The following is a 53928-nucleotide window of genomic DNA, read 5'->3' as shown; positions in this document are numbered from 1 at the left end:
ACCGCATGCAGGAGGAGCTGCGCCAGGGCCGGCTCCGGGCCGATGCGGATCCGGGAATCGCTGCGGATCACCTGATGGGGATGCTGCGGGGCGAGCTGTATATCCGTGCCGTGCTGGGCGGCCCCGCCCCGGACGACGCGGCGATCGACGCGACCGTGGACCAGGCCGTGGCGGCCTTCCTGCGCGCCTATGGGGCTGCCCCGGAAAGTTCCGGACCGTAATCCCCACGGTGCCTGGGCGATTCGGCCCAGGTTTCGGCGGGTCTGCCCTGCATTCATCCGGGGGCTTTCCGGCCCTGGTAGCTGCTCACGAAAAAAAATCGCGGCCTGGGGGAAGATCGCTCTTGCAGGGCCGGGGCCGGGGGGCTATCTGCCCCCCAGACGCAGTACGCACGTGCCTCTGGCCCACAAGGTTACGCAACGACGTCAAGCGTTCTGGCAACCCCCGGGGGCTCCCGCCGCCGGGCTTTCACTTTGGTCGCTGGTTCGTTCGACCGTTCGTCAACCTGAGCAGGGCCGCTCCGCAAGCCGCGGATGCCTTGCCGCCTCGCATGGGGAGGGTGGTGCGATGACCCCGAAGATCGCGCAGTTCCTTGCTGATGTTCAGCCGGCGACGCCGTGCCTGGTTCTCGACGTGGATCGCGTCGAGCAGAACTACCGGCGCCTGCAGTCCGCGCTGCCCCTCGCCCGTATCTACTACGCGGTGAAGGCGAATCCGGCGCCGCAGATCCTGGAGCGCTTGGCTGGCCTCGGCTCCTGCTTCGACGCGGCTTCCTGGGAGGAGGTCTCGGCGGTGCTGGAGGCCGGCGCCCCGGCCGATGCCATCTCCTACGGCAACACCGTGAAGAAGGAGAGCGCCATCCGTGCCGCCTATGAGCGCGGCGTGCGGATGTTCGCCTTCGACTCCGAGGGTGAGCTGGAGAAGCTGGCGCGCTCCGCCCCGGGCTCGCGCGTCTATTGCCGCATCCTTGTCGGCAATGACGGCGCCGAGTGGCCGCTGTCGCGCAAGTTCGGCTGCGAGGTCGAGATGGCGCGCGAGCTGATGGTGAAGGCGGGCGAGATGGGGCTGGACCCCTTCGGCCTCTCCTTCCATGTCGGCAGCCAGCAGACCAACACGGCGGCCTATGCGGCGGCGATCGCCAAGGTTGCCATGCTGTTCACCGACCTCAAGGAGGCCGGCGTGAATGTCCGCATGGTGAACCTGGGCGGCGGCTATCCCGTGCGCTACCGCGCCGAGGTGCCGGAGATCGACGCCTTCGGCGACGCGATCATGGGCGCCATGGCGAAGCACTTCGGCAATGCCCTGCCGGACATCGTGGTGGAGCCCGGGCGCTTCATCGCGGGCGATGCGGCGGTGGTCTCGGCCGAGGTGGTCCTCGTCTCCCGCAAGGGGAAGGAGGATCCGGTGCGCTGGGTTTACCTGGACATCGGGCGCTTCGGCGGCCTGGCGGAAACGGAGGGCGAGGCGATCAAATACGCCTTCCGCACCCCGCATGACGGCACCGAGGAGGGGCCGGTGACGATCGCGGGCCCGACCTGCGACAGCACCGACACCCTCTACGAGAAGTCCAACTACCGGCTGCCGACCCAGCTTCAGTCCGGCGACCGGATCGAAATCCTGGCGACGGGAGCCTATGTGACCACCTATGCCAGCCAGGCCTTCAACGGCTTCAAGCCGCTGGCCGAGCACTACATCTGATCCAAAAGGGCGCCGCAAGGCGCCCTTTTTTGTTTCGAAACCCTTTCTGAAGCAAGATTCTGTCCGTTTAGCGCTGGTTGGAACGGATTCCGCTTCCTTGGGGCGGTCGCCTCAGCGATAGTGCCGCAAAAGACTTGGGGGCTGGCGTGGCGGAGTTCTGGGCAGAATACGGAGCGCTCGCTTATCTTCTTGCGGCGGTCTGGGCCTTTTTCGAAGGCGAAACCTTCGTGCTGGCGGCTTCGGCCATGGGCGCCATGACCGGGGCGGTCGATCCCTGGATCCTCATGTTCTCCGTCTGGATCGGATCCTTCCTGGGTGACCAGACCTGGTTCACCCTGGGCCGGCGATACGGGCCGCGCATCATGAAGCGTTATCCCAAGGCCGAGGCCAAGATGGCCAGCGCCACCGCCATGCTGCTGCAATATGGCACTCTCTTCGTCCTCAGCTTCCGATTCCTCTATGGCATCCGCAACGTCGCGGCGGCGGCCTGCGGCCTGGCTGGGATGGGGCGGCTGCGCTTTGCCGTGCTCAACTTCATCGCCGCCGGGGTATGGGCGAGCAGCTTCGTGGCCGCCGGCTGGTATCTGGGCAGGCTGATCGGGCCCGAGCGGCTGTTCCACGCCATCGCGGGCGGCGCCCTGCTCATCCTGGCCATCTTCCTGTTCCGCCGCTTCTATCGCCGGCGCCGGCAGGCCCGGACGGTGCCGGCAACCTAGCCTGTCCGGGCCATGCGGGCCGTATCGCCCGTCTGTGGACGCCGCCCTCGTGGCGGCGTTCGCGATTCCGGCACCCGGCTTCCCGGTTCCCCCCCGTGCCTTTCATCATCAACCCGGGAGGCGCAACGGATGATGCGCGGATTCCCGCCCTTGCCTGATTCCAGCCTTCCGCGAACCGAACTAGGCTGCACGCATGGACGAGATTGACCGCAACATCCTGATCGCCGTGCAACAAGACGGTGCCGCGGGGCTGTCGGAACTCTCCAAGGTCGCGGGACTCTCGGTTTCCGCCACCGCGGAGCGCGTGAAGCGGCTGGAAGAGCGCGGGACAATCCGCGGATGGCACGCGGCCCTGGATCCGGCGGCCGTGGGCTGCCCCCTGCTGGGCTTCGTGATGGTGGGCATGCGGCCTGGACGGGATGACGCGAATTTCCGCAAGGCCATGCGGCGCGCGGATGCCGTGCTGGAATGCCACGCCGTGAGCGGAGGCTGGGACTACATGCTGAAGCTGCGCCTGCCGGATCTCGCCGCGCTCGAGCGCTTCGTGGCTGATGAGGTGCGGGGGCAGTCCGGGGTGGAACGCACCGAGGTGATCATCTCTCTCTCCTCGACGAAGGAGACGATGATTCTTCCCGTGGCCGAGGCCGACGAGGAGTAGGGGCGGCCCCGGGGGATCAATCCCGGGGCCGCCTTCCCGCCTCAGGCGGGCTTGGCTTCCATGGCCACGCTGCGCTCATCCGCGCGCGCGTTGTAGTCGAGGCCGCGCTTAACGGCCCAGACATTGACCAGCTGCATCAGCGGGATGAAGGCCAGGTCGTCCATGGCGATCTTCACGCCCTGCTGCAGCAGCTTCTCGCGCTCGCCGTCATCCAGGGTGGAGGTGGCGCGGGCGGTCACCTCGTCCAGGCGCGGGTTGGAGTAGCGGCCGTTGTTGTTGGCGCCGAGCCGGGCCGCCTGGTCGTAGGTGCTGAGGATGTTGACCAGCGTATAGGCCGCCTCGCCGGTGGTGCTCGCCCAGCCGAGCAGGCGGATGTCGAATTCCTGCCGGGCGTTGCGGGCCGAGAAGCTGGCCCAGGGCGCCGCCTCCACCGAGGTCTGGATGCCGATGCGCTGCCACATCTGGGCGACCGCCTGGATGATGCGGGAGTCGTTGGGGTAGCGGTCGTTCGGGCCGTGCAGGGTGAGCTTCAGCCCCTGGGGGAAGCCGGCCTCCGCGAGCAGCGCCTTGGCGCGCTCGGGATTGTAGGTGTCCGGCTTGACCTCGGGGTTGTGGCTGTAGGTGCCCGGTGCCAGCCACTGGCCGGTCGGCTGGGCCGTGCCTTCCATGATCTGGCGGCACAGGGCCTCGCGGTTGATGGCGGCCGAGAGAGCCTGGCGGAAGCGCAGGTCACGGAACGGGTTCTTCGTCAGCTTCTGGCCGTTGAGGTCGGTCGCGAAGTTGGGCGCCCCTTCCCGCGAGTAGTCGGGGAACAGGTAGATGACCCGGAGGCCCTGCGTCTCCACCACCTTCACGCGGTTGTCCCGGCGGAGGCGGGTGATGTCGCTGGTGGGCACCTGGTCGATCATGTCCACGTCGCCCGCCAGCAGCGCGGCCACGCGGCCGCTGTCATTGCCGATGAAGCGGTAGGAGACGCGGGCCCAGGGCTGCTTGGGGCCGAACCAGGCGTCGTTGCGGGCCAGTTCCGTGCGGTCGCCGGGCGTGTAGGAGACGAGCTTGTACGGGCCCGTGCCGATGGCGGCCTTGCCGGAGTTGTAGTCCTCGGTCGCCGTGCCGTTCACATGCTTGGCGATGATGGCGACGGAGGCGAGGTCGGTCGGGACCAGCGGCGCCGGGCGCTCGGTGTGGAAGCGGACGGTCAGCGGATCCACGATCTCCACGCGCTTGATCGAGCGCACGAAGCCGCCGAAGCCGCCCGGGGAGTTCGGGACATTGGGCGCCCGCTCCACGGTGAAGGCGACGTCCTCGGCCGTGAAATCGCGGCCATCATGCCACTTCACGCCGGGGCGGAGCTTGAATTCCCAGACCGTCTCGGACACCGGGGTCCAGCTGAGGGCGAGGCCGGGCTGCAGGCGGGCCTGGGCGTCGCGCTCCACCAGGCGGTCGAAGATGTGCATCGCCAGGCCGTTATTCGGCGAAGCGTTGTAGAAGTGCGGATCGACCGAGGTAACCGCACCGCCGATGCCGATGGTCAGGGTCCCGTTTCCGGACACGGCGGCCGTCTGGGCCTCAGCGGTGAGGGGCGCGAAGCCGCCGGAGATGGCGGCCATGGCTGCCGGGGCAGTCACGAAAAGACGGCGGGTAATGGACGCTGTCACGTAAAACTCTCCCTTTTGTAATCTCGATAATACCGCAACCTAGCGGGAGAGGCCCCGGACTGCTAGAAGGGCACCAGGGAAGGCGCCATCGGTGCAACCGGGGGACGAATGAAGAAGATGGGTTTGGCGGCCGCTGCGGCCGCCTTTTCGGCATTGCCGATGCTGGGCGCAGGGGCGCAGACGCTGAATCTGGCGGTGGGGGCGCCCGTCACCTCGCTTGATCCGCATTACCATGCGCTCTCCCCGAACTATGCCGTCGCGGACATGCTGTTCGACAGCCTGACCGCCTTCGACGCCCGGGCCCGGGTCCAGCCGCGCCTGGCGCTGAGCTGGACGCCAGTGGCGGAGACGGTCTGGGAGTTCAAGCTCCGGCCGGGCGTGAAGTTCCACAACGGAAACGACTTCACAGCCGAGGACGTGGCCTTCACCATCGCCCGCGTGCCCACGGTGCCGAACAGCCCGTCCTCCTACGGGATCTACACCCGCGCCATCCAGCGCGTGGAGGTGGTGGACCCGCTGACGGTGCGCTTCCACACCGCCTCGCCCTATCCTCTGCTGCCCGTGGACCTCGCCCAGATCCAGATGCTGGACAGCGAGACCCATGCGAACCCGCTGACGGAGGATTTCAACTCCGGCAAGCTCGCGATCGGGACCGGCCCCTTCCGGGTGCTCGCCCATCGCCAGGGCGAGCGGATCGAGTATGCGCGCAACGACGCCTATTTCGGTGACAAGCCGCACTGGCAGCGCGTGAACTACCGCATGATCACCAATGATGCGGCGCGCACCGCGGCGCTGCTCTCGGGCGATGTGGACTTCATCGACCAGGTGCCGACGAGCGACATCGCCAAGCTGCGCAGCGACCAGCGCGTGACGCTGAGCGAAGCGGACGGGCTGCGGTTGATCTTCCTGGCGCTGGATCATTCGCGGGACGGCAGCTCCCCCTTCACCACCGACAATGACGGCAAGCCGCTGGAGCGGAACCCGCTGCGCGACGTGCGCGTGCGGCGCGCGCTCTCCATGGCGATCGACCGGCAGGCCATCACGGACCGGGTGATGGAGGGGGCCTCCCTTCCCTCCACCCAGCTGCTGCCGCCGACCGCCTTCGGCGCCTTGCCGGACCGCCAGGTCGGCCGGGCGGATGCCGATGCGGCCAGGCGGCTGCTGGCCGAGGCCGGGTATCCTCAGGGCTTCCGGATCACCCTGCACGGGCCGAATGACCGCTACATGAACGATGCCCGGATCATCCAGGCGATCGGGCAGATGTGGACGCGCATCGGCGTGCGGACGGCGGTGGAGGGGCAGCCCTGGGCCACCTTCGTGGCGCGTGCGGGCCGGCAGGAACTGTCCGCGATGCTGGTGGGCTGGGGTACCTCCTCGGGCGAGCCGACCAGCCCGCTGCGTTCGCTGCTGGCGACCTTCACCCCGCCGCGCGGCTGGGGCGGTTCCAACCGCGGGCGCTATTCCAACCCGGCCATGGACGCGAAGCTGGACGAGGCCCTGCGGACCCTGGACGATGCGAAGCGTGAGGCGCTGCTGCGCGAGGCGACCACCATCGCGATGGACGATGTGGGCATCATCCCCATCCACATCCAGAAGAACATCTGGGCGATGCGCCGCGGGCTGCAGCACGAGGCGCGCGCGGATGAGCTGACCCGGGCCCAGGACATCCGGCCGGCGCAATAGCGCCGGCCATCCTGGCACCGGGGTCGAACCTGAACATTCGGAACAAGGCGGGAGAGAAAGCGATGCGTAAGCTGTTCCTGGGCGCCACGGTGGCCCTTGCTGCTTTGTCCCATGTTCAGGCCCAGACCCTGACCATGGCCGTGGGGGCGCCCATCACCTCGCTGGACCCCCACTACCACCAGCTATCGCCGAACAATGCCGTGGCGGACATGACCTATGACCGCCTCGTCAACACCGACGGCAAGTCCCGGCAGATCCCGGGGCTGGCGACGGAGTGGCGGGCGACGGCCCCGACCACCTGGGAATTCAAGCTGCGGCCGGATGTGCGCTTCCACAACGGCAATGCCTTCACGGCGGAGGACGTGGCCTTTACCATCGCCCGCCTGCCGAACGTGCCGAACAGCCCCACCTCCTTCGGCATCTATTCGCGGCCGATCGCGCGGGTGGAGATCGTGGATCCGCTGACAATCCGCTTCCACACCCACCAGCCTTACCCGCTGCTGCCGCTCGACATGACCAATGTGCGCATCCTGGACAAGGAGACGCATGAGAACGCGTCGACCGAGGATTTCAACGCCGTGCGCGTCGCGGTGGGCACCGGCCCCTTCCGCGTTCTCTCCCATCGCAATGGCGACCGGATCGAGTTCGCGCGGAACGACGCCTATTGGGGCCCGAAGCCTGCCTTCGAGCGCGTGAACTACCGCATGATCACCAATGACGCGGCGCGCACGGCGGCGCTGCTGGCGGGTGACGTGGACTTCATCGACCAGGTGCCCACGACGGATCTGGCGAATTTGCGCCGGGATGCCCGCATCGCGCTCAGCGAGGTGGTGGGCACGCGGCTGATCTTCCTCGGCCTCGATCACCAGCGGGGGCCAAACGAGAATTCCCCCTTCATCACGGACAATGATGGCAAGCCCCTGGGCCGGAACCCGCTCAAGGATGTGCGGGTGCGCCGGGCGCTTTCCATGGCGATTGACCGCGGCACCATCACCGAGCGGCTGATGGAAGGGGCGGCGACCCCGGCCGGGCAGTTCCTGCCGCCGGGCGTCACCGGCCATGTGCCGGCCATCCAGGCGCCAGCCTATGACCCGGAGGGCGCGAAGCGGCTCCTGGCCGAGGCTGGGTATCCGAACGGCTTCCGCATCCAGCTGAACGGGCCGAATGACCGCTACATCAATGATGGGCGGATCATCCAGGCGGTAGGGCAGATGTGGACCCGGATCGGGGTCCGCACCGCGGTGGAAGGGCAGACCTGGGCGGTTTTCGTCAACCGCGCGGGCAAGGGGGAGTATTCCTCCCACCTGATCGGCTGGGGTTCCAACCCCGATGGTTCCCATCCCCTGCGGAACATCCTGGCGACGGTCACGCCGGATCGGGGCTGGGGAGCCTCCAACCGCGGGCGTTATTCCAACCCGGAGGTGGACCGGCTGCTGCTGTCCTCCCTGACGGAGCTGGACGAGCCGAAGCGCCAGGGCCTGGTGGGGGATGCCCTGCGGACGGCGCTGGAGGATGTGGCGGTGATCCCGATCCACATCCAGACGAATATCTGGGCGATGCGGCGTGGCCTTGCGCATGACGCGCGCATCGATGAAGCGACCCGGGCGCAGGATGTGCGCCCGGCCCAGCCATGACCGGGGCGGCCCTGGCCGCGCCCGAGGGGTTTGAGACATGAGCGTTTATCTGTTGCGCCGCCTGATCCAGGCGGCGCTGGTCATGCTGGCGATGTCCGTCATCGTCTTCATCGGCGTCTACGCCATCGGCGACCCGGTCGAGATCCTGATCTCGCCGGATGCCGACCAGGCGGAACGCGCGCGTGCCATCGCGGCGCTGGGGCTGGATAAGCCCCTGTGGCAGCAATACCTGTCCTTCCTCACCAATGCGCTGCAGGGCGATCTGGGCCGGAGCTTCGTGTTCAACGAGCCCGCGCTGAAGCTGATCGGCCAGCGGGCGCCGGCGACGCTGGAGCTGGCCTTCGCGGCCATGTTCCTGGCGATCCTGGTGGGGCTGCCGCTCGGCCTCTATGCCGGCCTCCGGCCCAACGGGGCGGGAGCCAAGGTCATCATGGCCGGCTCCATCCTCGGCTTCTCCCTGCCCACCTTCTGGGTCGGGCTGATGCTGATCATGGTCTTCGCCGTGCAGCTGGGCTGGCTTCCCTCCACGGGGCGCGGCGAGACGGTGGAGATCATGGGTCTGCGCTGGTCCTTCCTCACCCTGGATGGGCTGGCGCACATGGCCATGCCGGCGCTGAACCTGGCGCTGTTCAAGATCAGCCTCGTCATCCGCCTGACCCGCTCGGGCGTGCGCGAGACGATGCTGATGGATTTCGTGAAGTTCGCGCGCGCCAAGGGCCTTTCCCCGAACCGGGTGATCGGCGTCCATGTGTTCAAGAACATCCTGATCCCGGTGGTGACCGTGACCGGCCTGGAGCTGGGCTCCACCATCGCCTTCTCGGTGGTGACCGAGAGCGTCTTCGCCTGGCCGGGCATGGGCAAGCTGATCATCGACAGCATCAACGTGCTCGATCGGCCCGTGATCGTCGCCTATCTGATGAGCATCGTGCTGATGTTCATCATCATCAACCTGGTCGTGGATCTGCTCTATTCCGTGCTTGATCCCCGCGTGCGGCTGGAGAGCAAGTGATGAGCGCCACCACCGCGCCCCCCATTCCCGACAAGGCGCCGCGGGTCGAGACGCCGCTGCAGCGCTTCGTCTCGGAATTCGCCGAGAGCAAGATCGCGCTCGGGGCGCTGATCGTGTTCCTCTGCATCGTCCTGATCGCGATCTTCGCGCCCTGGATCGCGCCGCAGAACCCCTATGACCTGGCGCAGCTGGACATCATGGATGGCCGGATGGAACCGGGGACCGTGGGCGGCGCCGGCTTCACCTACTGGCTCGGCACGGATGACCAGGGGCGCGACATGCTCTCCGGCATCATGTACGGGCTGCGGATCAGCCTCGTCGTCGGCGCCGGCTCCGCCATCGTCGCGGCGCTGGTGGGCGCCTCGCTGGGGATGCTCGCGGCCTATGCCGGCGGGCGGACCGACACGATCATCATGCGCCTGGTCGACCTCCAGCTCTCCTTCCCGACCATCCTTTCGGCCCTGATGATCCTGGCCTTCCTGGGCAAGGGCATCACGAATGTGGTGATCGCCCTGATCGTGGTGGAATGGGCCTATTACGCCCGCACCGTCCGCGGCACCGCACTGGTGGAGCGGCGGCGGGAGTATATCGAGGCGGCGCAGTGCCTGGCGCTGCCGACGCGGCGGATCATCTTCCGCCACCTGCTGCCGAACTGCATGCCGCCGCTGATCGTGGTGGCGACCATCCAGATCGCCCGCGCCATCGCGCTGGAGGCCACCCTCTCCTTCCTCGGCCTGGGCGTGCCGATCACGGAGCCGTCCCTCGGCCTGCTGATCGCCAATGGCTACGAGTACATGCTCTCAGGCAAGTACTGGATCTCCTTCTACCCCGGCATCGCGCTGCTGGTGACGATCGTCTCGATCAACCTGGTCGGCGACCACCTGCGCGACGTCCTCAACCCGCGACTGAAGAAGTAACGTGGAACCGAGCATTCCCGCTTCGGCGGCCCCCCCGACCCTGCAGGTGCGCAACCTGCAGACGAGCTTCTTCACCCGCGCCGGCGTGGTGAAGGCCGTCAATGACGTCTCCTTCAATGTCGGCCGTGGCAAGGTGCTGGGGCTGGTGGGGGAGTCCGGCTCCGGCAAGACCGTGACCGGCTTCTCCATCATGCGCCTGGTGGACGAGCCCGGCCGGATCAGCGGCGGCGAGATCCTGTTCGGCGGCCGGGACCTGGTGAAGGCCTCGGAGGAAGAGATGCGGCAGATCCGGGGCAACCGGATCGCCATGATCTTCCAGGATCCGATGATGACGCTGAATCCGGTCCTGCGCATCGACACGCAGATGATCGAGACGATGCAGGCGCACCGGAAGATCAGCCATGAGGATGCGCGCCAGCGCGCCCGCGACACGCTGGGCATGGTGGGCATCCCCTCCCCGGATGAGCGGCTGAAGGCCTATCCGCACCAGTTCTCCGGCGGCATGCGCCAGCGCGTGGCCATCGCCATCGCGCTGCTGCACGAGCCGGAGCTGATCGTGGCGGACGAGCCGACCACGGCGCTGGACGTGACCATCCAGGGCCAGATCCTGGCCGAGGTCCAGAAGCTGGCGGCGACGACCGGCACCTCGATCATCTGGATCACGCACGACCTTTCGGTGGTGGCCGGCCTCGCGGACGATATCGCCGTCATGTATGCGGGCCGCATCGCCGAGTACGGGGCGGTTTCGGATGTGCTGGACCATCCGCTGCATCCCTATACCGTCGGGCTGCTGGGTTCCGTGCCCAGCCGCAACAAGCGCGGCGAGCCGCTGCGGCAGATCCCGGGCATGACGCCCTCCCTGCTCAGCCTGCCACCTGGCTGCCCCTTCCAGAACCGCTGCCCCCGGGCGGCGGATGTGTGCCGCCAGGACCCGCCCATGGCCGAGATCCTGCCCGCCCATGAGGCGCGCTGCTTCCGGCCGCATCTTGAGAAGGCCGAGGTGGCCGCATGAGCACGACGATTCAGGAAGCCCCGTCCCCCGTGCGGGCCGAGGGCGACAGGATGATCGAGGTGGTGGGGGTGTCCCGCCGCTTCGCCAAGCGGCTGGACTTCGCCGGCAAGATCCTCGCCAAGCTCGGCGCCCCCATCCGCGAGGAGGTGGTGCATGCCGTGGACAAGGTGGACCTGACCATCCGCAAGGGCGAGGTGGTCGGGCTCGTGGGTGAGTCCGGCTGCGGCAAGTCCACGCTGGGGCGCATGGTGGCGGGCATCCTGCCGCCTTCCGACGGCACCATCCTGTGGAAGGGCAAGGACCGCACGGGGCTGGGGAGCAAGGATGCGCGGGCGGCGATGCTGCAGGCGCAGATGATCTTCCAGGACCCCATGTCCTCGCTGAACCCGCGCCTGAAGGTGGCGGAGATCATCGGCGAGGCGCCGCTGGTGCATGGGCTGACGACGCGCTCCGAGCTCGGCCGCTACGTGGATGACCAGATGCGGCGGGCAGGGCTCGATCCCGTCTTCAAGGCGCGCTACCCGCACCAGTTCTCGGGCGGGCAGCGGCAGCGCATCGGCATTGCCCGCGCGCTGGCGGTGCAGCCGGAGTTCCTGGTCTGCGACGAATCCGTCGCGGCGCTGGACGTTTCCATCCAGGCGCAGATCCTGAACCTGTTCATGAAGCTCCGTGAGGAGCTGGATCTCACCTATCTCTTCATCTCCCACGACCTGAGCGTGGTGGAGCATCTCAGCGACCGGGTCGTGATCATGTATCTCGGCCGGGTGGTGGAGGAGGCGCCGACGGAGGTGGTCTTCTCCCGCGCGAACCACCCCTACACCCAGTCGCTGCTGGCGGCGGTGCCACGGATCGAGGCGCGGAAGAAGGCCTTCGCGACGGTGCAGGGTGAGATCCCCTCCCCGCTCAACCCGCCATCCGGCTGCCACTTCCATCCGCGCTGCCCGCATGCCTTCGACCGCTGCCGGGCGGAAATCCCCGCGCTGAAGGAGGTCGCGCCGGGACATAAGAGCCGCTGCCACCTGAACGACCTGCCGAACCATGGCGGGATGCCCGTGTGATGCGGGCCGTCCTGGTGGTCATGGCGCTGCTCGGCCTTGCCGCTTGCGAGCGGCGCGAGGGAGCGCGTGGCCCCTATCTGGGCGCTAGTGGCGGGATGAACATCTCGCGCTAGGCTGCGCCGCGATTCCCATCCCCGGTGACCGCGCCGGGGATGGCCGCGCCGCAGAGGAAGCAGCCGTGACCCGTTTTGCCTTCGACCATGTCCATCTCCGCAGCCCTGACCCCGACGCGACGGGCCAGTGGTTCGAGGATCATCTGGAGGCGAAGCGGGTGCGGCGGCTGGAGGGCCCGAACAGCCTGCGCGTCATCCTGGATCTGGGCGGGCTGAACCTCTTCATCGATCGCGTACCGGCCAGCACGCCTTCCGTCCCGCCAGCGCCCTTCCTTGGGATCGAGCACCTCGCCCTGGCTGTGACGGGCATTGACGCCATCATCGAGGATCTGCGCGCCAAGGGCGTGCGCATCGTGATGGAGCCGAACAACCCTAACCCGACCACGCGCATTGCCTTCATCGAAGGCCCGGAGAATGTGCGCGTGGAGCTGCTGGAGCGCCAGGCGGCCTGATCCGCCGGGGGGAGCCCGAAGGCTCCCCGCTGCCGGCTTATACGGCCCCAGCCATGCCGAAGGCGTTGATGCGGGGCCGGGGCGCCGGATAGGTCAGGCGCCAGACCGTTCCGCCCTGCCGCGTCAGGGAAATTCGCCCGCCGATCTGGCCTGCCAGTGCGGTTGCCAGGGCAAGGCCCGCACCCCTTCGTGTGGCCGGCATCGGATCCGGTATTCCAACCCCATCGTCCCGGATCGTCAGCTCACCATCCACATCATCCGTCGGCGCCTGGAAGGACAGCCACAAGCGTCCCTTCCGGGCGTCCGGGAAGCCGTGTTTCAGCGCGTTCGCGAGCCCCTCGGCCGCGGCTAACCCAAGGGGAATGGCGGTGTTGAGGTCCACGAGATCCTCGCAGGGAGCGACCTCGACGGTCACTTGCCCGGACATGCCGTAGCTGGTCACCGTGGCCGCCGCGAGGGAACCCAGGTATTCGGCGAAGTTGATCCCGCTCGTGTCCTGCCCGCCATAGAGCTGGTCATGGACAAGGCTCATCGCCTTGATGCGCCGCAGGGTTTCGGCGAAGGCATCGCGCCCGGCGGGATCGGCGGACTGCTTGGCCCGGAGCTGGATCAGCGCCGCGACGACCTGAAGGTTGTTCTTGACCCGATGGTGAACCTCCTTGAGGAGGGCGTCCTTCTCGGAAAGGGCCCTTCTGAGGTCGCCGGTCCGTTGCTCGACCCGCTGCTCAAGCTCGGCATTGGCGCGCGCCAGGGCCCCCTTGGCCTGCTTGACCGAGCTGCTCTCGATCATCGTCCAGGCGCCACGCCGGCGGGCTAGCGCGAATTCATGATTCTGCACCACATCGAGGGCACCGCCTGCATCGCAACGAAGCGTGCAGTAGCTGCAAAGAGTGAGAATGCGTTGGTCGCAGAGGCAGCCATTCACCTTCGCTTCGTATTCGGCAAAGGAATCCCAGTCATTCGCCTCAAGGAAATAGGTGTTGCCGGTGACACGGAGGCCGGCATAGCCCCGCGACAGGGCTTCTTCCTTGCGCTGCAGCCAGCCGGAGATCACGGCATCGGCGCCCATCTTGCCCTGACCCGTCTGGTACCACTGGTCGTGGTCCATGATCTCGATGTCCCCGCGCGCAAGCCGCCGGTCCAGCTCCGGGACGGCGTTGCGTAGCGCATCCGTCGCGTCATGGGCGCGGAGGGGCTGGGCGGTGACCCACATGCAGCGCTCGCTTCCATCGAGCCCGGCTTTGAAATAGGGCACGAGCGTGCTCACCAGATCATCGGCCGTCTCGTAGAACTGGCAGAAATGGGTGCCCCAGGCGACATCGCCGATCGCCTCAATGCCACTGTTGATCGTCTCGGACAAAATGCTCTCCGCATCCTGGGTCAGGCTGGCGAAATCGGAGATACCGGCATCCGAAAACGGTGCCTTATAGAACCTGTCGCGGCACCTGTCCGGTTAAATGCCAGGCCGGCATCTTCCCCTGGCGGTCCCACAGGCCCGCTCGTCCTTCAGCCCGTGAAGACTGCCGGATCAACAACTAGGAACAGGTCCGTGTCGCCGGTGCTTTCGCCGGCAGCCGTGATCAGCGCGTGGGCCTGGCCACGGTGATGGGTCTGGTGGTTGAAGATATGCGTCGCCACCACCCCCATCGGGCATGACATCTGCCGGTTGGCGGCCGCGCTGAACCAGGTGAGATCGCCGGCCAGGCGCTCAGGCGTCAGCCCATCGGCCCAGGCGGCGATCCGCGCATCCAGGGCCACGCGCTTTTCCGCCAGAACCGCGAAGTCCGGCTCCATCGCCGCGCTTCCCCTGAGATCCACGGGTGGCTTCTCGCCACCGTCCAGGCGGGACATCCATTGCATGTCACCCCAGAGCAGATGGCTCAGCGTGCCATGTAGGCTTCCGAAGAAGACACCCCGGGCCTCGCGGCGTTCGGCATCGGGCAGGCGCGACGCGGCGGCATAGAGGCGCCGGTTCATCTCGGCATTGTAGGCCGCCATGATGCGGCACCAGCCCGGCGTGACCATCAGGGGTGCTTCCAGAAAAAGACCGTGTCCGCCAGCTTGCCATCCGCTTCCAGTGCGTAGCCCGGGATGGCGCCCACCTCGTTCCAGCCAAGGGAGCGGTAGAGGCGCTCGCCCTCGTCGCCGGCACGGGTGTCCAGCACCAGCAGCTTGCGCCCGATGCCGCGGGCCGTCTGCTCGGCGCGCAGCATGACGGCGCGGCCGATGCCTCGGCGGCGGAAGGCGGGGTCCACCAGCAGCTTCGAGACCTCGGCGCGATGGGCGGCGTTGGGCTGGGGCGCGAGGTCCAGATGCACGGTGCCGGCCAGCTGGCCATCGCACCAGGCGCCCAGCAGCACCTTGCGGCCGGTGGCGACATCGGCGGAGACGTTGCGCCAGAAGGCGCGCGCGACCTCCGGTGAAAGGGGCGGCAGGTAGGAGACGGAGGCGCCGGCATTCACGCAGGCCACCATGATCTCGGCCAGGCGCCGCTCCGCGCTGGCGGCGGCGGCTGCGTCCAGCGCCTCCACAACCACGCCGGTGGCGGGCTTGGCGTAGCGGAACTCCAGCGACTTGGAGATGTCGTCTAGAATGCGGATGGAGCCCGCACGCACATAGCCGCGCTTCTCGTAGAAGCGATGCGCGGCCTCGAAGCGCGTATCGGTCCACAGGATCATGCGCTGCGCGCCATGCTCCACAGCATGGCGCTCGGCGCCGTCCAGCAGGGCATGGGCAAGGCCGGTGCCGCGGGCGGCCTTGGCCACATACATGCGGCCGATTTCCCAGGCCTCGTCATCGTCGCGCAGAGGGCGCGTGGCGACCATGCCGATGATGGTGCCGTCCTCGCCCTCGGCGGCCCAGAGGGCGCCGCCGACCTTCTCGAAATGGGTGGCGAGGGCACGGAGTTCCGGCACCTCGCCATCCACGTCGAGCACGCAGTTCGGGTACTCGGCCCAGGCCTTGTCGATCAGCTCGATGAAGCCTTCCGCATCGGCATCGCGGCCGGGGCGGATCACGAAGCTCACTTCAGGCCCCTGCAGAAGTCCTGGATGCGGGCGCAGGCCTCGCGCAACGTCTCCGTATCGGTCGCGTAGGAGAGGCGGATATAGGGGCTCATGGAGTAGGCGGCGCCGGAGACGGTGGCGACGTGCTTCTCCTCCAGCAGGGCCATGGCGACGTCCTCATCCGTTTCCAGGCGGCGGCCGCCCTCGGTGGTCCTGCCCAGGCAGCCGGCGACACTGGGATAGACGTAGAAGGCGCCCTCGGGCCTGTGGCACTGCAGGCCGGGTGCCTGGTTCAGCATCTCCACGACGATGTCGCGGCGCTCGCGGTAGATGCGCTGGCGCTCCTCCACCAGGTCCTGCGGGCCATCGAGGGCAGCGATGGTGGCGGCCTGGGCGACGGTGGCTATGCCGTTCGTCGTCTGGCTCTGCATATTGGTCATGGCCTTCACCAGCGCGCGCGGGCCGCCGCCGAAGCCGACGCGCCAGCCCGTCATCGCATAGGTCTTGGAGGCGCCGCTGACCGTCAGGGTGCGGTCCTTCAGCCCGGGCTCGACAGCGGCGATGCTGTGGAAGCCCGTGTCCACATAGGAGATGTGCTCGTACATCTCGTCCGAGAGGATCCAGACATGGGGGTGGCGCATTAGCACCGCGGCCAGCGCCGCCACCTCATCGCGCGTCAGCGCGGCGCCGGAGGGGTTGTTGGGGAAGTTCAGCGTCACCCACTTCGTCCGGGGGGTGATGGCCGCTTCCAGATCCTCGGGGCGCAGCTTGAAGCCGTTGTTCTGCGGGCAGGGCACGAGCACGGGCACGCCGCCGGCCAGCTTGCCGATATCGGCATAGGCCGACCAGAAGGGGGTGGGGATGACGATCTCGTCGCCCGGATCGACCGTGGCGAGGATGCCGTCCAGGATGATCTGCTTGCCGCCATTGGCGACGATGATCTCGTCCAGCGCGTAGTCCAGCCCGTTCTCGCGGCGGAACTTGCGCTGCACGGCGGCCTTCAGCTCCGGCCAGCCGTCATTGGGGGGATACTTCGTCTTGCCAGCGAGGGCGGCCTGGTGCGCGGCCTCGATGGCATGGGGCGGGGTGGCGAAATCCGGCTCGCCGACCGTGAGGCTGATGACCTTGTGCCCGGCCTCGCGCAGCTCGCGTGCCCGGATGGACATGCGGGTGGAGCCGGAGATGACGATCTCCTGCAGCCTCTGGGCCAGGGCGGGCATTCGGTGATTCCAGTGAGGGCGAAAGGAGTGCGGAAACTAGGCCCCCCGCACAGCCGCGCCAACCCCGGGATGCTCATAGTGCAGGTCGAACGCGGACTCATGCGTCAGCCGGAAGCCCGCGCGCTCGTAGAAGCGGGCGGCGGGGCTTTCCTTGAGCACCTCCAGTCGGACAGGCCGCGCGGGCTGCTCGGCGAGGATGGCGTCGAGCACGGCGCGGCCAAGGCCGCGGCCCTGGGCGGCGGGCTCGATGTAGAAGGAGTGGATCTCCCGGTGGTCCGGGTGGTCCAGCACGGCCACGCAGCCGGCCATGCGCCCTTCCGCCTCGATCAGGCGGAAGGCGGCAGGATCGAACGCGGCGCGCATCCGGGCGCGCCGGCGGGCGGGATCGAAGCGCCCCACCCGTTCCAGATGCGGGCGCATGACCCGCACCGAGAGGTCGAGCAGGGCCTCGAAATCCGCCTCCGCCGCGGGGCGGAAGGCGAAGATCAGTGCAGGCCCTGGCAGAAGCGCTGGATGCGCGTGCAGGCTTCCTTCAAGGACTCATCCGAGGCGGCGTAGGAGATGCGCATATAGCCCGGGAAGAGGAAGGCGGAGCCGTGCACGGTGGCGACGCCCTCTTCCTCGAGCAGGGCGAGGACGAAATCCTCGTCCGTCGCCAGCAGCTTCCCGCCCTTGGTGGTCTTGCCCAGGCAGCCCGTGACCGAGGGGAAGACGTAGAAGGCGCCATCCGGCGTGTTGCAGTGGATGCCCGGGGCCTCGTTCAGCATGGAGACCACCATGTCGCGGCGGCGCTCGAAGGCCTGGCGCATCGTCTCCACATCGTCCTGCGGGCCGTTCAGCGCCTCGACGGCGGCGGCCTGGGAGATGGAGGACGTGTTGGAGGTGGACTGGCTCTGCAGCTTGTCCATCGCCTTGGTCAGCGCCGCGGGGGCGCCGGCGAAGCCGATGCGCCAGCCGGTCATGGCATAGGCCTTGGAGCAGCCATTCATCGTCAGCGTGCGGTCGCGGAGCTTCGGCTCCACCTCGACGATGGTGGCGAACTTGAAGTCGCCATAGACGAGCTTCTCGTAGATGTCGTCCGTGAAGATCCAGACATTCGGGTGGCGCAGCAGCACGTCGGTGAGGGCCTTCAGCTCCTCGGCCGTGTAGGCGGCGCCCGTCGGGTTGCAGGGGTTGTTCAGCATCACCCACTTCGTCTTCGGGGTGATGGCGGCCTCCAGCTGCTCGGCCGTGATCTTGAAGCCCTGGTTCGGGCCGGCCGGAACGATCACCGGGTTGCCATCGGCCAGTGAGACGATGTCCGGGTAGGAAACCCAGCAGGGCGCGGGGATGATGACCTCGTCGCCCTTGTCGAGCGTCGCGACCATCGCGTTGAAGATCACCTGCTTGCCACCGGTGGAGACGATGATCTCCTCCGGCTTGTAGTCGAGATGGTTGTCGCGGGCGAACTTGGCGGCCACGGCCTTCCGCAGCGCGGGCGTGCCGGAGACGTCGGTATAGAGGGTCTGGCCCTCCTCGATCGCCTTCACCGCGGCGTCCTTGATGTTCCGCGGCGTGGGGAAATCCGGCTCGCCGGCCGAGAGGCTGATAATGTCCCGCCCCGCCGCCTTCATCTCCCGCGCCTTGGTGGAGATGGCGATGGTCTGGGAAGGGGAGACCTTGTTCAGGCGCTCAGCGGTGAGTGACATCGTTCTCGGACTTCGAGGGTTGCGCGACGGGGGCGGACCCTAGACCCGCTTCGCGCCAGGCGGAACCGGCGGAATGCGCATTTCAGTCCCGTCGCTGCAACAAAAGCCCCATGATCCCCAGGGTGAGCCCAGCCGCGAGCAGCAGCAGGGTGGCCAGGGCGTTCACCTCCGGCGTCATGCCCAGCCGCAGCATGGAGAAAAGGGCGACCGGCAGGGTGGTGCCGGATGGGCCGGAGGTGAAGGAGGCCAGCACCACGTCGTCCAGCGAAAGGGTGAAAGCCAGCAGCCAGCCCGCGGCGAGGGACGGTGCCATCAGCGGCAGCGTGATGGTGGCGAAGCTGGTGGCCGGGGTGGCGCCGAGATCGAGCGCCGCCTCCTCCAGATCCCGGTCGCGGCTGGCGAGGCGGGACTGCACGATCACGGCCACATAGGCGCTGCCGAGCGTGGCATGGGCCAGCAGCACGGTGAGGGCACCGCGTCCCGCCGGCCAGCCGGTCAGGCCTTCCAGCGCGACGAAGAGTAGCAGCAGGGAAAGGCCCGTCACCACCTCCGGCAGCACCAGCGGCGCGCCGGCCAGGGTGCCCAGCAGGGCGCGGCCGGCAAAGGGGCCATGGCGGGCCAGAACCCAGCCCGTGGCGCCGCCCAGCAGCACGGCGAGGCTGGCGGCGCCGCCCGCGACGCGAAGGGAGAGCCAGGCGGCCTCCAGCAGCCTTTCATTCGCCGCCAGGGCCGTGAACCAGCGCAGGGAGAAGCCGCCCCAGCGGAAGGGCACGGGATCGCCCGAGAAGGCATAGGCTACCAGCAGGGCCACCGGCAGCCAGAGAAAGGCGAGGCCGGCCCAGAGGGCGGCGCGGACCCAAACGGGGATCATGCGGCCCGCCCCAGGCGCTGGAACAGGATGATGGGGCCGATCAGCAGCAGGAGCAGCGCGACGGCCAGGGCCCCTGCCACGGGCCAGTCCCGGTTCTGGAAGAACTCCTGGAAGAGCACGCGGCCGACGAGGGTGGCGTCGGGTGGGCCGAGGAGCTCGGGGATCACGTATTCCCCCGCGGCCGGGATGAAGACGAGGAGGAAGGCGGCGGCCAGGGCGGGCAGGAGCTGCGGCAGGGTGACGGTAAGGAAGGCGCGCCCAGGCGTGGCGCCAAGATCGGCCGCCGCCTGTTCCAGCATGGGGTCCAGCCGCGTGGCGGCGGCGAAGACGGGCAGCACGGCGAAGGGGAGATAGGCATGCACCATGCCGATGAGCATGGCGCCATCCGTATAGAGCAGCGGGATGGGCCCGTCCGTCAGGCCCAGCCCGGCAAGGAGGGTGTTGATCCAGCCCTCGTCCCGCAGCAGCCCGATCCAGGCGCCGATGCGGATCAGGAAGCCGGTCCAGAAGGGCAGCAGCACCGCCCCCAGCAGCATGCCCCGCCACCGCCCGGCGCGCGCGATGGCGATGCCCATGGGAGCGGCGAGAAGCAGGCAGAGCGCGGCGGTGCCAGCCGCCACCGTAAGGGATTGGAGGAGGGCGTCCCGATAATAGGGGTCCTCCAGCAGCAGGCGCAGATTCGCGGGGTTCAGCCCCTGCCCCGCCCAGGGAGGGCTGTAGGGCGGCACGCTCTCGTCTTGCCAGGACAGGGCGATGATGCCCACCAGCAGCAGCGGCGCCGCCACCAGCAGGGCCAGCCAGAGGCCGGGAAGGAGGCGCAGGGCGAGCCTCATCCCAGGAGCGGCACCACCGAGGCGGCGTCCCAGTTCACCCTCACCCGGCTGCCGCGCGGTGGCGGCACGCCGTCCTCCTCGGCATGGGAGACGCGCAGGAGGGCGCCGCCCGAGAGGCGGATGAGGAGAAGGCTGCTCTCCCCGCGGAAGGCGGCTTCCTCCACCGTGCCGGTGGCGCTGTTCTCGCCGGGCCGGGCGCCGATGCGGATGCGCTCGGGGCGAAGGGCGATGGCCTCCGCGCCCTCCGGCAAGGGGTCCGCGGCGCGAATGGTGCAGCCGGCGCCGGGGCAATCCAGCGCGCCATCCGGCCGGCGCGTGCCAGGGAGAATATTCGCGGCGCCCAGGAACTCCGCGACGAAGCGCGTTGCGGGGCGGTCATAGACCTCGCGCGGCGGGGCCACCTGCACCAGGCGGCCGCGATCCATCACCGCCACCCGGTCGGCCAGGGCCAGGGCCTCGGCCTGGTCATGCGTGACCATGATGAAGGCGGCGCCGCTCTCGCGCTGGATGGCGCGCAGCTCGAACCCCGTGCGCTCACGCAGATTGGCGTCCAGCGCGCCCAGCGGCTCATCCAGCAGCAGCAGGCGGGGGCGCTTCACCAGTGCCCGGGCAAGGGCCACGCGCTGGCGCTGGCCGCCCGAGAGAGCGTGCGGGCGGCGGGATTCCAGCCCCGCCAGCCCCAGCATGGCCACAGCCTCTTCCAGTCGACGCGCGATCTCCGCGCGCGGGCGGCCTTCCCGCTTCAGCCCATAGGCGATGTTCGCGGCGACGCTCATATGCGGGAACAGCGCATAGGACTGGAACATCATGTTCACGGGGCGGCGGTGCGGCGGCAGGGCGAGCAGATCCGCCCCATCCAGCTCCACCGCGCCGGCATCGGGCGCCTCGAACCCGGCCACGACCCGCAGCAGGGTGGACTTGCCGGAGCCGGAGCCACCAAGCAGCGCGAGGAACTCCCCGGGCGGCACGTCCAGCGACACATGATCGAGCGCCGCCACGCTGCCGAAGCGGCGGGAGACGCCGCGCAGGGAAAGGCGTGGGGTCAACGGCCTGCCTTGAAGCGCGACCAGGAGCGGGAGCGCGCGCGCTCCGCCGCCGGGCCGGGGGCGGAGACGGTGAAGCTGCGCGCGATGGCCTCGGGAGGCGGGTAGATGTTCGGGTCCGCCGCCACCTCCGGCCGCAGATGCGGGCGGGAGGCGGGGATGGCGTTGGGATAGCGCACCTGGTTGGTCACGCCCGCCATCACCTCCGGGCGAAGCATGTAGTCGATGAAGCGCTGCGCGGCCTCGGGGTTCGGCGCATCGGCGGGAATGGCCAGCATGTCGAACCAGAGCTGCGCGCCATCCCTGGGCTGCACATAGGCCAACCCGGCCTCGCGCCCCGCATCGCGCGCACGCGTCTGGGCCTGCACCACGTCGCCGGAATAGCTCAGCACCGCGCAGTACTCGCCCTGCGCCAGCGCATCCGTGAGGGCGGCTGAGGAGATGATGGCACGCACATGCGGGCGAATGGCCAGGAGCGCCCCCTCCGCCGCACGGGCATCGGCGGCATCGGCGCTGTTGGGGTCCTTGCCGAGCCAGCGCAGCACCGAGGGGATCACGTCGATCCCGCTATCCATGATGGCGATGCCGCAGCGGGCGATGCGGCGCGCATTCTCCGGCTTCAGGATCAGGTCCAGGCTGTCCAGCGGCGCGTCGGGCGCCAGGGCGCGGATGCGGTCCGGGCGCAGGCCCAGGCCGACCGTGCCCCAGAGATAGACGGCGCCGTGCCGGTTATCGGGATCGCTGCTGGCCACCTGGGCCAGCAGGGCGGGGTCCTGGTTGCCCCAGTTGGGGATGGCGGCGCGGTCCAGCGGGCGCAGCGCGCCGGCCCGCACCAGCCGGGCGAAGCTGGGCTCGCTGGTGGGGACGATCACGTCGTAGCCCGAGCGCCCGGCGGAGAGCTTGCCCTCCAGCGTCTCCAGGCTGTCGAACACGTCGTAGCGCACGCGGATGCCCGTCTCGCGCTGGAAGCCCTCGATCGCCTGGGGATCGATGTAGTCGGTCCAGTTGTAGACGTTGAGGACGGGCTGCTGGGCCAGGGCAGGCCCGGCCAGAAGCGGAAGCAGCATCAGGGCGCGCAGAAGCGGGCGGAAGGATCTCATGCCGTCTCCCGGGATGGCTGGGGCGGCGCAGGTTATGACGAAGCGGGCCGCGCGCAAGCTGGCTGTCTAGCCAGGTGATTTATAGGACTTCATTCTTGACAAAAAGATAGCGGTCCTGTATCTCGCCTCCCGCCAAGGGGATAGTCGCGTCCTTCCCCTCGCCCCCCAACCATCCTCGCCAGCCCCGCCCGGCCCCCGCCGGAGCGGGGCTTTTCGTGTCCGCGGCGCCCCGTGCCCGCAGCAGGAGCCCTGCCCGCATGCCCTTCATGGCCAGCAGCCTGATCCCGCTCGTCGCGGCGGACAGCTTCACCCTCTGGCTCTACCGGACCACGGACACGCGCGCGGCGGTGCTCTCGCCCGGCTATTTCGGCGCGGCCGCCGACCGGCTGCGGGCCGGCCACATGCTTCTGCTGGGTGCCGCCGACGCGGCCGCGATCCTGCCCGTGCGGAGCGGGGCAGAGGTGGGGAACGGCCTGGTGCTGGATGCGGCCTCCTCCCCCCTGCGCCTGGCCGCCACCGGCTCGCTCGGCTTTTCGGCGGATCTCTCCGCCTCGGCGGTCGCGCGCTGCGTCAGCCTCCTCGCCATGCCGTCGGGCGTGAATGAGGGCGAGAGCTTCACGGTGCAGGCCATGGCGGCCGGCGCCACCAGCGCCGTTCTCTTCAGCGTGCTGGACCGGGGCGGCACCGTGATCCTGGGCCCGGCCACCGCGCCGGTCACGGCGGGCCTGGCGAGCGCCAGCTTCGGTGCCCCGCCGCCCGGCACGGGCTACCGGGTGAAGGTGGAGGATGCGGCGGATCCGCTCGTCGCGCAGATCTCGCCCAGCTTCGTCGTGCTCTCCGCCTTCGCCCTGCTGATGGAGAGCGGCCTCAGCCTGTTGGCAGAATCCGGCCAGCGCCTCGTGCTGTAGCGCCGCTCCCTCCATCCCCAGCCCTTCCAGCCCAGCCAACCGAACGGAGCCGCCCCCGATGGCCGATGCCAAGATCAGCGACCTTCCCCCTGCCGCTTCCTTCTCCGACACGGACAGCGCGCCCTTCGTGCAGGGCGTGGGCGCCGCCGCGGAGACGCGGCGCGCAAGCTTCGGGCAGCTCCGCAGCAGCCTGATGGCGGATCGGCCGCTGCATGTCCGGGATTTCGGTGCCCAGGGCAACGGCACCACGGATGACACCGCCGCCTTCCAGGCCGCGCTGAACGCGGCCTCGGCCGCGGGCGGCGGCATCGTGCTCATCGGGCCGCGTCGCTACCTGATCGACAGCGCAGATCTGGTGATTCCCGCCAATGTCACGCTGCAGGGCGGCGGCGATCCGGGCGGCTGGCGCGTGAACAACGACTACAGCGCCCTGCCCTACTGCCTGCTGCTGAACCCGGCCCGCACCATCCGCCTGCGACGCAACGCGGCGCTGGAACAGATGGCCATCCTGCGGAAGGGCTTCACCTCCCCCACCACGCTGCGCGAGGGGCTGGACGCGGTCTATGCCTTCGCGGGCACGGCCGTCTCAATCGGGGACGGGTCCACCGGTTCCAGCGCCACCAACGCCACCGACGCATCGGTCCGCGCGCTGCTGATCATCGGCTTCAACTGGGCCATCTACAGCAACGGGGCCAGCCGGACGCGCATCCGCGACATCATCGGGGACTGCACCAACGGCCTCTATCTCGGCAAGTCCTACGACATCGCGCAGAACGAGCGCATCAACTGGCACCCGCTGGCCACCACCGGCCGCGGCTTCACCAACACCACCTATGCCGTGAGCGGTTGCACCAACAACGGCGCCGGCCTGGTGCGCCTCAGCACCAGCACGGCACATGAGCTGCGGGCGGGAGATGTGGTGGTGGTCAGCGGGGTGGGCGGCGTGCCGGGCGCCAACAGCCGCTTCACCATCGCCGCGACGCCGAGCAGCACCACGCTCGACCTCGCGGCCAGCACCTTCTCCGGCGCCTATACCAGCGGCGGCACGGTGAACCCGGCGCTGAACCACCGGCGCGGCAAGGGCTTCCACATCTACGACGCCGACATGCCGAACTTCATCAACTGCTTCGAGTTCGGCCATGACATCGGCTGGCATCTGGATGACCTCTGCCACTCCGCCCAGATCGTGAACTGCGGCCTGGACGGCATCGTCATCGATCCCGGCACGATCGGCGTGCAGATCAACGGCCTGGCCAACCGCAACAAGTGGTATGGCGGCTTCTGGTCCAGCAAGGGCCGGGCGCTGGTGGTGAATGTGCAGGCCGCGGACCAGAACACTATCGCGGGGGTGATGCTGCCCTCCGGCTCCGGCCGGTCGGTGGAGCTGCTGGATGGCGGGCTGGTGCTGATGGGCTGCGACATCTACGGCGCGGTGCACCTCTTCGACAATGCGGACAGCCTGCAGATCCTGGGCTGCGACCTGAAGAGCGCGAGCTTCACCGGGCAGAGCGCCGCCGCCTTGCAGAAGATGCAGATCTCCGGCAGCCGCATGGCGAATGCGGTGGGCGTGGCCCGGATGATCGCGGGGCAGTCCGAACTGGCCGCCGTCTCCCCCTCGGGCGTGATCGAGACGCGGCTCTCGGCCCGGAGCGACGGCGTGGTGGCGCTGCACCGCCGCAATGCCGGCGCAGGGGCGATGCTGCGCCTGCACGGCCATTCGGATAGCGCCGCAGCCTCGATCAGCGTCGCGGGCACGGATATCTTCCTCGCGGGCGATGCCGCGAACAACCCCAATCCCGTCTTCGCCTTCGGCAATGCCGGCATGACGCAGGCGCTGACCCTGCGCCTGCGCCGGCTCTCCACAATGTCGGCGGCGAATGACCGCATCTTCTCGATCGAGGCCAGCGGCTACAACAACATGGCGGCCGAAGTGACCTACGGGCGGATCGCGGCGGTCGCGGAGAGCGTGGCAGGCGGCGCGGAAACCGGCGCCATCGTGGTGGAGACGCGATCGGGCGGCACGATGGGTGAGCGGCTTCGTATCTCCGCCGGCGGCGCGGTCACGCTTACCGGGCCACTGAACCTCGCCACCGATCCCGGCTCGGCCATGCAGGCGGCCACCCGGAACTACGTGGACAACAGCCATGTCCAGCGCGCCCTGCCGGTGCTGCCCGTCGCCACGGCCACGGCGCTCAGCTTCGCCGGGCATAATGCGCGATTGCTGGTCGCGAACCCCGGCGCCAGCCTGGCGCTGGACTGGGGATCAAGCGGCCAGGGCTTCAGCTGCATGGTGGTCAACCGCACGGGTGGAGACCTGCCGGTCTCGCTCAGCGGCTTCTCCGCCGGGATGGTGAACCCGGATGGCCATACCAGGATCCGTGCCGGCGGCATGGCAAGCCTGCTGGTCTATTCGCCCGATGGCGGCACCACGCGGCTCTGCCAGCTGACCGGCGCGGGCGCGCCCTGATTCTAGCCGGCGGAGCCAGCGCCCATCACTCCTTGAACAAGACGGAGCCCCCATGTCCGACCTGACCGACTACGCCCGCAACCTCCTCGCCCGCACCATCTGCGGCCGCGCTCCCGCCCAGCCCGGTGCGGTCTATGCCGCCCTGGGCACCGGCGGCAGCGCCGCCGCGGGGCTGGCGGGGGAACCGGCGGGCGGCGGCTATGCCCGCCAGCGCGTGACCTTCACGGGCAGCGGCGCCCAGCGGAATGCCGAGGCGATCCGCTTCGCCTTTTCCGGCATCGCGGGCACGCTGACCCATGTCGCGCTGTATGACGCGGCATCCGGCGGCAATGCCCTGCTCGTCTCGCCGCTCGATGCACCGGTGGCGATGACCGGGGCCGGCACGGTGACGGTGGCGGCCGGCAGCCTGCTGGTGAACCCGGGCTGAAACGGGTGGGCGGGGCCCGCCCGGCCCCGCCCACGCTTGACAGTTCCATGACATTCGCGGCCTCCCCGGCTGCGGTGGCGCCCGAGATGCATCATCATCGGCCCGCGCCCTTGCAATGTCCCGCCGCCCCCCTTCGCGTCGGCCGCCGGGTGAGAGACCGGATTTTGGACCTCATCGCCTCCTTTCTCGGCGGGCTCGGCCTGTTCCTCGCGGCGGTGCGCGGGCTGGGCGGGCAGCTTCAGCAGATGGCCGGGCGGCGCCTGCGGGCCACGGTTTCCAGCGCTACCAGAGGCGGGGCCGGGGCGGCGCTCACGGGCGTGCTGCTGGGCGCCCTCACCCAATCCTCCAATGCCGTCACCTTCGTCGCCGCCTCCATGGTCCAGGCGGGAATCCTGCCCCTGGCGCGCGCCCTGCCCGTTGTGGCCTGGTGCAACCTGGGCACGGTGGCGCTGGTGCTGGCGGCGGCGCTGGACCTGCGCGTGGCGGCGCTGTGGCTGATCGGCATGGCCGGCTGCGGGTTGGCCCTGGCGCCGAATAGCGGCGGGCGCTGGAAGCCGGCCCTGGGCGCGGCCTTCCAGCTCGGCCTACTCTTTCTCGGCCTTGCCATCCTCAAATCCGGCGCAGGGCCGCTGCGCGATTCCGAATCCGTGCGCGCGGCCATGGAACTCGCCGATCACGCGCTGCTTCCGGCCTTCCTGCTGGGCATGGTGGTCACCCTCGTCGCCCAGTCCTCGTCCACCGTCACCATCCTGGCCATCACCCTGGCCGAGATCGGATTGCTGGATGGCGGCCAGGCCGGGCTGGCGGTCTGCGGCGCCTCGCTGGGATCCGGCCTCTCGGTGCTGCTGCTGGCGGGCGGGCTGCATGGGCCCGCGCGGCGGCTGGCCAGCTTCCAGGCCCTGTTCAAGGCCTTCGGCGCCCTCCTTCTCGGCCTGCCCTTCGTCCTCTGGCGGATCTTCCCCGAATGGCCGGAGCCCTGGGCGGCAATGGACCTTACCCACCGGCTCGGCCTGCTCTTCGTCGCGCTGCAGCTGCTGCCGGCGCTCCTCCTCCTCCCCGCCTATCCCGCCTTGCCCAGGCTTCTGGAACGCCTCTCCCCCGCCCGGCCCGAGGAGGCGCTGTCCCGCCCCAAATACCTGTATGAACAGGCGCTGGAGAACGTGCCCACGGCCCTGGACCTGGTGGGGCGCGAGCAGGCGCGACTGCTGGCCCGCCTGCCGCAATTTCTGGACAGGCTGCGGGAGGATGGGCCGCCCGTGGTCATCCCCCGCGCCACCCTCTCCAATGCCAGCGCCGAGGTGGAGCGCGCCGTGGGCAGCTTCCTGCAGGAGGTGCTCGGCCGCGGTTGCCCGCGTGAGGACCTGGAGCGCGCCGTGGCGCTGGAGAGCCTGAACGCCCTGATGGCCAATCTGCGGGAAACCACCTCAGACCTGGCCGCGGCGCTGGAGGCCGTTTCGGCGCGCGACGCGCGCGACCCCATCCGCGCCCTCGCCCCTCCACTGCTGGAGGGGCTGCACATGCTGCTCTCCGAGCTGCATGACGCCGCGCGCTCCGGCGATCCGCTGGATGCGGAAACCCTGTCCGAACTGGCGGCCGACCGTTCCGCCATGATGGACTCCCTCCGCCGGCGCGTGGCGCGGGCCGGGCAGGACCTGCCCCAGGATGCGCTAGGCCTGCTCTTCCGGTTTACCTCGCTTTTCGAGCGCGCGGTCTGGCTCGTGCGGCGCGGGGCGCTGTTGCTGCCTTCCACCTGGGGAGCGAGCAATCCGGGCCGGGACGTGTCGGAGGTGTCGGCCCACGCCGCCCTGGACATGCCGGAGCCCGGTTCCAGGGCCGCCCTCGCGCCATGAAGCGATCTCTTCGCGTCTGGCGGCGGCCATTTCCCGGAAAAGGCCCGGCCCGTTCCGAACATCACCTGCCAATGGCCTGAGGCTCCCGGAAGCCGTCTGGCTGCTGCGGACGGTGCAGCACACGGCTTCCGCCCCCTATCCTGCCCGCGCAGTCGCCTAGGGTCGTTGAGTGGAGCCTTGCCCAGCATCTGAGCGGGCCGCGATTCCGGCCCCGTTGGCCGTGAGGCTGGCAGGCAAGCCCCTCACCCCCCGCCGCATCACGGGGCGGGGTAGGCAGAGGCTTGGGATCGGGGCGACAAAGCGGGGATCATCGCCCCCCAAAGCTTCTCATCAAAGCCTGCCGTGGCAAGCCTTGGGCCGGGTTCTCAACCCAGGGCTGGGCGCCTTCAGCGCTCCAGCGGACGTCCCTCGCTCGGGCCAAAGGCAGCCACCGCGGCGGAGAAGCGCGCTCGCATTCGGATGGCATCAACCGGATCACCGCTGACCGGCGCTTCGGCGAGGCACCGTTCCAGCTCCGCCCGCAGGGAACGCAGGGCATCAACCCGCAGTTCGTGCGGCATGCGGGACAGAATGCGGTCCAAAGCCTCGGTCACCGCATGCTCCAGCGCGTCCTCTGGGTTCGTGGAGTGCATGGGAGGCATGGGGGTCAAAGGGTACTCTCCTTACGAAGCAAACTGCGTGTAGCTCATCTCATAATCCCAACGTAGCCGGACTCGCGTGGACGATCGCCACAACATGGTGAGGCAGAACGAGCCACGCAATTCCTCAGGATCCGTTACGATTTCTTGTACATGATGATCTTTTCCCTACCGCAGCACGTTTTCGCGACATTCGCTGGTGGTGTTGGCGCGGGACACGGTGTGTCTACTCGTCCATTCCACCAGCGCAGGTAGCAGAGAGCCTGCGCCACTCCTCGCCAAGTCCTCGGATGGCAGGATGTTGCCGTTGTCTCGTTTTTCGCTTCACGACTAGTTTCCATCCCCTGAACACGAATTTCGAGCGCACCCGGCCCTGCTGAACGAATCACTTTGGCAGGGCGTGCATTACAAGGGATCATGCGGTCTCCCGGCGCAACGTCCGAAATATTTCGAAGGAGCATCTGTGCTCCACCTCGCTCTTCGCCTGGATTCCGACGGTTCACGGCCTTCCAGGGCGGCAGGCCCGCTTCCTCCTTGTGCCCCGGGCCGCGACACACTAGAACATTCAGCGAACAATCGGACGGAAGTGGCTTCGGCCGGAGCCGCATGGTCCGGAGTTGCCCGGCATGGACCCCAAGGCTCCCGCATGGCTCAGAAGCAATCCTCCTCCCCGCAGCGCGCCGCGATGCAGCGCATCTCCGAGCTTCTCGGCCGCGGCGCCGGGCCGGACCGCATGGACCGTGAGGTCGATGCGATCGTTTCCAGGCTGCGGGCCGAAGGTGAGGCCGAGCAGGTGCAGGAATGGCTTGAGACGTTGCGGGACGGCTTCGCCGAGAATGCCGAAGCCGCGCTGGAGGCGGTGGACGAGATCGAGAGCACGGAGAAGGCGGCCCGCCGCCATGCCGAGAATGCCGCCAGGGCCATTGCCGCCTGCCGCGATGCCTTCTCCCGCCATCTGCGCGCGCCTGTTGCTGCCTGAACGTCGTTTCCCAAGAACTCACGCGCCTGGCGCTTCCACCCAATCGCCAGGGGGCTAATCAACCTTGTATTTTTCCTAAGTATTTTCCCGAAGGCGCGAAGAAGGCGTGGCTGGCGTATTCAGCGTCAACACGGCTTCCGCCTGGCAATCCCGCTCGGGCGGCCGGCAATACGCGCAGGTCACCATGACCAGATCCGACCAGCAGTTGATCGAAACCTCCGCCTTCCATGCGGCGCTCTACGCTGCCACCTGCCTCAAGCCTGAAATGCCCATCGCGGCACGCTGGATGCTTTTCGGTGAGGCGCTGGCCGCACTCGAGACTATCGAGGCCGTGGCGGATGAAGCACGCGATGCCTTTGCGCCATCCCTTCCATTTCCTTCGGCGGACTGGATCGGGCAGCAACAGGCATCTGGCGCCATTCATGTGCGGGGCCACCATTTCGGCAGGCCAGGCCTGATCGGTGCAGCCTGACGCGCCGGCCGAAGCCGTGCGGGAACGGCATGAGCCATATCCCGACAGATGGGCCTGACCAGGAACTGGAAGCGCTGATCGACGAGTGGATTGATCGCACCCTCGATCTCCTCGCCGGTTCGGTCTTGTCCGGGAGCATCCTGGCCGGGCTCGTGATGCCCCCATGTGCCGAGGACACGGAAGACCACCAGCCGGTCCAGGCCGTGTGGCCCAGCCGGTCCAGCCCGTGATGCCGGTGCGCCGTACCCAGGGATGGGATTGACCCGGACCAGGGCTGGCCAGGCGCGACGTCCCGATATCAGTCAGGACCACCAGGCATCAGGGTGGAGCTGGCGCCAACAGGGCCAGTGTTGCTCAGCGAAAGGAACCCTCATCGCGATTCGGGTTTCCTGAGAGAGCGGGGGCCCGCAAGCTCCAATGCAAGGGCGCGGCGAAGCCGATCCCCTTACGGCACAAACCTCCCCTCCGGATCCGACGTTACGGCGGAAACAGCGTTGGAGGTTTGCATGTCGAAAGCAGGCTATTTCGCACGCCCCGTGGAGTCGGATGGCAAGCACCATCCGCAGGGCAGCCAGAAGGATGAGGGCGACCAGTCCCGCTGGTCCGACACGGTCCACAAAGTGGCCGATACCATCCGGGGCTGGCTACCGTCCGGCACCGCTTCCAAGGAGCGCTGAGGGCGCAGGACTAAGACAGGCTGATCCGCCCGCCCGCCGCACCAACGGCCGGCGGGCGCTTTGCCTTTCAGACTGAAATCGACGACCAGCCGCGTGCCGCGCTTCCCGACCCGAACGAGTTTCTGGCGGCCCGCAGCTACATCCCGGGCGCCCTGGGCGCATCGCCGCGATCCGATGCGAATCCGGAACGCCTGTCCCGCAGTTCCGCTGTGACTGGTGGTGGCGGGCCCCTCTCGGGAGAGGGACATTCCGCCGGCGTGGACGGCCACCTCACGGATCAACGGTCCGGCCGAGGCCACCGATCTCAACATCTTACCCTCGAAAAAGGCAGGTCGCAGGCCGCCATGTGCCGGCCCTGCGGCCACACTGCCGCCTGCCAAGCCCGTCGGCGCACCTCTTCTAGAAGGGCCAGCAAGACTCCACTGTGAGAAACGTCTTGCACATATTCGTGAGATACCTCAAATATCCGCGAACAGCCGCCGCATCAGGACAACCATTACATGTCTATCTTTGCCGGGACGAGCAGCGCGCCAGACACCCTGCTCCAGGTGCCTTCCGCCCGCGTTCCGCTTGCGATGGTCATGGCCATGCCAGCTTTTGCCGGAACGACCGGCGCGACCGGCAGCCGTCCGAAGGCGCCTTCCCGCTATGCGCCGTTCGCGCTGGTGCTTGGCGTGTCCAGCCTTCTCTGGGTGGCGATTGCCGCTTCAGCGGCCCATCTCCTGGGGTAGCCTGCCCAGGCACGAGAAAAGTGCCGCTGCCTTCGCAGCCTCGCACAAATGGTCTGACAGTCTGAGATTCTGATTGCGCGCCGCCCGAGGCGCTTTCGGCCTTGGCAGCTTTCCGCGCCTGCCCCCATCCAGCGGATCGGCTAGCGGGCGATCATGGCCGGCCTGCAGCTGCACCCGGGCGGGGTGATCCACTATATCGCCATCTTATTCAGGGTTGAGTACGAGCGAAGAGGATCCCGCACGGGTTCGGATCTTCGGTCATCATGTACGGCGCAGAAAGCACAAAGCCGATCACCACGTCGCGCCGCTGCACTGATATGGATCGTGCACGAAAGCGCGGTACAGGAACGGCCAAGGCTCCGGAGCGGGCGATGACCCAGCCAATCCCAAAATCATTGGGCGGCATCCCGGCATTTGGGCACTTGGTTCAGCGCCCCCCCAACCGAACGAGCCTGCTGCTCCGCAAGCCCCTGACTTCGGCGGGCGCACCTATTGCACGCTCAGCTTAAGGATTTCGCTCGATGAACGGAATCCGAACACGAGCATGAGGAGTCGGAGTGACCAACAAGCAAGGGGGATGAAGAATGGTGCTGCCAGAGAGGATTGAACTCTCGACCTCTCCCTTACCAAGGGAGTGCTCTACCACTGAGCTACGGCAGCATCCGGCCTGCGGGCGAGGCGCTTCCTAGCGGCTGTGACCGTGTCGCGCAACCCTTCCCCTTGACGAGAATGCGCCTTCGCCAAATGCCATGTCCCATGGATGATGAAGCGCCCTCCCCCGCCGTCCCGGCGCCCCGCCCCACCCCCTCTGAGCGCGAGCGGCGCCTGGCCGCGGCGCTGCGCGAGAACCTGAAGCGCCGGAAGGCGCAGTCCCGAGAAAGGGCGGAGGCGCCGGCCCCACCCCCTCGGCCGGAGGATGAGAAGCCGGCATAGACAGGCCACGCTGCCCATCCCCGTTGCCCGGCTGCGGCCCAGGGTCTATCCCGCCCGGCACTCCCGATGCAGGGGCGCCCCGGCGCCCGGCCGGGCTGGCCTCAAGGGACCCCACCATGCCGATCATGCCCGACCACTGGATCCGCCGCATGGCGACGGAGCACGGCATGATCGAGCCCTTCGTGGAGGCGCAGCGGCGGGAAGGGGTGATCTCCTACGGCCTCTCCTCCTATGGCTACGACGCCCGGGCGGCCGGCGAGTTCAAGATCTTCACCAATGTGGACAACGCCATCGTGGACCCGAAGGCCTTCTCCGATGAGGGCTTCGTCACCCGCAGGGGCAATACCTGCATCGTGCCGCCCAATTCCTTCGTGCTCACCCATACGGTGGAGTATTTCCGCATCCCGCGGGACGTGCTGGTCATCTGCCTGGGCAAGTCCACCTATGCCCGCTGCGGGCTGATCGTGAACGTCACCCCCCTGGAGCCGGAATGGGAGGGGCAGGTGACGATCGAGATCAGCAACACCACCCCCCTCCCCGCCCGCATCTATGCGAATGAGGGCATCTGCCAGTTCCTCTTCCTGAAGGGGGATGGCGCGCCGGACGTGTCCTATGCGGACCGGGCCGGCAAATACATGCGTCAGCGCGGCGTCGCGCTGCCGCGGCTGTAAGGGGAACCAAGCCCATGGACCGCATCCGTCTCCGCGGCGGCCGCCCGCTGAAGGGCGTGATCCCGATCGGCGGCGCCAAGAACGCCGCCCTGCCCCTGATGGCCGCCGCCCTGCTGACCGATGGCCCGCTGGTGCTGACCAATGCCCCGGCGCTGGACGACACCCGGACCATGGCCAGGCTGCTGGAACAGCACGGGCTGACAGTGGTGCACGACACCAGGGCCCGCACCATGACCCTGTCCGGGGCGGCCACGAACCATGTCGCGCCCTATGACCTCGTGCGGAAGATGCGCGCCTCGGTCCTCGTCCTGGGCCCCATCCTGGCCCGCTACGGGCAGGCCAAGGTCTCGCTTCCCGGCGGCTGCGCCATCGGCACCCGGCCCGTCGATCTCCACCTGAAGGGGCTGGAGCAGATGGGAGCGCGGATCGAACTGGACTCCGGCTACATGAACGCCTCGGCCCCGGATGGGCTGAAGGGGGCGAAGATCTACTTCACCCAGGTCTCGGTGGGCGCCACCGAGAACCTGCTGATGGCCGCCACCCTGGCCAACGGCATGACCGATCTGGTGAACGCCGCGCGGGAGCCGGAGATCGACGACCTCGCCCACTGCCTCGTTGCCATGGGCGCGAAGATCGAGGGAATCGGCACGGACCGGCTGCGGATCGAGGGGGTGAAGAGCCTCCACGGTGCCACCCATGCCATCGTGCCAGACCGGATCGAAGCGGGTTCCTTCGCCTGCGCCGTCGGCGTCACCGGGGGCGAGGTGCTGCTCGAAGGCGCCCGGATGGAGCATCTCGGCGCCGTCGCCCGCGTGCTGCGGGAGGCGGGCGTGGAGCTGGATGAGGTGCCGCCCAACGGCTCCGCCGGCGGCGTGATGATACGCCGGAACTCCGGGCTGCGTGGCGTGGACGTGATGACCGAGCCCTTCCCGGGTTTCGCCACGGACATGCAGGCCCAGTTCATGGCGCTGATGGCGGTGGCCGAGGGCGCATCGATGATCACCGAGACGATCTTCGAGAACCGCTTCATGCATGTGCCCGAGATGAACCGCATGGGCGCGCGCATCAACGTCCAGGGCCGCTCGGCCATTGTGCGCGGCGTCTCCCGCCTTTCCGGCGCGCCGGTCATGGCCACGGACCTCCGCGCCTCCATCTCCCTCATCCTGGCCGGGTTGGCGGCGGGGGGCGAGACGATCGTCAACCGCGTTTACCACCTGGACCGCGGCTATGAGCGGCTGGAGGAAAAGCTGGCGGCGGTGGGAGCGGATATCGAACGCATCCCGGGCTGATCGCGCCCCCATCCCGGCGCTGGATGCAGGGCGGGGCCGCGCCTCCCGCGGTTCCGCCCGGCCGGAAAACGGCCTAGCTCAAGCATCCTTCATCAAGGCGCCTATCGAAACGTCACAAGAAGGGCGCTAGGCTCTCCCATGGACCACCCCATCACCTCTCCGACCCTCCCCGGCTCCATCGCCCCGAAGCAGGCCGCCGCTTCCAGCCTGATCCTTGCCCTTCCGAAGGGCCGCATCCTCAAGGAGGTGCAGCCCTTGCTGGCCGCGGCCGGTCTGGTTCCCGGCGGCGACTTCCATGACGAGGACAGCCGCCATCTCCGCTTCCGCACCAACCAGCCCGGGCTGGACGTGGTGCGGGTGCGCCCCTTCGATGTCGCGACCTTCGTCGCCCATGGCGGGGCGCATATCGGTATCTGCGGCGCCGATGTGCTGATGGAGTTCGACTACCCCGAAATCTACGCCCCGCTGGACCTAGGCGTCGGCCGCTGCCGCGTGAGCGTCGCCGGACCGGCGGACGACCCCATCGCCGATGAGGTCTCCCGCCTGTCCCGCCTGACGGTCGCGACCAAATATCCCGGCATCGCCCGGCGCCATTTCGCCGCGCGCGGGGTCCAGGCCGAGATCGTGCACCTGAACGGCGCCATGGAACTGGCCCCCTCGCTCGGCCTGGCCCGGGTGATCGTGGACCTCGTGCAGACCGGTTCCACCCTGAAGGCCAACGGGCTGGTGGAGCGCGAGGTGATCGCCCAGGTCACCTCCCGCCTCATCGTCAACCGCACGGCCCTGAAGACGGAGCCGGAGCTGATCGGCGCCTGGCTGGCGCGCTTCCGGGAAGCCCTTTCCGCATGAAGAGACTGGACACGCGGGAAGCCGGGTTCGAGGCCGGCTTCGCCGCCCTGCTGGACATGGCGCGGGAAACCACGGCCAGCGTGGACGGCGCCGTAGCCGCGATCATCGGCCGGGTCCGGGCCGAGGGCGACGCGGCCCTGCTGGACCTCACCGCCCGCTTCGACCGCTGGCGGCCCGCCAGCGCCGCCGCCCTGCGCGTGACGGCGGAGGAGATCGCGGATGCCATCGCCTCGGTCGATCCGGCGCTGATGGAGGCGCTGGACACGGCCGCGACGCGGATCGAGACCTTCCACCGGGCGCAGATGCCCGCCGATGTCACCGTGCCGGACCCGGCCGGGCTGACCCTGGGGATGCGCTGGAACGCCGTGGACGCGGCGGGCCTCTATGTGCCCGGCGGCAAGGCGGCCTACCCCTCCTCGGTGCTGATGAACGCCATTCCAGCCCGCGTGGCCGGGGTGGAGCGTGTGGCCGTGGCGGTGCCGACGCCGGATGGGGAGATCAACCCGCTTGTCCTGGCCGCCTGCGGCCGGGCGGGTGTCACGGAGGTCTGGCGCATCGGCGGGGCCCAGGCCATCGCCGCCCTCGCCTGGGGCACGGAAAGCATCGCGCCGGTGGACAAGATCACCGGCCCCGGCAACGCCTATGTCGCCGAGGCCAAGCGCCAGGTCTTTGGCCGCGTCGGCATCGATTCCATCGCCGGCCCGTCCGAGGTGGTGGTGCTGGCCGATGGCGGGCAGGACCCAGCCCGGGTGGCGATGGACCTGATGGCCCAGGCCGAGCATGACGAGGCCGCGCAATCCATCCTCATCACCGACAGCCCGGCCCTGGCCGATGCCGTGCCCGGCGCGGTGGAAACGGTTCTGGCCAGCCTGCCCCGCGCCGCCATCGCCGGCGAATCCTGGCGGCGCCACGGCGCCGTGATCCTGGTGCGGGACTGGACCGAGGGCGCGGCCCTGACCGACCGGCTGGCGCCGGAGCACCTGCAGGTGATGGTGGCCGATCCCCAGGCGCTGTTCGCCCGGATCCGCCATGCCGGCGCGGCCTTCCTGGGCCCCTGGTGCCCCGAGGCGCTGGGCGACTACGTGGCCGGGCCCAACCATGTGCTGCCCACCGGCCGCACGGCGCGCTTTGCCTCCGGGCTGTCGGTCTTCGACTTCCTCAAGCGCACCACCTGGATTGCCGCCGAGGAGGCAGGGCTGCGCGCCACCGGCCCCGCCGCCGTGGCCCTGGCCCGTGCCGAGGGCCTGGAGGCCCATGCCCGCAGCATTGCCGGGCGGATCGGGATGCGCTGATCTGGGCGGAGTGAGGCTCCCGCGCATCGCGGGGCCGCATTCCGATGCTGGAATGGCCGCATTCCTTGACCCATGCGGCCCGGGGCATCATGTTCCCGATGCTCTGACACACGATGCGCGGCCCCCACCAGGGGTCGCGCCCGCTTGCGTGCCGGGCCGGGCGCGCATCCGCGCCGCCCGCTTTCCGCGCCGCCCCTTCATCGAGCGGGGTCGCGGCGCCCCCGCGATGATGAAGGATACGCATGTCGAAGGAAGACATGATCGAGTTCAGCGGCCAGGTGGTGGAGCTTCTGCCCAACGCCATGTTCCGCGTGAAGCTGGATAACGAGCACATGGTCCTTGCCCATACCAGCGGGAAGATGCGCAAGAACCGCATCCGCGTGCTGGCCGGCGACCGCGTGAATGTCGAGATGACGCCCTATGACCTGACCAAGGGCCGGATCACGTTCCGCTTCAAGTGATTCCGCTGCGCGGCCTCGGGCCGCTCCACATGACGCTTGACCGCTTGCCGCCATTTGCCGGCGGAGCTTCCGTTTGAGCACCACGCTTGACGAGGCCGCCGAGGCGGCCGCTTCCTTCCGCCCGCCGCTGGTGCTGGCCAGCGCCAGCCCGCGCCGCCTGGACCTGCTGGCCCGGCTGGGCATCGTGCCGGACCGCGTGGACCCCGCCGATGTGGACGAGACGCCACGCAAGGCCGAACTCCCGCGCCAGCTCGCCGGCCGCCTTGCCAAAGCCAAGGCCGAAGCGGTCGCCGCCCGTTCTCCCGGAGCCCTGGTGCTGGCCGCCGATACGGTGGTGGGGGTGGGCCGCCGCATCCTGGGCAAGCCGGAGGATGCCGCGGAAGCCCGGCGCTTCCTCGAACTCCTCTCCGGCCGCCGCCACCGCGTGACGACCGGCGTGGCGCTCATCGCGCCCGATGGCGGCCTGCGCACGCGGCTGGTGGAAACCACCCTCGCCTTCCAGCGCCTGACCGACGCTCAGATCGAGGATTACGTTGCCTCGGGCGAGTGGGAGGGAAAGGCCGGCGGCTATGCCATCCACCAGCGGGCCGAGGTCTTCGTGCGCTTCCTCTCGGGCAGCCATTCCAATGTGGTGGGCCTGCCGCTGTTCGAGACGGCGCAGATGCTGCGCGGCATCGGGTGGCTGCATCCCTGACCGGGCCCGCGCCCGCCCAGGGGCGCTTCCCGGGTGGCTTGAACGGGCCCTTCCATGACCGACACCGCGATCCTTCTCTCCGCTTCCCCGGGTGAGCGCCGCGTCGCGCTCTGGCGGGATGGAAGGCTGGACGCCGCTTTCGTCGAGCGCCCGGCCCGCCCGGACGGGGTGGGCGATGTCCATCTCGGCCGCATCGCCACGCGCGTGCCGGCCCTGTCCGGCGCCTTCGTGGCGCTGGAAGGCGGGGCAAGCGGCTTCCTGCCCGATGCGCAGGGGGGCGAGGGACTGACCGAGGGCACCTACCTGGCCCTGCGCGTGACCCGCGCGCCTCAGGGCGGCAAGGGCCCGCGCCTCGCCGGGACCGGCCTGCCCAAGGACCTGCCGCGCGCTTTCGAAGGCCCGCCCCGCCTGCTGCGACGTGGGCCGGATGCCGCGCTTCGCCTGGCGGCCGCCCATGCCGCCCTTCCCGTTCTGACCGACAGCCCGCGGGAGGCGGCGCGGCTGCGCGGCCCGCTGGGCGCACAACGGGTGCGGCTGCTGCCGCATCCCGCCTTCAGCGAGCCGGTCGAAGCAGCCTTCGACGAGCTCGCCTCGCCCGAGATACCCCTGGAAGGCGGCGGAAGGCTGCTGATCCACCCCACCCCCGCCCTGACTGCGCTGGACGTGGATACGGGATCCGCCGCCGGCCGTTCCGCCACGGCGCATCGCAGCGTGAATGCCGCCGCATTGGCGGAGGCGGCGCGGCAGATCCGGTTGCGCCACCTGGCCGGGCCCATCCTGCTGGACCTGGCAGGCGGCAGCGCCTCCTCCCGCGCCGCCCTGCTGCCGGCCCTGCGCTCGGCGGCCTCGGCGGACCCGCTGCTGCGCGTGGTCGGGCTGACCGGGCTGGGACTGATGGAGATGGTGCGCACCCGCATCCACCCGCCGCTGCACGAGGTTCTGGGACAGCCCCTTTCGCCCCTTACCCAGGGGCTCGCGGCGCTGCGCCGCGCTGCGCGGGAGTCAGCGGCCCGGCCCGGCGCCGCCCTGGCCCTTCGGGCCCATCCCACGGTGCTGGCGGCCCTCCGCGAGTTGCCGGGCGCGCTGGAGGACTACGCCGCAGGCGCTGCCCATCCCATCTCCCTTCGCCCCGACGCGGCCCTGCCGCCGGGCGCCGAGATCATCGAGGAGGCCCCGCATCATGAAGGCTGACACGAAGCAGAAATCCACCTGCCCCGTCTGCGGCAGGCCCGCCGAACAGGCGACCCGCCCCTTCTGCTCGCCCCGCTGCCGCTCGGTCGATCTCGGCCGCTGGATGGGCGGAACCTATGCCATCCCGGGTGCCCCGGTGGCGGATGACGCTGATGAGTCGGAAAGATGATGGAGCGCTCTGGACAGGGGCCGAAGCATCGTCTATCCCCCGCTCACTCTACCGGCGGCGCTCGCCGCTAGCTTGGGCCCAGGTAGCTCAGTTGGTAGAGCATGCGACTGAAAATCGCAGTGTCGGTGGTTCGATTCCGCCCCTGGGCACCATCTCCTTCAGCATTGTTTTCAGGCGAAAGTTCGCTGCGAGAGTGTCTCGCGGCGCGATTGGGTCCTGCGGCCGTCTAGCCGTTGCGGACTCATCGCGGACTCATCCGTGTATGACCTGCCCCCGCCCCCCCCGGCATGGGTCCTTCCGGCCCCCTCCCCCGACTGCGGGGGGTTCGCGGCTCGCGACCCCGCCAGGTTCCAGGCCACCCAAGGGGGTTGTGGTGGTTGCCGAGGGCACGGAAACCGACTTCCGCCTTTGGGAGATCGCGGAGAACCTACACCGCGCCGAACTGACAGTGCAGGAGCGGTCGGAGCACATTGACGAATGGTTGCGGCTCAAGGAGCGAAAGGCATCTGAGGGAGTTTCGCGTCAACTTGACGCAAAACCCGGGCGCCCGACCGGTGGTCGTCGCGCCGCTGCGCGAGAGATCGGTGTGAGTGAACCGGAGGCGCGGCGCGCAGAGAGGATCGCCAGGATTAGCGCAGAGGCGAAGCAAGCCGCTCGCGAGGCCGGGCTGGACGACAACCAGTCCGCTCTCCTCGCAGTGGCGAAGGAGGCCACGGCGGAGGCGCAAGCCGCCAAGGTGGCACAAGTTGTGGCACCTGTGGGAGGCAGGCCCGGCGCTGCAGCTGCGGCTGCTCTCGAGGCCGGTCTGGACGGCTCTAGTTGACGGTCGCGGCGGCCTCAGCAGCTTCCATGGCGGCGAAGGCGCGGGACGTTTCGCCCGAGGCGAGGATCAACAGCGCCTCATGCACCAAGTCAGTCAGCACCGCCTGCGCCTCAACCGGCGTCGCCTTCCCGATCACCAACGGGGCGGCCTTGTAAGGTAGCGCCAGGAAGCGTTCGCGGGCGGATGAGACCAGGGCCCCGAACACCCGCTCCAGATCCCCGGCGGGGACGAGCTCGCCCCGAGTGATCGCATTCTTCATGGCCGTGGCATCGGCCTGCTCGGCCGCGAGGCGGGCGCGTTCCTGCACCAGATCGAGGCCTTCTCCGCTCTCGGCCGAGGCGCGGCCGGCGGCGACTTCCCGGAGGTGGCGGACGTAGGCGAGACGGCAGGCGTCCAGATCCAGTCCCCCTTTGCCCGCTGCGCCGGGGAGGATGGCCCGCTGGATGAGGGCGGAGACGGCTTGTTGCGATAGGCCCAGATGGGCAGCAACCTCAGCCTGCGTGGCCATGGGTGGCGTCCTCCAGCTCTTTCCATTCCGCCTCAGTCAGGGGCGGTTCCGTGAACCAGGGGTGATCGCCCCAGCTATCGAAGCCTGGCGGGGTCCCGTCCTCGTCCGCGCATTCGGCGGCCCCCTTCCGGATCCTGGTGATGATGCCCTCCACGATCGGGCGCAGTTCGGCGAGGGGGATGCGGTCCTGCAGGGCTTCGGTGATGTCGATTGCGGCACCGCTGACGACACAGGCCAGGGTTAAGACCAGCGAATATTCCTCGGCGTGCCGGTGGCCCATCTCCGCGGACCAGGCGGTGTCACCTGTAACCCTGGGGGTGACACTTTTGCGGACAGTCCGCGCGATCCGGGGCTTGAGGGTGACACTGTCCAGCCGCGACCGGCCGGCGGCCGAGAGGTTCGCGTTCGAGGCTTCCACATCGATCAGGGCGCCCGAAAACCGCAGATATCCGCGGGTTTTCCACTCGTAGGCTGTCTTTCGTGAGACGGAATGCAGCCGGGCGAACTCGGCCATCGAAGCGGTGGTCACGGTCTGATGGGTCACCCTGTCACCCAGTTTTGGGGGTTACAGCTAGAGGCGGCGCGGGGTCGCGAAACCCCCGTGTTCGATAGGGGGCCCGGAAGGACCCATACCAGGGGGGTACCCCCCCTGCCTGCCTGGGGTCCAGGGGAGGCGCGAACGTGTACGAACCCGCCTCCCCCTCCCCGATGCGCCCGGCGCGGGGCTCCCGGCGCTTTGTTGCATCCACCCGCGCCGTGCGCACAGCTCGTCGTCAGGCCTCGGCCTTCGGCATACCGCGCCCGGCATAGCGGGGCAGATCCGCGCGGCTGACGGTGAACTCATCGCCGGCATTCACCACGCGGCCCTCAGGCTCGTCGGGATTGCCGACGATGGTGAAGGACGTGGTGGCGATCAGCGTGACGCTGCCAGGACCGGCGGCGGCAGCCTCGCGGGCTTCCTTTTCCTTCTGGCGCTGCACCCCAAGGGCATGAGCCTGTCGCACAGCCTCATCGGGCAGTGGCGGCAGGCTGGTGGTGCGGATGGCTGCGCTGGCCATGCTGGTCCCCTTATGTGTGATGGTGCGGCTCGTCATGCCCATCCGCCTTCTTCTGGAGTGATGCCGGCGATGGGCCCAAGCGGATCCATGGAGCCGGTCGGATGGCGGGTGACGCGGACAGCCACGCGCTTTTCCTGGCCTTGTTGGTTGGCTCGCCGCTCTCGCTCGTGGCGCTCATCTTCGGCGCGGTCATGGGCGGCCAGGGCCTCACGCCCGAAGCGCTCCGCCGCGATGACAAGAGCGGTGCTGTCGGTGACCGGGATGGGGCGGCCGTTGCCGTAGGTGACGGTGGGGCTCGGGTGAATATCCCGCGCCTGCTGCTTCACCTCGCCCGTCACCGGGTGGCGGATGCGGCCTTGCCGCCAGAGACGATCTGCCTCCTCCGGGGTGGCACGCAGCGTGTCGCCGGCGCCGAGGTGGAGCGGCCCAATGCCGGGGATGCCGGAGGGATGAGGGGAGACGGTGACGGTCTGCCCCTCCGCGACGGTGACGAGGATGGTGTCGGCCATATCCTGCACTCCCTCAGGTCAGTTGCCATTGCGGGAAGTACTTGCGAGGCAGGTCGCCCGGCATCGGCGGCACCTCCACGCCCAGCGGACCGGCTTCACGGACCTCAGGGCGGGCGTATTCACCGCGGACCCGCTCCAGGTACGCATCACGTTCGGCCTTGGCCTCGTCCTCCAGCCGGAAGCCCTCGGCCATGATCGCGGTCAGCTTGGGGAATTGCGTCCGCTGCCAGGTCTCGAGGGCAGCCACGGCTTTCTGCACGGCACCGGCACCGGCCCGGAGTTCAGTCAGGGTCTCGGCGCCTTCCGCCTTCGCCAGATCGTCGCGGATCATCGGCAGCAGGGCGTCGATGCGCTCGACGGCCAGGCGGGCCGCGGCTGCGTCCTGCTCGGCTTTCAGCAGGGTCGTGTCATCCACGTTCAGCAAGCCCCGGGCGCGAACGCGGTCGAGCTCGCCGGCCTTCACGGCCAAGTCCTTGCGCGCCAGATCCGCTTTGGCGAGGGCGGTCCGGTAAGTGTTGCTGTCGCCGCTGCTGGGACGCAGCGCGAGGATGTCTTCAAGCGTCATGTGGGGTCCCCTCAGCGCCGCACACGGCGGGTGTCGCCGTGCATAGCGGCGACGACGGACAGCGCCGTGCGATCGGGCGGCGAGGCAAGGCGAGCCTGCATCTCCGCAAAGCTGGCGCGCCCCTCTGGGGTGTCGATGTGGGCGAACTCGCCCCGAGCTTTCACTTCAGCCGCGATGGCCTGGGCAGCAGAGGCGTTGCCGGCGGCGGCCTCCGCCAGCAGGGCGTTCCAGGACGCTTCAGACATGCGAGTGCTGGTCATGGTGATTTCCTTTCGAATGGGCGGTTGGTGCTGGCTGTCGCTCAGGAGGTGTGCTCCCTCCGCAGCACCTCGCACTCCACGGCATCGAGCCGCTCGAGCGTCAGGTGCAGGCGGTCTGTCTCTGCGTCGATCTCGTGGATAATGCGGTCCGAGAGGTCCGAGAGCAGCAGCGCGTCACGCCGGCGAGACAGGGCGAGGATGGCTTCGGACACGGCTGAGCGCTCGACCGAGAGCCGGGCGAGCGCAGAGCAGGGCGGGAGTGAGAGCAGGGAAGACACCAGGGTCACGGCAGGCTCCTTCTGATTCGAAGATGCCGCCGCCTGCGTGTAAATGTTGGGCTGAGTTTTCAGCCGCGTCCGCTGCGCGAGTACCGGAGCACGTTGAGCACCTGTTCAGCCCCGATCGGCGTGCCGTTATTCAGAAGCGCGATGCGATGCAGGGCGGCGCGGTAGGTGCCCGCCATTGGCTCGGCTCCTGCTCCACGGTTCCATCCCGATGCCAGATAGCGGGTCAGGTCCCGTGACAGCACGCGGGCCTGCTCTGTGTCAGACATGCCGGCGACGAAGCTCCGCGTCATCCGGATTGCCGCATCTCGCTCATCGCGACGCCGTGCCTGGACAGCCCACTTCGGCAGCGGATGCCGCGCCAGGAAGGCTACGTCTTCCGCCGAGAGGGAGTGGAGGATGCGCTGCAGCCGGGCAGTCTCGTTCGTCTCACCCATGCCGGCCTCCCCGGTGCGCCGCAAAGCCTCGCAGCAGCCCCTCCGCCAGTAGGTCCCGCTCGGGCAGTTCAGGCCCGGCCGGCGTGGTATAATGAGCTGCCATGGCCTCCGCCTCGGCCGCGTCGTGGTCCAGCTCAGCCCTCCAGCGGGTCGCCAAGGCAGAGAGAGAAACTTCGTTTTTACCCAGGCCTTGCGCTTTTCGGTCGGGACGGTCGGGGCGGTCGGGACAGCGTTGATATTGCTGGTGATTTCGGTGTCCCGACCAACTTTCGCTGGTCGGGGCGGTCGGGACAGGGGGGGCGCTCATTGGGCAGCCGCCTCGCCCATCAGATCCGGCAGGACCCGATATACGCGGATCTTTCCCACGCCTGGCAGGCGGACGGAGGAGGTTAGGTTCTTGCCGTCGCCTGCCTCCAGGAAGCCTTCGGCCCGAAGCGTTCGCCCCGCCTCCGCCGGGTCGATCCCCGCCTCATGGCAGAGTTCACGCCATACCTCAGGGGCGATTAGGTACTCGTCGCGGTCGTCAGACCTGCGGCGGCGCCAGCCCGCCCGCTTGATGACGGGGCGGTCGGGGTGGGTCTCGATCCAGGCGTTCACATCCTGGCTCTTGTCGAAGTGCAGCGCCACAAAGCGCGAGGCGCCGTGCTCGGTCAGGAAGAGGCGCACCGCCCGAACGTGCTGCGCTTCCTCGGAGGAGGCGCTGCCGCCACGCTTCTCGATCCAGCGGGCAAGCATTGCCTTCGACGCGCGCTCCGCCTCGCCCTCGGGCCAGGGCAGCACGCCCCAGAGCGTGGCCATCTCGCCGGCCAGGGCCACCAGGGCGCAGCGCCGCGCCACGTCCCGCACCTGAGGATCCGCCTCGGCCGGCAGGGCGGCGGCGAAGCGGTCGCGCATTGCTGCGGCGGCCTCGGCCAAGCCCTGTGCGTCATCACGGCGTGCCTCTGCCAGCTTGGCGATGAAAGCCCGCGCCGCGGTGCCGTGCTGGCGCCGCACCGCGCCGTGCAGTTCACCCATCAAGGCCTCGGCCGAGGCGCGGCCATGGCGCTCCGGCCAGGCGGTTGCCGCATCCACGTTAATGGAGGGCAGCCGCACTTCTGCCCCAGCCGGCAGCGTCTGCCCGGCCTTCGCCACGACGGACGCGATGTCGAGCTCGCCCGTGGAGAGGATGAAGGTGCGCCAGGTGCGGCGGCGCTGCGCGGTGGTGTCGCGCCGCATCCGGCCTTTCCCGCTCTCGTTCGCAATCATGTAGACGGCGCCAGCAACGTCTCGCGGGTCGGCCTGATGCAGCTCATCCAGTCCGAGCACCCCGTCGCCAGCTTCCTCGGCCGCGCCCTCCATGCCGTTGGCTGTGGAGCGCCAGTCCCGGAGCATGGCACCCTTCACAGGCGGACCCCAGGCGGAGAGCGCCAGGCGCAGCGCCAGCGTCTTCCCGACCTTGCTGCGGCCGGCGATGTGGAAGCCGCCCGAGGGCTCGCCGCAGGGCTCCAGCAGGGGGCCGGCGAAGGCGGCGGCAAGGAGGAAGGCGGCGAGCGGGTTGCCCACGGCCAGCGCCGCCACCTCGGCCTGCCACCCCTCCAGCGTGCCGGCCTGCGCGACCATCTGCGCCGCGTTCTCGGGCGGCGCCTTCATCACCAAAGCTTCGGTCCCGTCGCCGATCACCGCGCCGTCCGGCAGCACGTAGGAGGCATCCCCGGCGCCCTGGGCGTGCCAGCCGGCCCGTGAGACCAGCGTGACGCGGGAGCCGGCCTGCACCTCGCCCAAGGCCTGCCGCAGGGCCAGCCGGGCTGAGGGATCGGCCGAGACCTGAAGGCCGCGGTCCACCAGCTCCGCTTCCAGTTCGCCGGGCCCGACCATGAGCATCCGCTTCGGCATCGGCCAGGTGTGTGGGCGGCCATCGCGGTCCCGCCAGCGCAGCCACAGGCTCCACGCCTCCCCGGCCGCGTCCCGGGCCTCGCCCAGCACGTCCAGCGGCGCGCACAACCAGACCAAGCCCTTCTCGCCGGCATCGGCGTGGAGGCCCTCATTCTCCATCGTGAAGCCGAAGGGCCAGCGCACCTCACCCGGGCGGGGCGGCGCCTTCCGGCGGGCGGCGGCGGCACGCTCCTGCTGGCGCTTTGCACGCTCCGCCTTCACGAGCTTGTCGAGAGCGGAGAGGGTCATCCCACACTCGCGCGCCGCGGCTTTCCGCCGCTGCTGGTAATCGGCCTCGGCCAGGCCGGCGAGGCGCACCACCTCCAACGTGACGTCCACCACATCGGCGGGCGGCTCGTCTCCTGCGTCCCTGCCGGCGAAGCCGTTGAGGATCGGATCCTCATCCATCCGGGCGTCCATCAACCCCGCCCTCCGATCGGCAAGTTGCCGGCGTCGGTTCGCTGCGAGACGGCCCAGGCCGCGATCTTCGCGCCCTCGCCCTTAGGCTTGCCTGCCTGCTCCAAGGCGCCATCGACAGCGCGGATCACCTCGTCGGCGGTCATCGTCCCGGCCACCACGAAGCGGGCGAGCCCCCAGGCCTCGGCGACCGCAGTCGGATGCCGCGCGCCCTCGGCGGCGGTGGCGATGTTGCTGCAGGCCCGCATCAGGGCAGCACGGACATAGCGGTCGCTGGTCTCAGCGCTGACGGCGCGCGACGGGCTGGCCGCCGGGCGCGGTGGAGGCTGCAGCTCGGCCTCGGTCGGGCAGGCTACCGCATCCAGCCCGGGCAGCATGGCCAGCCGGCGCGGCAGCGGATCCGCCATGTCCACGAAGAGCGGCGCCGCCGTGTACGTCACCTGCGCGGCCCGCAGCGTGGAGGGGTCCACCCCAGGCACGCCGCGGAGCCAGCGCTGACAGTCGGCGCCGGTCAGCGCCCGCTCCAAAAGGAACCAGAGCCGCAGCCGAAGTCCGGGCTTGATGGCGTGCCCGGCCGTAGCCTGGACGATGCAGGCGACGTTGTGGAAGGCGGCCGGCATGGTCAGGCGAGCAAGGATCCCGCAGGCATCCAGGTCGCGCCGGTCCATGCCCTCCGGTGCGGGAATGCCGTCGCAATCCAATGCGACCAAGCGGCACGGCGCATCCACCAACGTCGGCCGTTCGCCCGTCTCCTTGTCGGGGTGCACCAGGCGGCGCACCCCTTTCGTGTAGTTCGGATCGAGAATTGCGCCGCGCACTACGCAGTGCTCGGGACGATGAGCCAGCGCAGCGAGGTGGTCCCGCAGCCCTTCCAGGCCGTCGAAGCTGACAGAATGCATGTCGTAAGTGCGGGCACTGTCGTAACCCTGCACGTCGCCACCGGCACGGATCAGCTTGGCCAGGCGCCGCCCCCGGCTGCGGAGGATCGTGAGAGTGTCGGTGCTCATCGGCCGGCCTCCATCACTGGATGGACACCGCCGCGCGGCGTCGCGCTCCAACACAGGCACGGAAGACGCTGACCGCCCTTTGCCCGCCGCTCCGCTTCGGCCCGTACCAGGCCGATCCAGGCATCCTCCATCACCGTGCCCGTCTCGATCAGCAGCACGCGGCGCATGATGGGCACCGCTGCGGCGATGGCAGCGTAGTGGCCGCGGGCACCGCCCGTGGCATGGATGACGATGGAGGCAGCCCAGGACAGGAGGCGCGGCAGCCTGGAAAAGGCGGTCGGGGGCGGCGTCGGGGCTGGGAAGTCCGGATCACCGGAGAGGATGATCACGGTGGGCGGGCGCTTGGGGTCCAGCACCTTGGCAGGCAGCCGCCCGCCCGGGAGCGCCGCCGCGATGCGGTACTCGCCCGCCAGTGAACCGCGCCACAGCGGGACGGCGAAGTCACCGCCGGTGCCCTCCATGCGGCGGATCACCTCGCTGATCCTGGCCGGCGGCAGATCCATGAAGGTCAGCAAAGGAAGGGGCGTGGGAGAAGTGTGGAAGGACTGCATCACCGGCTAGCCTCCATCGCGCGCTTGCCGGCGAGGGCAGCGGCCATGCTGGCGAACATCAGGAGGACCGGGCGGCGCTGTTGCGTGCCGGGGCGCGGTGGCACCTCAAGGGCGACGCGTGGCTCGCTGTCAGCATCGACGGCAGCGGGGATATGAACGAGACGCACGATTGGAGCGGAATTGCCGATCTTGCGGCGCCGCACTCGGGTTTTCGGCATGCTCTTCTCCTTCGAAGAGCACGAGAGCCTTGAAGAGGGATCCTGGAACCGCTAAGTATGCGGCGGTAGATGCGCTCGTTGGATGGTAGTTTTCCAGGATGCCTCGGGCCTCGCGCCCGGGGTTTTCTCGTTTCTGGGGTCCTGGCTAGGCGGCGGTCTTCGTGCGCCGGCCGCCGCGTACTGCCGGCGCCGCGTCCAGCAGGGACTGGGCGTGGGCGAGCAGTTCGGCAGTCGGGATCACCGCCTTGCCGTTGACGCGCTGCGTGGTGAGCGGCCAAGCCTCCAGCGTTCGGTGCGACACCGGGAACAGCAGGCGTGTCACCAGCTCGGCGCCGGTCCGGCGGTCAACGCGCGGCGGCAGGTCCGGCAGGTTAGGGGTCACTGTCGCGTAGCTCATCGGGGGTCTCCGTGACGTAGCGGCACGAAGATGGACGATGCATCTAAGGTATTCTTGGGGAGTGTGGTCAGTCGCTGACCAGTCAGCGCCTTTGACTACTCTGACTGCTTTAGCTGCCGGGCAAGGCGCTTCACCTTGCTGTCGGCTGAACCTGCGCCGACTGCCCGCCCTACTACCATTCGCGCTGCATCCTGTGGCCCTCGCGCACGCCCTTCCGCGATTAGTCGGCGCATTTCGTCTACCAGTGGCGTGTCGACTGAACGATACGAGAGGCCCCGGGGCAAGCTGGCTACCGATGCCTGCCGCGCCGGCTCCGCCGTCGGTTGTGGGATGCTCGGGCGGGGAAGCAACCGCGCTCCTGTGGCTTCGATGGCAGCCCAGTCCTCTGGGCTGATCGCGCGGACAAGGCCGTATTCCTGTCCTCTTCCATCCACCGGCACGGCGACGTTCTGGCCTACCTGAAAGCGCCATTGGCCTAGAGCCAGAGGATCGAACGCTGTGAATACCGGACCTGGCGTTATCGGCTTTGGTGCTCCGATGAGAGTTACCATCCCGTGCGCTGCCATTCGGAGGAGCGGGGCTGACATTGCAGCCTGCTCTTCTTGCGTCAGAGGCGTGCCGAGGCGGAGCGTCAGCTTTTCGGGCCATCCTCGAGGCAGCGTCTGAAGCACTGCTGACCCGAAGGTCTCGCCAGGAAGCCGGCTGGACAGCACATCGTAGTCGCTGCCGACGAGTGGGATGGTGTGCACCGTAGACTGCTGCGTAAAGATAAAGAGGACCCGCTCCGGGTCGTCGGGGTGCGGCACGACCGCATCGAGAACTACGGAGCCGGTGTGCGGATCGTGAAGGAAGATGACACGCGCGTTCATGCGGGGTGTTTTCGAGCGCTCGTCCTTGATCACTGTAGGCCCCTCCGCTGGGCATTCCGCATGGGAAAGGCGGCAGGGCAGCCCGACGCGGAGAGCCGGGCGTTCGGCGGCCAAACCTAGCCCCGCCGGGGATGACTGTAGCAGGCACAGCACGACAGGGAAGGAAGCGCGGCATGGTGCCGCGCCTCTCGCCCGAATCTGCCTCCTGCTTGGTGGTATCAAGCAGCGCCATCACCGGAGCGTCCCCACCGCCAGTAACAGAGCCACGGGCAACAGCCAGAGCGGGATGCCGCAGCGTGACGCCACGACGGCCAGGGTCATGGCGCCAGCAGCGAGCACGCCGGCTAGGGCCAGCCACATGGGGAGGAAGCCGGTCACGTCACCATGCTCCCATGATCTTGGCGCGCCGGCGCAGGTCATGGGCGAGGCACCCCATCCCGAAGGCAATAGGGAGCAGGGCCCAATTCCAGACTGGCCCGCCCGCCATGCTGACCGCACCGAGCGCAACGAGGGCTATGGCGTTCAGCCAAAGCGCAAGGACTGAGATCTTCATGTCCTCGCCCTCCGCAGCATCGCCCGCACCGCGGCCGCCGACATGCCCAGCCGCTCGGCCACGTCCTGCAGTTCACAGCCCTGCGTGAGCATGGCCCGCGCCACCTTCACCCGCCGGGGCGTTTCGGGATTGGGCGGGCGCTTTCGGTGCAATGACCGCAGCCCGGCGCGACGGGCGCGCATCCGAGCCGCATCGCGGTCGAGCCCCAGGACGTCCCCGAGCGTGCGGTAGGTCGCGCCCCGGGCCAGGATGGCGGCCATGGTGTCTGGAAGGGTCATGCTGGCGCCTCCCAGGCCGCTACCTCGGCCTTCATGGCGCTGAGCGCCCGCTCCAGAGTGGGGATTGCTCTTCTGGTCCTCTCGATCTTCTCGGCCGGCGTCGGCTCTTGGATTTCCGGGACGGGTCGAGCAGCCCTGGCCGCCGCGGAAGCTTCTCTTCTGAGTAGAAGCCCCTCACAACGGGCCTCGTATTCCTTCACGGCCTCATCCCCGGCGAGCTTAGCCAGTAGAGTGAAGGCGATCCGCTGAGTGCCGTCGTCGTCCCAGAAGCCTGGCGCCTGCCCCTCAAAACAGAGCAGCGCCACGCGGGCCATCGCAGCCATCCCTTCCGGGGTTTGCGACTCGGCCTCTATCACTAGGTCCTGCGTGCTACAGTACTCGGGCCAGTAGCTTGTCTGATCGACATCCAGCAGCGCCTCGGGCCCGGTGCGGCCCTCTATTGCTGCCTCCAGGTGCAGATATCGGGCGCAGGCGCGGATCAGCTCGGCATCGGGAGAGGGCGCCGCCAGGGCAGGGAGAGGGGCGCTAAGGGCGGCAAGGCCACCCAGGACGCCACGACGTGTCGCGCGGGTCATGTGCATGCGCTCCCCAGCAGATCATCCACCAAGGACGCGGCTAGCCACTCCTGGGGCGTGTGGAAGCGATCGCAGGTGGTCTGATGGTCGCCAAGAACCCACCAGCGCACCGCCTCTGCCTTAGCGCGCATGCCCTCCGGGCTGCGGGCGGGCATGGATGCAGCCTGGATCACCAGGGCGTGCCAGGGTGGCCGCGTGGTGAGATCCGCGAGAGTGGCGTTCGGGCCAAGGGGCGTAGGCTGCCATTCGCGCCACTGTCTTCTCGCCTCCGCCAGAAGGGCGATTAGCTCGCCATCCAACTCGGCCGCCTTTGCCGCGCCGGCGGCCGGCGCGGCCATCATGACCAGGGTAGCGGCACACGCGCCGTTAAGGACTGCCCGGCGGCTTCTGGTGGTGCGGCGGATCATGCGCGCGCCCTCCTGGCTGCCCTCTCGGCATCCTCAATCCGGCCGCCGAGGGTGCTGAGCTGTTCCTGCAGGCGGCTTGCCACCCACTCCACCGCATTCACAGCGCGGTCGCGCTCCGGACCTTCGGCGCGGAAGTTCTCGTGGTGTAGGAGCATGGAGATCGTAATCACCCCGAGCTCGGCATCGATCACGTCGCTGTAGAAGCCTTCGAGCTGTTCCGCGCTCATGCTACGAACCTCCCCAGAAGGCTGCGGAGGTTCGCGGGCACGGGATCGCCGTTGCGGCGATACGCGGCGCGCATCTCGGCACGGGTGGGGCGGTGGATCGTCACGGGGGGCGCCCAGGTGGGGGCCAAGGTCACGGGCTGGGCGGAAGCCTCGTCCGGCTCCGCCTCGCCGTCGGCATCGGGCTCTAGGTCGAGTAGCGGCGCGTCGGCCGCGTTGAGGAAGTCAATCAACGCCTCGGCGCGGTCCAGCAGGGTCCGGATCTCGTCGGAGATCCGGGCGCGGGTCGGGCTGTCGATGGTGATGGCGACCGGGGGTCTTCTTCTTGGTTCGGCCGCGGTCGAGTGATCGGATCTTCTAGCCTGGCCCTCCGCGGGCTGGGGCACTCTTCTGGACGTTAGTATGGTATGAGCGTGGTTAACCATGATCCGTGCTGCTCCACAGCGAGGGTTGCGGTTAGGCTGAGGGACCGGGATTGCCGTCCCACCCTCGGCCGTCGCCCGGAGCCCCAAACGCGGTTGCCGCCGCAGTTGAGCCAAACCGGTTGACGTGGTACGATTTGGACCACTCCGGGCGGGGTGTCAACCGAATTGGCTCACAAGGTCCGAAATGGCTCTAACAGGCGCTCAGATCAGGATGGCGCGGGGGTATCTGCGCTGGTCCGCAGCCGACTTGGCCGCAAAGTCAGGTGTGGGTGTCTCGACAGTTAAGAGGGCCGAGGCTGAGGACGGCCCGCCTCCAATCAACCCGCCAAACCTCGCCGCCATCCGCGGCGCCCTGGAGGCAGCCGGCGTGGAGTTCATCGCCGAGAACGGTGGGGGTGCGGGCGTTCGGCTGAGGAAAGGCGCCGCGTGACACCGGAGCAGTGCAAGGCTGCGCGGGAGTTGCTGGGCTGGCATGCGGAGCGCCTTGGGATCATGGCAGGCGCCAGCTATCATACGGTCAGGGATTTCGAACGGCAGGCCCGTAGAACCCTGCCGCGAACCATCGACGCCATCCGCGCCGCTCTAGAAGCCGCCGGTGTGGAGTTCATCTCTGATGGAAGCGACAAGCCTGGCGTGAGGCTGCGCAAGGCCAGCGAATGACCCCTGAACAGTGCCGCACAGCGCGTAGGATCTTGGGCTGGGACGAATGGGCCTTGGCGCAGCGCAGCGGCCGGTCGGCACAGACGATCAAGAATTTCGAGGCGGGCCGTCACAAGCCGCACCTCGGCACCGTGCAGTCGCTTCGGAGCGCCTTTGCGCGGGCCGGACTGCTCTTCGCGGAGGGTGGGGCCGTCAGCTACGCCGCACGTACGCCAACAGGTTCGCACGCCAGTTGACCGGTGCGGATGCGGGTTGCATCTGATCACTTGGGCGCCTTGGCTATCGTGCTAAGCGCACCCCATGCCCGACGTGATCCGCTGACCACGCCACACTCCGCAGAGGGAAATGCTCCAGCAGGGTAGCGGCTGCGTCACAGCCTTGCGGTGCCAACATCGGGTGTACCGCCTGGCCGGCTGGTCCCGCGGCACATCTGTTGAGGCTTCGTTCGATGCCGCCTGGCGCCCGATGCTATCAAGTAAGAATGGACGAGCAAGCAGCTTGGACCGCTGCCACTGGTGGTGACGAGGACAGCCTTTCACAGGCGCAAATTCGAGTACTGCTAGAGGCTTGGGCGGCGTTCGCTATGGGAGCTGAGTGCGTGACGCTACTCAGTGGAGATCAGGAATTGGCCCGCCTATTCCCCGATGGCCGCGTGGAAAGCACAGACGCGTTTGGGTCCGCCAGCCAAATACGCTCTTACGGATGAAGCCGTACCTAACATTGTTTCCAGACCAACGTTCCGGAATTGAGGCCCCTGCGTTTTGCCGTTCTAATCTCGGCCTACCGTGGTGGGCCTGGAGGCGGTCCCGGTGATTCTATCCCTCTTGGGGTCGCTCCCCTGCGCGATGCTGCCACGGTGCATAGCACTTCGTGAGTGACAGCCTTGGTGCCCCGCAGACTGCTGGTCAACTCTGGCGCTGACTGCGCCTAGTGATTGGGGCTTCCACAGCCAGGAAGTAAAGGGTGAAGAGTGTAAGGCCGCTCTCATCTGTCACCTTGAGGCTCCACTCGCCCTCCGTCCAGAACGTCTCGGCGTGGTGCTTCAGGATCTCGCCTGCGAGCTTGACAGCATTGACCCTCGCCGCGAGCAAGTCCGGCAGTTCAGTGCCTTCGTTATCAGGAAGGGCCTGGTCGTTCTGTACATGGAAGAAGTAGCGCGGCATGGTCTAGCCCGGACATGGGGAGATGTGCGGGCATAACGCGTACCGGCCGCGAGGGTCACCGCTCAGCAGCCCGGTCGCGCCAAGGAGCGGAGTGAAACCACCCATACCCAGGAGGAGGTCGCGTTGGGGCCGCTAGTCTGGGTGCTTGATGCCGCACCGGGGAAGGCGAGCGCAGCCCTGACCGTTGAGCCTTGAAGGGGGCGAGGACGGCTGCCCGTGAGAGTAAGCCGCGCCTCGGGCAGCCTCAAGCTGGCATCCGGTTAGCGGGGAAGGTCTCAGGGCGCCGGGATCGGGATCAGCTTCTCGTGCAAGAAGGCCTCGCCGATCCTGAGCTCGCTGATGCGCTGCGGCGGAAGAACGACGATTTGCGGCCCCTCAGCCGTCTCATACTCGACGGAGAACCGGATGCCCCATGTCAAAACGGGCTCATCCACTGGGGACATGTTGATGACCCGGGCCATGCCTGGGGGGAGTGCATCCATCATGATCAGCACTTACCCGAAGCGGGCCGCAGCCATGCTTGGCGGGTGCAGCACGGTGGCTGCGGCGACCGGGCACAGATCCTGGACCTGCATCAACGCCACCTAGCCCAGAAAGGCTTGGGCGAGGAGCATGAGACCGGACAGCAGCGCCGCAAGGGTGTTGCCGCCGGAGTGAATCTGACCCGGTCGCCGGTTGGAATCTGACCCAGGTCTAGGGTGCCCCGTCGTGGTGATGGGGGGCCGGATGGTCGGAGAGGAACTGGCGTTGGAGATCCGGGTGT

Annotated in this window: 64 protein-coding genes and 2 tRNA genes (1 of these 66 only partly in view); 31 read left to right on the top strand and 35 right to left on the bottom strand. The window is 68.7% G+C overall.

The window, feature by feature from the left end:
- The 4 genes from J8J14_RS18470 to J8J14_RS18455 all read left to right on the top strand — a co-directional run.
- Nucleotides 1–221 carry the 3' end of a TetR/AcrR family transcriptional regulator gene (locus J8J14_RS18470; protein ID WP_209381025.1) on the top strand. The gene continues 421 nt to the left of window position 1, outside the view, so 221 of the gene's 642 nt are visible here — the last part of the coding sequence; its start codon lies off the left edge, out of view; its stop codon occupies nucleotides 219–221.
- 346 nt (nucleotides 222–567) lie between these two features.
- The gene (locus J8J14_RS18465; protein WP_209381024.1) at nucleotides 568–1698 is read left to right on the top strand and encodes a type III PLP-dependent enzyme; all 1131 of its coding nucleotides are present in this window, start codon (nucleotides 568–570) and stop codon (nucleotides 1696–1698) included.
- Nucleotides 1699–1844: 146 nt separating this feature from the next.
- Nucleotides 1845–2414: a DedA family protein gene (locus J8J14_RS18460; protein WP_209381023.1), complete on the top strand. Its 570-nt coding sequence runs from the start codon at nucleotides 1845–1847 to the stop codon at nucleotides 2412–2414.
- A 193-nt stretch (nucleotides 2415–2607) separates the two neighbouring features.
- Nucleotides 2608–3072 carry an Lrp/AsnC family transcriptional regulator gene (locus J8J14_RS18455; protein WP_209381022.1) on the top strand — a complete coding sequence of 155 codons (465 nt, stop codon included), beginning with the start codon at nucleotides 2608–2610 and terminating at the stop codon, nucleotides 3070–3072.
- Between the two features lie 41 nt (nucleotides 3073–3113).
- On the opposite strand, the gene J8J14_RS18450 is transcribed toward J8J14_RS18455, so the two are convergent.
- Nucleotides 3114–4730 carry an ABC transporter substrate-binding protein gene (locus J8J14_RS18450; protein WP_342452485.1) on the bottom strand — a complete coding sequence of 539 codons (1617 nt, stop codon included), beginning with the start codon at nucleotides 4728–4730 and terminating at the stop codon, nucleotides 3114–3116.
- 117 nt (nucleotides 4731–4847) lie between these two features.
- Here J8J14_RS18450 and J8J14_RS18445 point away from each other — a divergent pair, with 117 nt between their 5' ends.
- The 7 genes from J8J14_RS18445 to J8J14_RS18415 all read left to right on the top strand — a co-directional run bounded on the left by J8J14_RS18445 (nucleotide 4848) and on the right by J8J14_RS18415 (nucleotide 12608).
- Nucleotides 4848–6413: an ABC transporter substrate-binding protein gene (locus tag J8J14_RS18445; RefSeq protein WP_245215948.1), complete on the top strand. Its 1566-nt coding sequence runs from the start codon at nucleotides 4848–4850 to the stop codon at nucleotides 6411–6413.
- A 62-nt stretch (nucleotides 6414–6475) separates the two neighbouring features.
- Nucleotides 6476–8047 (top strand): ABC transporter substrate-binding protein, encoded by a 1572-nt coding sequence (locus J8J14_RS18440; protein ID WP_209381020.1) that lies wholly within the window; start codon nucleotides 6476–6478, stop codon nucleotides 8045–8047.
- A 37-nt stretch (nucleotides 8048–8084) separates the two neighbouring features.
- Nucleotides 8085–9056: an ABC transporter permease gene (locus J8J14_RS18435; protein ID WP_209381019.1), complete on the top strand. Its 972-nt coding sequence runs from the start codon at nucleotides 8085–8087 to the stop codon at nucleotides 9054–9056.
- A complete protein-coding gene (locus J8J14_RS18430) occupies nucleotides 9056–9973 on the top strand; it encodes an ABC transporter permease (RefSeq protein ID WP_209381018.1) in 918 nt (305 codons plus the stop codon). Before J8J14_RS18435 ends, J8J14_RS18430 begins: the two co-directional genes overlap by 1 nt.
- A 1-nt stretch (nucleotide 9974) precedes the next feature.
- Entirely contained in the window at nucleotides 9975–10985 is a 1011-nt protein-coding gene (locus J8J14_RS18425) for an ABC transporter ATP-binding protein (RefSeq protein WP_209381017.1), read from the top strand.
- Nucleotides 10982–12043, top strand: coding sequence for an ABC transporter ATP-binding protein (locus J8J14_RS18420; RefSeq protein ID WP_209381016.1), 1062 nt, complete (start codon nucleotides 10982–10984; stop codon nucleotides 12041–12043). Before J8J14_RS18425 ends, J8J14_RS18420 begins: the two co-directional genes overlap by 4 nt.
- 178 nt (nucleotides 12044–12221) lie before the next feature.
- On the top strand, nucleotides 12222–12608 hold the full coding sequence (locus J8J14_RS18415) for a VOC family protein (protein ID WP_209381015.1): 387 nt from the start codon (nucleotides 12222–12224) through the stop codon (nucleotides 12606–12608).
- A 37-nt stretch (nucleotides 12609–12645) separates the two neighbouring features.
- Here J8J14_RS18415 and J8J14_RS18410 read toward each other — a convergent pair whose 3' ends face one another.
- The 10 genes from J8J14_RS18410 to J8J14_RS18365 all read right to left on the bottom strand — a co-directional run bounded on the left by J8J14_RS18410 (nucleotide 12646) and on the right by J8J14_RS18365 (nucleotide 22368).
- On the bottom strand, nucleotides 12646–13968 hold the full coding sequence (locus J8J14_RS18410; protein ID WP_209381014.1) for an MEDS domain-containing protein: 1323 nt from the start codon (nucleotides 13966–13968) through the stop codon (nucleotides 12646–12648).
- Nucleotides 13969–14114: 146 nt separating this feature from the next.
- Nucleotides 14115–14633: a DinB family protein gene (locus tag J8J14_RS18405; protein WP_209381013.1), complete on the bottom strand. Its 519-nt coding sequence runs from the start codon at nucleotides 14631–14633 to the stop codon at nucleotides 14115–14117.
- Nucleotides 14633–15634, bottom strand: a complete 1002-nt coding sequence (locus tag J8J14_RS18400; protein ID WP_209381012.1) for a GNAT family N-acetyltransferase — start codon at nucleotides 15632–15634, stop codon at nucleotides 14633–14635. Before J8J14_RS18400 ends, J8J14_RS18405 begins: the two co-directional genes overlap by 1 nt.
- On the bottom strand, nucleotides 15631–16833 hold the full coding sequence (locus tag J8J14_RS18395) for a pyridoxal phosphate-dependent aminotransferase (RefSeq protein ID WP_209381011.1): 1203 nt from the start codon (nucleotides 16831–16833) through the stop codon (nucleotides 15631–15633). The genes J8J14_RS18400 and J8J14_RS18395 overlap by 4 nt, the downstream gene beginning before the upstream one ends.
- 36 nt (nucleotides 16834–16869) lie before the next feature.
- The gene (locus J8J14_RS18390) at nucleotides 16870–17253 is read right to left on the bottom strand and encodes a GNAT family N-acetyltransferase (protein ID WP_245215945.1); all 384 of its coding nucleotides are present in this window, start codon (nucleotides 17251–17253) and stop codon (nucleotides 16870–16872) included.
- A 65-nt stretch (nucleotides 17254–17318) separates the two neighbouring features.
- Nucleotides 17319–18521, bottom strand: coding sequence for a pyridoxal phosphate-dependent aminotransferase (locus J8J14_RS18385; RefSeq protein ID WP_209381009.1), 1203 nt, complete (start codon nucleotides 18519–18521; stop codon nucleotides 17319–17321).
- 82 nt (nucleotides 18522–18603) lie between these two features.
- Nucleotides 18604–19392 (bottom strand): ABC transporter permease, encoded by a 789-nt coding sequence (locus J8J14_RS18380; protein WP_209381008.1) that lies wholly within the window; start codon nucleotides 19390–19392, stop codon nucleotides 18604–18606.
- Complete coding sequence (locus tag J8J14_RS18375) at nucleotides 19389–20225, bottom strand: ABC transporter permease (RefSeq protein ID WP_209381007.1); 837 nt, start codon at nucleotides 20223–20225, stop codon at nucleotides 19389–19391. Before J8J14_RS18375 ends, J8J14_RS18380 begins: the two co-directional genes overlap by 4 nt.
- A complete protein-coding gene (locus J8J14_RS18370; RefSeq protein WP_209381006.1) occupies nucleotides 20222–21271 on the bottom strand; it encodes an ABC transporter ATP-binding protein in 1050 nt (349 codons plus the stop codon). Before J8J14_RS18370 ends, J8J14_RS18375 begins: the two co-directional genes overlap by 4 nt.
- Nucleotides 21268–22368, bottom strand: a complete 1101-nt coding sequence (locus J8J14_RS18365; RefSeq protein WP_209381005.1) for an extracellular solute-binding protein — start codon at nucleotides 22366–22368, stop codon at nucleotides 21268–21270. The genes J8J14_RS18370 and J8J14_RS18365 overlap by 4 nt, the downstream gene beginning before the upstream one ends.
- Before the next feature lie 257 nt (nucleotides 22369–22625).
- On the opposite strand from J8J14_RS18365, the gene J8J14_RS18360 reads away from it, so the two are divergent.
- The 4 genes from J8J14_RS18360 to J8J14_RS18345 all read left to right on the top strand — a co-directional run bounded on the left by J8J14_RS18360 (nucleotide 22626) and on the right by J8J14_RS18345 (nucleotide 28020).
- Nucleotides 22626–23276 carry a hypothetical protein gene (locus J8J14_RS18360; RefSeq protein ID WP_209381004.1) on the top strand — a complete coding sequence of 217 codons (651 nt, stop codon included), beginning with the start codon at nucleotides 22626–22628 and terminating at the stop codon, nucleotides 23274–23276.
- A 58-nt stretch (nucleotides 23277–23334) separates the two neighbouring features.
- Nucleotides 23335–25743 (top strand): glycosyl hydrolase family 28-related protein, encoded by a 2409-nt coding sequence (locus J8J14_RS18355; protein ID WP_209381003.1) that lies wholly within the window; start codon nucleotides 23335–23337, stop codon nucleotides 25741–25743.
- Between the two features lie 52 nt (nucleotides 25744–25795).
- Nucleotides 25796–26170, top strand: coding sequence for a phage tail fiber protein (locus J8J14_RS18350; RefSeq protein WP_209381002.1), 375 nt, complete (start codon nucleotides 25796–25798; stop codon nucleotides 26168–26170).
- Nucleotides 26171–26334: 164 nt separating this feature from the next.
- Nucleotides 26335–28020, top strand: coding sequence for a Na/Pi symporter (locus J8J14_RS18345; protein WP_209381001.1), 1686 nt, complete (start codon nucleotides 26335–26337; stop codon nucleotides 28018–28020).
- A gap of 386 nt (nucleotides 28021–28406) precedes the next feature.
- Here the strand turns inward: J8J14_RS18345 and J8J14_RS18340 are convergent, their stop codons facing one another.
- The gene (locus tag J8J14_RS18340; protein ID WP_209381000.1) at nucleotides 28407–28652 is read right to left on the bottom strand and encodes a hypothetical protein; all 246 of its coding nucleotides are present in this window, start codon (nucleotides 28650–28652) and stop codon (nucleotides 28407–28409) included.
- Nucleotides 28653–29304: 652 nt separating this feature from the next.
- On the opposite strand from J8J14_RS18340, the gene J8J14_RS18335 reads away from it, so the two are divergent.
- The 5 genes from J8J14_RS18335 to J8J14_RS18315 all read left to right on the top strand — a co-directional run bounded on the left by J8J14_RS18335 (nucleotide 29305) and on the right by J8J14_RS18315 (nucleotide 31517).
- The gene (locus J8J14_RS18335) at nucleotides 29305–29637 is read left to right on the top strand and encodes a hypothetical protein (protein ID WP_209380999.1); all 333 of its coding nucleotides are present in this window, start codon (nucleotides 29305–29307) and stop codon (nucleotides 29635–29637) included.
- Between the two features lie 106 nt (nucleotides 29638–29743).
- Nucleotides 29744–30109, top strand: coding sequence for a hypothetical protein (locus J8J14_RS18330; RefSeq protein ID WP_209380998.1), 366 nt, complete (start codon nucleotides 29744–29746; stop codon nucleotides 30107–30109).
- A gap of 29 nt (nucleotides 30110–30138) precedes the next feature.
- On the top strand, nucleotides 30139–30339 hold the full coding sequence (locus J8J14_RS18325; protein WP_209380997.1) for a hypothetical protein: 201 nt from the start codon (nucleotides 30139–30141) through the stop codon (nucleotides 30337–30339).
- Between the two features lie 276 nt (nucleotides 30340–30615).
- The gene (locus J8J14_RS18320; protein ID WP_209380996.1) at nucleotides 30616–30786 is read left to right on the top strand and encodes a hypothetical protein; all 171 of its coding nucleotides are present in this window, start codon (nucleotides 30616–30618) and stop codon (nucleotides 30784–30786) included.
- 500 nt (nucleotides 30787–31286) lie between these two features.
- On the top strand, nucleotides 31287–31517 hold the full coding sequence (locus J8J14_RS18315) for a hypothetical protein (RefSeq protein ID WP_209380995.1): 231 nt from the start codon (nucleotides 31287–31289) through the stop codon (nucleotides 31515–31517).
- Nucleotides 31518–32102: 585 nt separating this feature from the next.
- On the opposite strand, the gene J8J14_RS18310 is transcribed toward J8J14_RS18315, so the two are convergent.
- Nucleotides 32103–32177: transfer RNA gene (locus J8J14_RS18310), tRNA-Thr, on the bottom strand.
- A gap of 96 nt (nucleotides 32178–32273) precedes the next feature.
- Here J8J14_RS18310 and J8J14_RS18305 point away from each other — a divergent pair.
- The 10 genes from J8J14_RS18305 to J8J14_RS18260 all read left to right on the top strand — a co-directional run bounded on the left by J8J14_RS18305 (nucleotide 32274) and on the right by J8J14_RS18260 (nucleotide 39218).
- A complete protein-coding gene (locus J8J14_RS18305; protein WP_209380994.1) occupies nucleotides 32274–32450 on the top strand; it encodes a hypothetical protein in 177 nt (58 codons plus the stop codon).
- A 116-nt stretch (nucleotides 32451–32566) separates the two neighbouring features.
- Nucleotides 32567–33121 carry a dCTP deaminase gene (dcd, locus tag J8J14_RS18300; protein ID WP_209380993.1) on the top strand — a complete coding sequence of 185 codons (555 nt, stop codon included), beginning with the start codon at nucleotides 32567–32569 and terminating at the stop codon, nucleotides 33119–33121.
- Nucleotides 33122–33135: 14 nt separating this feature from the next.
- On the top strand, nucleotides 33136–34410 hold the full coding sequence (gene murA / locus J8J14_RS18295; RefSeq protein WP_209380992.1) for a UDP-N-acetylglucosamine 1-carboxyvinyltransferase: 1275 nt from the start codon (nucleotides 33136–33138) through the stop codon (nucleotides 34408–34410).
- A 138-nt stretch (nucleotides 34411–34548) separates the two neighbouring features.
- A complete protein-coding gene (hisG, locus tag J8J14_RS18290; RefSeq protein ID WP_209380991.1) occupies nucleotides 34549–35259 on the top strand; it encodes an ATP phosphoribosyltransferase in 711 nt (236 codons plus the stop codon).
- On the top strand, nucleotides 35256–36551 hold the full coding sequence (gene hisD, locus J8J14_RS18285; RefSeq protein WP_209380990.1) for a histidinol dehydrogenase: 1296 nt from the start codon (nucleotides 35256–35258) through the stop codon (nucleotides 36549–36551). The genes hisG and hisD overlap by 4 nt, the downstream gene beginning before the upstream one ends.
- Nucleotides 36552–36793: 242 nt before the next feature.
- Nucleotides 36794–37012, top strand: a complete 219-nt coding sequence (infA, locus tag J8J14_RS18280) for a translation initiation factor IF-1 (RefSeq protein ID WP_007003972.1) — start codon at nucleotides 36794–36796, stop codon at nucleotides 37010–37012.
- A 73-nt stretch (nucleotides 37013–37085) separates the two neighbouring features.
- Entirely contained in the window at nucleotides 37086–37706 is a 621-nt protein-coding gene (locus J8J14_RS18275; RefSeq protein WP_245215940.1) for a Maf family protein, read from the top strand.
- A gap of 54 nt (nucleotides 37707–37760) precedes the next feature.
- Nucleotides 37761–38897 (top strand): ribonuclease E/G, encoded by a 1137-nt coding sequence (locus J8J14_RS18270; RefSeq protein WP_209380989.1) that lies wholly within the window; start codon nucleotides 37761–37763, stop codon nucleotides 38895–38897.
- Nucleotides 38887–39066: a DNA gyrase inhibitor YacG gene (gene yacG, locus J8J14_RS18265; protein ID WP_209380988.1), complete on the top strand. Its 180-nt coding sequence runs from the start codon at nucleotides 38887–38889 to the stop codon at nucleotides 39064–39066. The genes J8J14_RS18270 and yacG overlap by 11 nt, the downstream gene beginning before the upstream one ends.
- 76 nt (nucleotides 39067–39142) lie before the next feature.
- A tRNA-Phe gene (locus tag J8J14_RS18260) sits at nucleotides 39143–39218 on the top strand.
- A 663-nt stretch (nucleotides 39219–39881) separates the two neighbouring features.
- Here the strand turns inward: J8J14_RS18260 and J8J14_RS18255 are convergent.
- The 20 genes from J8J14_RS18255 to J8J14_RS18160 form a co-directional block, all read right to left on the bottom strand.
- Complete coding sequence (locus tag J8J14_RS18255; RefSeq protein ID WP_209380987.1) at nucleotides 39882–40397, bottom strand: hypothetical protein; 516 nt, start codon at nucleotides 40395–40397, stop codon at nucleotides 39882–39884.
- Complete coding sequence (locus J8J14_RS18250; protein ID WP_209380986.1) at nucleotides 40381–40941, bottom strand: hypothetical protein; 561 nt, start codon at nucleotides 40939–40941, stop codon at nucleotides 40381–40383. The genes J8J14_RS18255 and J8J14_RS18250 overlap by 17 nt, the downstream gene beginning before the upstream one ends.
- Before the next feature lie 229 nt (nucleotides 40942–41170).
- Nucleotides 41171–41491 carry a hypothetical protein gene (locus J8J14_RS18245; RefSeq protein WP_209380985.1) on the bottom strand — a complete coding sequence of 107 codons (321 nt, stop codon included), beginning with the start codon at nucleotides 41489–41491 and terminating at the stop codon, nucleotides 41171–41173.
- On the bottom strand, nucleotides 41488–41964 hold the full coding sequence (locus J8J14_RS18240) for a hypothetical protein (RefSeq protein ID WP_209380984.1): 477 nt from the start codon (nucleotides 41962–41964) through the stop codon (nucleotides 41488–41490). Before J8J14_RS18240 ends, J8J14_RS18245 begins: the two co-directional genes overlap by 4 nt.
- Before the next feature lie 13 nt (nucleotides 41965–41977).
- Entirely contained in the window at nucleotides 41978–42529 is a 552-nt protein-coding gene (locus tag J8J14_RS18235; protein ID WP_209380983.1) for a hypothetical protein, read from the bottom strand.
- A gap of 11 nt (nucleotides 42530–42540) precedes the next feature.
- Nucleotides 42541–42789 carry a hypothetical protein gene (locus tag J8J14_RS18230; protein WP_209380982.1) on the bottom strand — a complete coding sequence of 83 codons (249 nt, stop codon included), beginning with the start codon at nucleotides 42787–42789 and terminating at the stop codon, nucleotides 42541–42543.
- 41 nt (nucleotides 42790–42830) lie between these two features.
- Nucleotides 42831–43076 (bottom strand): hypothetical protein, encoded by a 246-nt coding sequence (locus tag J8J14_RS18225; protein ID WP_209380981.1) that lies wholly within the window; start codon nucleotides 43074–43076, stop codon nucleotides 42831–42833.
- Between the two features lie 59 nt (nucleotides 43077–43135).
- Nucleotides 43136–43510, bottom strand: coding sequence for a hypothetical protein (locus tag J8J14_RS18220; protein ID WP_209380980.1), 375 nt, complete (start codon nucleotides 43508–43510; stop codon nucleotides 43136–43138).
- A 303-nt stretch (nucleotides 43511–43813) separates the two neighbouring features.
- The gene (locus J8J14_RS18215; RefSeq protein ID WP_209380979.1) at nucleotides 43814–45829 is read right to left on the bottom strand and encodes a DUF927 domain-containing protein; all 2016 of its coding nucleotides are present in this window, start codon (nucleotides 45827–45829) and stop codon (nucleotides 43814–43816) included.
- An 11-nt stretch (nucleotides 45830–45840) separates the two neighbouring features.
- On the bottom strand, nucleotides 45841–46845 hold the full coding sequence (locus J8J14_RS18210) for a hypothetical protein (protein WP_209380978.1): 1005 nt from the start codon (nucleotides 46843–46845) through the stop codon (nucleotides 45841–45843).
- Nucleotides 46842–47348: a hypothetical protein gene (locus J8J14_RS18205; protein ID WP_209380977.1), complete on the bottom strand. Its 507-nt coding sequence runs from the start codon at nucleotides 47346–47348 to the stop codon at nucleotides 46842–46844. The genes J8J14_RS18210 and J8J14_RS18205 overlap by 4 nt, the downstream gene beginning before the upstream one ends.
- Before the next feature lie 47 nt (nucleotides 47349–47395).
- Nucleotides 47396–47614, bottom strand: coding sequence for a hypothetical protein (locus J8J14_RS18200; RefSeq protein WP_209380976.1), 219 nt, complete (start codon nucleotides 47612–47614; stop codon nucleotides 47396–47398).
- 145 nt (nucleotides 47615–47759) lie between these two features.
- Nucleotides 47760–48011, bottom strand: coding sequence for a hypothetical protein (locus J8J14_RS18195; RefSeq protein WP_209380975.1), 252 nt, complete (start codon nucleotides 48009–48011; stop codon nucleotides 47760–47762).
- Nucleotides 48012–48106: 95 nt separating this feature from the next.
- A complete protein-coding gene (locus J8J14_RS18190; RefSeq protein ID WP_209380974.1) occupies nucleotides 48107–48913 on the bottom strand; it encodes a hypothetical protein in 807 nt (268 codons plus the stop codon).
- A gap of 346 nt (nucleotides 48914–49259) precedes the next feature.
- Nucleotides 49260–49433: a hypothetical protein gene (locus tag J8J14_RS18185; protein WP_209380973.1), complete on the bottom strand. Its 174-nt coding sequence runs from the start codon at nucleotides 49431–49433 to the stop codon at nucleotides 49260–49262.
- Nucleotides 49430–49711 carry a hypothetical protein gene (locus J8J14_RS18180; RefSeq protein ID WP_209380972.1) on the bottom strand — a complete coding sequence of 94 codons (282 nt, stop codon included), beginning with the start codon at nucleotides 49709–49711 and terminating at the stop codon, nucleotides 49430–49432. Before J8J14_RS18180 ends, J8J14_RS18185 begins: the two co-directional genes overlap by 4 nt.
- Nucleotides 49708–50286 carry a hypothetical protein gene (locus J8J14_RS18175; protein WP_209380971.1) on the bottom strand — a complete coding sequence of 193 codons (579 nt, stop codon included), beginning with the start codon at nucleotides 50284–50286 and terminating at the stop codon, nucleotides 49708–49710. Before J8J14_RS18175 ends, J8J14_RS18180 begins: the two co-directional genes overlap by 4 nt.
- Nucleotides 50283–50693 (bottom strand): hypothetical protein, encoded by a 411-nt coding sequence (locus J8J14_RS18170; protein WP_209380970.1) that lies wholly within the window; start codon nucleotides 50691–50693, stop codon nucleotides 50283–50285. Before J8J14_RS18170 ends, J8J14_RS18175 begins: the two co-directional genes overlap by 4 nt.
- On the bottom strand, nucleotides 50690–50920 hold the full coding sequence (locus tag J8J14_RS18165) for a hypothetical protein (protein WP_209380969.1): 231 nt from the start codon (nucleotides 50918–50920) through the stop codon (nucleotides 50690–50692). The genes J8J14_RS18170 and J8J14_RS18165 overlap by 4 nt, the downstream gene beginning before the upstream one ends.
- Entirely contained in the window at nucleotides 50917–51303 is a 387-nt protein-coding gene (locus tag J8J14_RS18160) for a hypothetical protein (RefSeq protein ID WP_209380968.1), read from the bottom strand. Before J8J14_RS18160 ends, J8J14_RS18165 begins: the two co-directional genes overlap by 4 nt.
- A gap of 465 nt (nucleotides 51304–51768) precedes the next feature.
- Between J8J14_RS18160 and J8J14_RS18155 the strand changes: the two genes are divergently transcribed.
- Nucleotides 51769–52002 (top strand): transcriptional regulator, encoded by a 234-nt coding sequence (locus J8J14_RS18155; RefSeq protein WP_209380967.1) that lies wholly within the window; start codon nucleotides 51769–51771, stop codon nucleotides 52000–52002.
- A gap of 905 nt (nucleotides 52003–52907) precedes the next feature.
- Here the strand turns inward: J8J14_RS18155 and J8J14_RS18150 are convergent.
- Nucleotides 52908–53165, bottom strand: coding sequence for a DUF6894 family protein (locus tag J8J14_RS18150; RefSeq protein ID WP_209380966.1), 258 nt, complete (start codon nucleotides 53163–53165; stop codon nucleotides 52908–52910).
- A 275-nt stretch (nucleotides 53166–53440) separates the two neighbouring features.
- Complete coding sequence (locus J8J14_RS18145; RefSeq protein ID WP_209380965.1) at nucleotides 53441–53626, bottom strand: hypothetical protein; 186 nt, start codon at nucleotides 53624–53626, stop codon at nucleotides 53441–53443.
- Nucleotides 53627–53928: the final 302 nt, after the last annotated feature.

Source organism: Pararoseomonas baculiformis (genome assembly GCF_017813395.1).
In the GTDB taxonomy this organism is placed as follows: Bacteria; Pseudomonadota; Alphaproteobacteria; order Acetobacterales; family Acetobacteraceae; genus Roseomonas; species Roseomonas baculiformis.
This window is presented reverse-complemented; position numbering and strand designations above follow the sequence as displayed.

Coding starts and splice junctions, on each gene's coding strand:
- J8J14_RS18465 (WP_209381024.1), top strand. CDS start 568: ATGACCCCGAAGATCGCGCAGTTCCTTGCTGATGTTCAGCCGGCGACG.
- J8J14_RS18455 (WP_209381022.1), top strand. CDS start 2,608: ATGGACGAGATTGACCGCAACATCCTGATCGCCGTGCAACAAGACGGT.
- J8J14_RS18445 (WP_245215948.1), top strand. CDS start 4,848: ATGGGTTTGGCGGCCGCTGCGGCCGCCTTTTCGGCATTGCCGATGCTG.
- J8J14_RS18440 (WP_209381020.1), top strand. CDS start 6,476: ATGCGTAAGCTGTTCCTGGGCGCCACGGTGGCCCTTGCTGCTTTGTCC.
- J8J14_RS18435 (WP_209381019.1), top strand. CDS start 8,085: ATGAGCGTTTATCTGTTGCGCCGCCTGATCCAGGCGGCGCTGGTCATG.
- J8J14_RS18430 (WP_209381018.1), top strand. CDS start 9,056: ATGAGCGCCACCACCGCGCCCCCCATTCCCGACAAGGCGCCGCGGGTC.
- J8J14_RS18420 (WP_209381016.1), top strand. CDS start 10,982: ATGAGCACGACGATTCAGGAAGCCCCGTCCCCCGTGCGGGCCGAGGGC.
- J8J14_RS18405 (WP_209381013.1), bottom strand. CDS start 14,633: ATGGTCACGCCGGGCTGGTGCCGCATCATGGCGGCCTACAATGCCGAG.
- J8J14_RS18395 (WP_209381011.1), bottom strand. CDS start 16,833: ATGCCCGCCCTGGCCCAGAGGCTGCAGGAGATCGTCATCTCCGGCTCC.
- J8J14_RS18390 (WP_245215945.1), bottom strand. CDS start 17,253: ATGCGCCCGCATCTGGAACGGGTGGGGCGCTTCGATCCCGCCCGCCGG.
- J8J14_RS18385 (WP_209381009.1), bottom strand. CDS start 18,521: ATGTCACTCACCGCTGAGCGCCTGAACAAGGTCTCCCCTTCCCAGACC.
- J8J14_RS18380 (WP_209381008.1), bottom strand. CDS start 19,392: ATGATCCCCGTTTGGGTCCGCGCCGCCCTCTGGGCCGGCCTCGCCTTT.
- J8J14_RS18375 (WP_209381007.1), bottom strand. CDS start 20,225: ATGAGGCTCGCCCTGCGCCTCCTTCCCGGCCTCTGGCTGGCCCTGCTG.
- J8J14_RS18365 (WP_209381005.1), bottom strand. CDS start 22,368: ATGAGATCCTTCCGCCCGCTTCTGCGCGCCCTGATGCTGCTTCCGCTT.
- J8J14_RS18360 (WP_209381004.1), top strand. CDS start 22,626: ATGCCCTTCATGGCCAGCAGCCTGATCCCGCTCGTCGCGGCGGACAGC.
- J8J14_RS18355 (WP_209381003.1), top strand. CDS start 23,335: ATGGCCGATGCCAAGATCAGCGACCTTCCCCCTGCCGCTTCCTTCTCC.
- J8J14_RS18350 (WP_209381002.1), top strand. CDS start 25,796: ATGTCCGACCTGACCGACTACGCCCGCAACCTCCTCGCCCGCACCATC.
- J8J14_RS18340 (WP_209381000.1), bottom strand. CDS start 28,652: ATGCACTCCACGAACCCAGAGGACGCGCTGGAGCATGCGGTGACCGAG.
- J8J14_RS18335 (WP_209380999.1), top strand. CDS start 29,305: ATGGCTCAGAAGCAATCCTCCTCCCCGCAGCGCGCCGCGATGCAGCGC.
- J8J14_RS18325 (WP_209380997.1), top strand. CDS start 30,139: ATGAGCCATATCCCGACAGATGGGCCTGACCAGGAACTGGAAGCGCTG.
- J8J14_RS18320 (WP_209380996.1), top strand. CDS start 30,616: ATGTCGAAAGCAGGCTATTTCGCACGCCCCGTGGAGTCGGATGGCAAG.
- J8J14_RS18315 (WP_209380995.1), top strand. CDS start 31,287: ATGTCTATCTTTGCCGGGACGAGCAGCGCGCCAGACACCCTGCTCCAG.
- J8J14_RS18305 (WP_209380994.1), top strand. CDS start 32,274: ATGGATGATGAAGCGCCCTCCCCCGCCGTCCCGGCGCCCCGCCCCACC.
- dcd (WP_209380993.1), top strand. CDS start 32,567: ATGCCGATCATGCCCGACCACTGGATCCGCCGCATGGCGACGGAGCAC.
- murA (WP_209380992.1), top strand. CDS start 33,136: ATGGACCGCATCCGTCTCCGCGGCGGCCGCCCGCTGAAGGGCGTGATC.
- hisG (WP_209380991.1), top strand. CDS start 34,549: ATGGACCACCCCATCACCTCTCCGACCCTCCCCGGCTCCATCGCCCCG.
- hisD (WP_209380990.1), top strand. CDS start 35,256: ATGAAGAGACTGGACACGCGGGAAGCCGGGTTCGAGGCCGGCTTCGCC.
- infA (WP_007003972.1), top strand. CDS start 36,794: ATGTCGAAGGAAGACATGATCGAGTTCAGCGGCCAGGTGGTGGAGCTT.
- J8J14_RS18270 (WP_209380989.1), top strand. CDS start 37,761: ATGACCGACACCGCGATCCTTCTCTCCGCTTCCCCGGGTGAGCGCCGC.
- yacG (WP_209380988.1), top strand. CDS start 38,887: ATGAAGGCTGACACGAAGCAGAAATCCACCTGCCCCGTCTGCGGCAGG.
- J8J14_RS18255 (WP_209380987.1), bottom strand. CDS start 40,397: ATGGCCACGCAGGCTGAGGTTGCTGCCCATCTGGGCCTATCGCAACAA.
- J8J14_RS18245 (WP_209380985.1), bottom strand. CDS start 41,491: ATGACGAGCCGCACCATCACACATAAGGGGACCAGCATGGCCAGCGCA.
- J8J14_RS18240 (WP_209380984.1), bottom strand. CDS start 41,964: ATGGCCGACACCATCCTCGTCACCGTCGCGGAGGGGCAGACCGTCACC.
- J8J14_RS18235 (WP_209380983.1), bottom strand. CDS start 42,529: ATGACGCTTGAAGACATCCTCGCGCTGCGTCCCAGCAGCGGCGACAGC.
- J8J14_RS18230 (WP_209380982.1), bottom strand. CDS start 42,789: ATGACCAGCACTCGCATGTCTGAAGCGTCCTGGAACGCCCTGCTGGCG.
- J8J14_RS18220 (WP_209380980.1), bottom strand. CDS start 43,510: ATGGGTGAGACGAACGAGACTGCCCGGCTGCAGCGCATCCTCCACTCC.
- J8J14_RS18215 (WP_209380979.1), bottom strand. CDS start 45,829: ATGGATGAGGATCCGATCCTCAACGGCTTCGCCGGCAGGGACGCAGGA.
- J8J14_RS18210 (WP_209380978.1), bottom strand. CDS start 46,845: ATGAGCACCGACACTCTCACGATCCTCCGCAGCCGGGGGCGGCGCCTG.
- J8J14_RS18205 (WP_209380977.1), bottom strand. CDS start 47,348: ATGGATCTGCCGCCGGCCAGGATCAGCGAGGTGATCCGCCGCATGGAG.
- J8J14_RS18200 (WP_209380976.1), bottom strand. CDS start 47,614: ATGCCGAAAACCCGAGTGCGGCGCCGCAAGATCGGCAATTCCGCTCCA.
- J8J14_RS18195 (WP_209380975.1), bottom strand. CDS start 48,011: ATGAGCTACGCGACAGTGACCCCTAACCTGCCGGACCTGCCGCCGCGC.
- J8J14_RS18185 (WP_209380973.1), bottom strand. CDS start 49,433: ATGAAGATCTCAGTCCTTGCGCTTTGGCTGAACGCCATAGCCCTCGTT.
- J8J14_RS18180 (WP_209380972.1), bottom strand. CDS start 49,711: ATGACCCTTCCAGACACCATGGCCGCCATCCTGGCCCGGGGCGCGACC.
- J8J14_RS18175 (WP_209380971.1), bottom strand. CDS start 50,286: ATGACCCGCGCGACACGTCGTGGCGTCCTGGGTGGCCTTGCCGCCCTT.
- J8J14_RS18170 (WP_209380970.1), bottom strand. CDS start 50,693: ATGATCCGCCGCACCACCAGAAGCCGCCGGGCAGTCCTTAACGGCGCG.
- J8J14_RS18165 (WP_209380969.1), bottom strand. CDS start 50,920: ATGAGCGCGGAACAGCTCGAAGGCTTCTACAGCGACGTGATCGATGCC.
- J8J14_RS18150 (WP_209380966.1), bottom strand. CDS start 53,165: ATGCCGCGCTACTTCTTCCATGTACAGAACGACCAGGCCCTTCCTGAT.
- J8J14_RS18145 (WP_209380965.1), bottom strand. CDS start 53,626: ATGGCCCGGGTCATCAACATGTCCCCAGTGGATGAGCCCGTTTTGACA.